Below are 55,065 nucleotides of genomic sequence, written 5' to 3' on the forward strand. Positions count from 1 at the left end.
GCGCAGGCAGCCATCGACGCGTACCGCGAGGTGGCTGGCGATGGATGGGACGAAGATGTCGAGAATGTGTGCTGGGGCGTTGTCCACGGGACGACTCAGCAAGTCGCCGTTGATGAAGACTACGACGGGCGCCACGGCCTGGGCGAAGTGTTGTTCGTTGATTACATCCTCACAGGCCCAGCGCCGGCACCGGCCCAGGCCGAACAGCCCAAACCGGACAAGTGGCAGCAGATTGAAACAGCGCCCACGGACGGCAGAACCATCTTGCTGGGCTACTTCAACAGCCACGGCAATTGGCGAACCCTCCGCGGCCAGTGGTTTACCAAGGCGCACATCGAAGATAACTGGGAGGATGGCGATCTGTTCGAAGCCGGATGGTACGAGACATCGGTAGAGGCGGACGACGCGCCATCGTGCTGGCCGACCAAACCAACACATTGGCAACCGCTCCCGGCCGCTCCGACTCAAGAGACCGGCGCGCGTCTGGCGGCCGAGGCGAAAGGGGGTAGTGATGCAAACCACTGACCAAGACCGCGCCAAGCTGGAGTTTCAGGCACTGCAGGTCGAGATACTTGCTGTTGATGAGCTGGAGATCGGCTGCCTCTATCGCGACCACGAGATCCTTGTATCGCGGGATTTTGACGGCGATGACTGGTACATCCGGGTATGGGCCCCGAGCGGCCAGATGGATTATGACGGCTGGTGGGCAGACTCTGCGAGCAAGTGCGCAGAGGAGGCTGTGCTGGAGGCGCTGGACGGTGCATTGCTGCGAAAGAAAGGGGGCGAGTGATGGCTGGCAGCGTAATCAAGCGTTTCAGCACCACGGTGGAGAACGGGTTTATCAAGTGTGACGACCGCACAAGCACCTTCGAAGAAGCAGACAGGATTGCGGGCCAGCGGCTGGACCGACGGAAGGCTTACGCGATTATCGACGGCGAGGTTCGCGAGTCCGCAAGGTGGAGTCAGGCATGCAGCGGATGCTACCACGGGCGGGACCACTATAACGGAACCGGCTCTGGCTGCAGAGAGTGCGGTTACACCGGTCGGTGCCGGAGCGGGTGGTGGGCACCCATTAAGAGAGGAGCGGCAGCATGATCACCAAGGAACAACTGGCTGAGCTTGAGCGCCTGGCGCGCGCGGCTACGCCTGGGCCGTGGATCCAACGTGGCGTCAGCCTGATTGAAGCCAAAACCGGCGAGCTGTCGCGCGCCTCCATCGCCGAAGTATTTCACGCCGCAGAGGATGGCGACTTCATCGCGGCGGCCAACCCCGCCATGGTCCTGGCGCTTCTCGCCCGCATCGCCGAGCTGGAGCAGGATCTGGTCGGGGCCTTTGTGCGCATCGGCGAACTCGAATACGAGGTGGAGGCAGCCAGCGAAGCGCCGCCAATCCTGGGCGCTGCCGATCTTGTGGCGGGGAACCGCTACTGGGCACGCCATGGGCCGAATATGAAGTGGGCGCTGATTGATGTCAGCAACGTCGAAGGCATCGAATACGGGATGAAAGGCTGGCAGTTCGTCGGCCCGGTCATTCCGCCGGCGGCGTAGGGATGGCCGCCGCGCTGCCGGCGCCACCGGTCTACCGCTACATCCAGCGGCGCGGCGCCGAGGTCATCTACCTTGGCCCGGAGCCGCCGAAGCCGACGCCGGGCACGACTTGCACCCGTAGCGAGTGGCTGCCGGACAAAACGGCGGAGTGGGGCGGGGACTGGTCACCGCCGGAAATTGTGTTTTGAGGGCTGCCCGAGGGTGGCCCTTCTTCTTTATACGGGCATCGACATGGACGAATCGACGATGGATATCGGCCAAGCCGCTGTGTTCCTGCATTGCTGCAAGGACACGGTGTATCAGCTTGCGCGGAAGAATAAGCTGCGCGGTCGAAAGATCGGCCGTGCGTGGGTGTTTTTGAAGTCGGACCTTGTGAGCTATGTCAGCGAGGGCCAGAATGAAGACCGGCAAGAGGCGCAGGTCGACGATGAAGAGAAAGGAGTAGACGTATGTCGATCTATCAGCGCGGTAGAACTTGGTGGTGCGATTTCGCAACGCCAGGCGGAAATCGAATTAGGCAATCTCTTGGGACGCGTGACCGGGTCCAGGCGCAGGAACTCTACGATAAGTTGATGGCCGAGCGCTGGCGAGTTGAGCAACTGGGAGAAAAGCCGGCGTACACGTGGGAACAGGCGTGCGTCAGGTATCTGCGGGAAAAAGCTCACAAGAAAAGCCTGAATGATGACAAGTGCTTTATTAAGTATTTCACCGGGTTTTTCGCTGGACGGGAGCTGAGATCGATCAAACGGGATGAGGTTCTGTCAGCAGTATCGCAACTCACCTATGACCGGGCCGGGCCGTTTAGTAGGTCGAAGAGAAAGGGCGAGTCTGTTACCGGTTCCCGCATGAACAGATACCTCACTTTTGCGGCAACGCTGTTTAGACTGGCAGCGAATGAGTGGGAGTGGATTGATAGAGTCTTGACATTCAAGAAGAAAAAGGAAGCCAACAAGCGTATCAGGTGGATCACAAAGCAAGAGGCAAGCCGGCTGCTATCCGAGCTTGCCCCTCATCTTCAGGCGATTGTGAAGTTTGCTTTGTCTACTGGATTGCGTCACGGCAACATTGTTGGGCTCCAGTGGTCGCAAGTCAACTTGGTTCAGAAGATGGCATGGGTTCATCCGGAAGATGCCAAGGCGGGCAAGGCTATTGGTATTCCGCTCAATCAATCAGCGCTGGACGCCTTGATTTCCCAAGTTGGCAAAAATCCGAAATGGGTGTTTACCTTTAGGGGGCGACCAGTAAAGACTGCTGCAGCAGATGGGTTTCGGAATGGCTTGAGAAAGTCGGGGATAGAGAACTTCCGGTTTCACGATCTTCGACACACTTGGGCAAGCTGGCTTGTGCAGTCAGGAGTACCGCTACACATCATTCAAGAGCTCGGCGGCTGGCAATCTTTTGAAATGGTAAAGCGCTATGCGCACCTTGCTCCTGAGCATCTAAGAGAGCACATAGAGAAGGTGGATGGGCTTTTGGATAGCGGTACAAATACGACACACCTACAACGGTGTGAAGTGCACGAAGAAGAAAAGAAAAAGGCGCTACAGTGTGCAGCGCCTTGATTTCTAAGCTTTTTTGGCGGAAGCGGTGAGATTCGAACTCACGGTGGGCTCGCACCCACGACGGTTTTCAAGACCGTTGCATTAAACCACTCTGCCACGCTTCCCGATTCGGTAAGAGGGCGCAATTTTAGCGGGTCTTAGGCGCTTTGACTAGAGGGCCGGCGCATTTGACGCCAGCATTTCCGCCGCGTGCTCGCGCGTGGTCTGGGTCAGCTCCACGCCGCCCAGCATGCGGGCGATTTCCAGCACCCGTTGTTCGCTGTTCAGCGGCTCGATGCGGCTCTTGACCCGGCCCTTGTGCTCGCTCTTGCTGACTTGCCAGTGATGGCTGCCGCAGGAGGCCACTTGGGGCAGGTGGGTGATGCACAGCACCTGGTAGCGCTGGCCCAGCTGGCGCAGCATGTGGCCGATGACTTCGGCGACGCGGCCGCCGATGCCGACGTCTACTTCGTCGAAGATCAGCGTGGGCACGCTGGCCACCTGGCTGATCACCACTTGCATGGCCAGGCTGATGCGGGACAGTTCGCCGCCGGAGGCCACTTTGGCCAGCGGGCGCAGGCTGGTGCCGGCGTTGGCGGCCACCAGGTATTCGATGGACTCCAGGCCGTGGGCGCCGGGTTCGGACAGGGCGGCCAGTTCGATGGCGAAGCGCGCGCCGCTCATCGCCAGGTGCTGCATTTCCGCGCCGATGCGGGCGGACAGCTCGCTGGCGGCCTGGCGGCGCTTGCCGGACAGGGCCTCGGCCTGCGCGCGGTAGCGCGCCAGCGTGGAGGCTTCGGCCAGCGCCAGCGCTTCGATGTCGGCGGAGGCTTCCAGCGCTTGCAGCTGTTGCTGCCAGTCGTCCAGTTTTTCCTGCAGGTCTTGCGGCTGCACCCGGTATTTGCGCGCGGTGCTCATCAGCGCTTCCAGCCGGCCTTCCACTTCGGCCAGCTGGCCGGGGTTTTCGTCGATGTCGCTGGCGTAGTCGCGCAGGCTGTAGACCACTTCGCGCAACTCAGCGTCCACGGAGTCGAGCAGCGACAGGGTGTCCGCCAGCCGCGGGTCCAGATTGGCCAGCTTGCTGAGCCGGGTTTGCACCTGGGACAGCATGGTCAGGCAGCTATTGTCCATCTCGGATAGGGTGTCCACCGCCAGCTGGGCGCTTTGCGCCAGTTCGGCGGCGTTGGCCAGCCTGGAGTGGCTCTGGTTCAGCGCGCTCCATTCGTCCGGCTGCAGCTTGAGCTCGCTCAGTTCGTTGATCTGCCAGTTCAGCCGTTCGCGCTCGACTTCGGATTCGCGCGACAGCCGTTCGGCGTCGGCGCGGGCGCGGCGGGCGGTCTGCCAGTCTTGCCAGGCCTTGTTCACGTCTCGGGCCAGCGCGACGGAGCCGGCGTAGGCGTCCAGCAGCTGGCGCTGGGCGTCCGCCTTCATCAGCGATTGGTGGGCGTGCTGGCCGTGGATGTCGACCAGGAATTCGCTCAGCTGCTTGAGCTGGCTGAGGGTGGCGGCCTGGCCGTTGACGAAGCTGCGCGAGCGGCCGGATTTGTCCAGCAGCCGGCGCAGCAGGAGCACGTCGTCGTCGCCGTTGAGGCCGTTTTCGTCCAGCCAGGCGTCGATTTCAGGGCGGCCGCGGGTGTCGAATTCGGCGGTGATCTCGGCGCGCTCCGCGCCTTCGCGCACTTGCGCGCCTTCGGCGCGGTCGCCCAGCAGCAGGCTCAGGGCGTCCAGCAGAATGGATTTGCCGGCGCCGGTTTCGCCGGTGAGCACGGTGAAGCCGGCTTGGAAGTCCAGCGAGATGCTGTCGACGATGACGAAGTCTTTAACGGTCAGCGATAGGAGCATGGGGTGTTCGCGTCAGGTGTCAGAGCAGGCGCTCGCCCCAGTGGAGCTTGTGGCGCAGCATGTCGTAGTAGTTGTAACCCACCGGATGCAGGATGCGCAGCGGGTTGCGGTAGCGGCGGATCAGCACGCGGTCCATTTCCATCAGGTCGCAATGGGATTGGCCGTCGAAGTGCACGCGCGCGTCCAGGCCGCGGGTGAGCATGAATTCCACTTCGCAGGAGTCGTTGACCGCGATGGGGCGGTTGCTCAGCGATTGCGGGCAGATGGGCACCAGGGCGATGGCCTGCAGCGTGGGGTGCAGGATGGGGCCGCCGGAGGCCAGCGAGTAGGCGGTGGAGCCGGTGGGGGTGGAGACGATCAGGCCGTCCGAACGTTGGCTGTAGACGAACTGGTTATCGATGAAGACTTCGAACTCTATCATCGAGCCCATGGCGCCGCGGCTGAACACCACGTCGTTGAAGGCCAGCGCGTTGGCCACTTCGGCGTCTTCGCGTATCACCGCGGCCTGCAGCAGGATGCGGTCTTCCGGCACGAAGTCGCCGCGCAGGATGGCGTCCACGGAGTCCAGCATCTCGTGCAGCGGGATGTCGGTCATGAAGCCCAGCCGGCCCTGGTTGATGCCGATCAGCGGCACGCGGTAGGGGGCCAGCAGCCGGGCGATGGACAGCATGGTGCCGTCGCCGCCCAGCACGATGACGATGTCGGCCAGCTTGCCCATGTCGTTGCGGTCTATCAGCGCGTGCGGGCCGGCTTCCTGCTGGGTGGCGCTGTCCTTGTCGATCAGCACGGTGGCGCCGGAGGCGGACAGGTGGTCGGCCAGCTGGCGCAGGGATTCAACGATGGCGGGCTTGCTGTGCCGCGCCACCAGGCAGACGTGTTTGAACAGTCGTTCCATGGCGTTGTTTCAGTAAGGGGTGGGCGTATCGTTCAAAAAACTGTCGTCGTTGGGTTTCTTGCCGGTGGCTTCCAGCGCTTTCAGGTAGAAGCGCACCAGGTCCGCCAGAGAGTCTACACCGAGTTTGTTGAACAGGTTGGCCCTATGTACTTCTATGGTGCGCGGGGACAGGTCCAGCACCCGGGCGATTTCCTTGCTGGACATGCCGTCCGCCACCAGTTCCAGCACTTCGCGCTCGCGGCCGCTGATGCGGGCGAGCAGGCCCATCACTTCCTGGGTTTCCTCTTCCTTGCGGTGTTGCAGAATGCTCAGCCGTATGCCTTTGCGCAGGCTTTCTATCAGCCGCGCCTGGTCTATGGGCTTGGTCAGAAAGTCGATGGCGCCGGTCTGGAAGGCGCGGCGGCATTGTTCGATGTCGCCGTGGCCGGTGATGAAGACGATGGGCAGGGTCACGTTTTTGTCGATCAGCTGTTCTTGCAGCGCCAGGCCGGTGATTTGCGGCATGCGGATGTCCAGCACCAGGCAGGCGATGTCGTTGCCGCCGTAGTGGGCGAGAAACTCCATCGCGTTGGGAAAGGTGACGGTGCGCATGCCTTGCGCGGCGATCAGCATGGCCAGCGAGTCCAGCACGGCTGGGTCGTCGTCGACGATGTAGACGGTTGGCGTGGTGTTTTGCATTGTGTTTTTGACTCCTGCCGGTTACCCCGTTGACGGCGGCGCGTCCCGTTGCGGCAGTTCAATGATGAATTCCGCGCCGCCGGTTGATTTATTGCGCGCGCTCAGCTTGCCGCCGAACGCTTCTATGGCGGTCTGGCAGATGGCCAGGCCCAATCCCATGCCGCTGGCCTTGGTGCTGAAGAAGGGCGCGAAGATGCGGTCCAGCAATTCCGGCGCGATGCCGGCGCCGTTGTCGCCTATGCTCAGCCGGATCCAGCGGCCGTTCAGGCTGGTGGCGATGCTGAGCCGCCCCCAGGGGGCGACGGTTTCCATGGCGTCCAGCGCGTTGCGCATCAGGTTCAGCACCACTTGTTCCAGTTGTATGTTGTCAGCGTAGACCAATGGCAGGTCGTGGCAAATATTCTGCTCAATATGAATATCGTGGGTTTTCAGTTCGTATTCCAGCAGGTTGAGCGCATTGCCCACCACCTGGTTCAGGTCTATGGGGTTGAATTGCTGGGTTTTCTTGATCACGAACTCGCGCAGGCGCTGGATGATCTGGCCGGCGCGGCTGGCCTGGGTGACGGAGGAGTCCAGCGCGCGGCGCAGCATGGCCATGTCCGGTTCTTCGTCTTCCAGCAGGCTGAGCCCGGCCTGGCAGTAACTCATGATGGCGGACAGCGGCTGGTTGATCTCGTGGGCGATGCCGGAGGCCATCTCGCCCATGGTGTTGATGCGGGCGACGCGGGCCAGCTCCATTTCGTGCTGGCGCAGCCGGGTTTCGCTGGCTTCCAGCGCCGCCAGCATGCGGCGGCGGATGGGGGCGGTGTCGCGGAAGGTCAGCACCGCGCCCATCAGCCGGCCGTCGCGGCCGGGCAGCGGGGACACCGAGCCTTCGATCAGCAGTTTTTCGCCGTCGCTGCGTATCAGGTAGCAGTTTTGCGCCAGCAGCACGGTTTCGCGGCGCTGGATGGCCTTGTGCACCGGGTCTTCTTCCACCTGGCGTGCAAATTCGTAGTTGAGCCTCACCACTTGGTGCAGCTTGCGTTGCGCGGCGTCGAGCGCCTTCAGGCCGAGCAGGGTTTCCGCCGCCGGGTTGAGGTAGCGGATGCTCAGATCGATGTCGATGCTGATCACCGCGTCGCTGATGCCGCTGAGCGCCACCATCGCGTATTCGCGCTCGCGGTGCAGCCGGTCTTGCGCCTGTTCCTGCGCCTGGCGGTTTTGCGCCAGCAGCGCCAGGATGATCAGCAGCAAGTAGGCCGGCACCATGGAGAAGAGGGCGCTGAGCAAGAGCTCCAGCGGCGCGGTGCGGTCGAAGCTGAGCTGGCGGCGCACCGTCAGTTCGTAGGGCAGATAGGGGGTGTCCAGGCTTTTACGGATTTCCAGCGCCGGCAGCAGCCATTGCGCCAGCCAGCCGGGCCGGTCCTGCTGTTGGTGGCGGTAGATCAGCGGGTCGTAGCCGCTGGGCGCGCTGTCCTTGCGTTGCAGCGCCACGCTGTAGCGCGTCGCCATATTGGGGGTCAGGCTGACCAGTCTGTCCAGGGACAGCACTTGCACCACCATGCCGGCGGTCTGTTCGCTGCGCACCAGCGGCACCGGGGACGGCGCTTCGGTGTTGTAGACGGCGGAGAAGAAGGCCAGGCCCTGTTTGCCGTTGTTGAGGCGCAGCACCGGGGACACCGCCTCGCCCTGGCCCATCGCGCGGTGGACGGTGGGCGCCAGCACGCTGTCGGCCAGCAGGTCCAGGCCCATTTCGCGCCAATCGTCCGAGGCGAGGCCGGGTTCGGCCATGCTCAGCGGCAGGTAGCGCGGCCGTTTGGCCGCCAGCCTCCAGGCTTGCTGCTGGTCCCAGGCGTTGTCCTGCTGGTGCTGGTAGTCGCGGATGCGGTAGGGCTGACCTTGCAGCTGGCTGCGCATGCGCTCGAATTCGCGGCGGTAGGCGTGGCTGACCAGCGGCTGGTAGCCGATGAAGTAGAGCTGCGGCTGTTCGCGCGCCAGCGATTCCACCAAGAGGCGGATGCGTTGTTCGCGCAGGCTGTTTTCCTGATCGACGATGTCGACCACGCTTTGTTGCAGCATCTCGCTTTCCTGCAGCCGGGTTTGCAGGCTGGAGAGAATCAGGCCGTGCACCTGCTGGTGCTCCTGATGCTGCTGGTTGAGGTCCAGCGCCACCGATTGGCCCAGCAAGAGGGCGAAGGTGAGCAGCCACAACACGGCGCAGGCCAGGCGTCCGCGCGGGGAGGCGGTGCGCAACAGGTCCAGGTGACGGGTGAGGGCGGTGCGGAATGCAGTGATGATGCTGTGCTTGTCTGCCATGGGGAGATTGGGTTCGTCCGGCGCGCAGCCAATCTGGGCATCGCCGCTACTGAGCCGGATTATAGCGGCGATGCCCGGGGCGCGCGAACCAAGCCGGGAGCTGGGCTCGCCCCTGGCAGGGTGTGGCTTATTTTTTCAAATAAACAGAAAAATATTGCTGAAACTTGGCCAATTTTGGCGCAACCACCATTTGACAATAGGGTTCGTGGCCATGTTGATCAAAGTATTGCTGGTGATAGTCTTCGGCCGGATAAAAGGGCGCGGCGGCCTCCAGCCGGGTGACGATGGGGGCCGGGTAATCGCCGGCCCGCTCCGCCATCATGCGCTCCGCCGCCTGGCGTTGTTCCTCGTCGTGATAGAACAGCACCGACGCGTATTGCGGGCCGACGTCGTTGCCCTGGCGGTTGAGGGTGGTGGGGTCGTGCAGGGCGAAGAAGGCGCGCAGCAGGGTGTCGTAGTCTATCTGGGCGGGATCGTAGCGGATTTGCACGGCTTCCACGTGACCGCTGCGGCCGGCGCAGACTTCCTTGTAGCTGGGGTGGGCGCCGGGGCCGCCGGTATAGCCGGATACGGCGCTGTGGACGCCGGCCAGGCGGTTGTAGGCGCTTTCTATGCACCAGAAGCAGCCGCCGGCGAAGGTTGCGGTTTTCATGTCGGACTCCATTGACGGGGTGGGTGTGTATGAGTCGCGCCGGGGCGGGCGATCTGTCCCTCGGCGCCGAAGATTTGCCAGGCCAGGCGCACGGTTTCGGTCTGGATCGCCACGGTGTCTTCTATGGGCACCGCGTAGCCGCCGCCCATGACGACGGCGACGGCGGCTTTGGACTGGCGACAGGCTTCCAGCACCATGCGGTCGCGCGCGGCCAGGCCGTCCCGGCTCAGCGCCAGCTTGCCCAGGCGGTCGCCGGCGTAGGGATCGGCGCCGGCCAGGTAGAAGACCAGGTCCGGATCGGCGGCGAACAGGCGCGGCAGGTGTTCGGCCAGGGCGGCGAGATAGGTCTGGTCGCCGGTTCCGTCCGGCAGTTCGATGTCCAGATCGCCGGCTTCGCGGCGGAAGGGGAAATTGCCGGCGCCGTGCATGGAGAAGGTGAAGATGCGCGCGTCGCCGCGGGTGATGGCGGCGGTGCCGTCGCCCTGATGCACGTCCAGGTCCAGCACCAGCGCGCGGCGGGCCAGGCCCTCGTCCAGCATCAGCCGCGCGGCCACGGCGATATCGTTGAACACGCAAAAACCGCTGCCCATCGCGCGGCCGGCGTGGTGGGTGCCGCCGGCCAGGTTGACGCCGCAGCCGCGCGTCAGCGCCCAGCGGGCGGCGGCGATGGTGGCGCCCACCGAGCGGCGGCTGCGTTCCAGCAGTTGCGGGCTCCAGGGCAGGCCGATCTCGCGCTGCTCAGCGGCGCTGAGCGCGCCGTTGAACACCTTGTCCAGGTAGGCGTCGTCGTGGGCCAGCGCCAGCTCGTAGCGGCTGGCCGCCGGCGCGGCGTCCATCGCCTCGGCGGCGAAGCCGGCCACCGCCTGCGCCAGCAAGGCGTACTTCTGCGCCGGGAAACGGTGTCCGGGCGGCAGCGGCAGCGGGAACTGATCGGTGCGGAAAATGCGCATCGCGGCGCTCAGAAGGCCTTGACCAGGGCGAAGCGCGGCAGGGTCTGGCCCTCGTGCGCGACGCTTTCCTCGAACATGCCGGCCGGGCGCGCCCACAGGCCGAACTCGCCGTAGAGCGCGCGGTACATCACCAGCAGTTCGCCGGTTTCGGAGTGGGTGGCGGTGCCCAGCACTTCATAGAGCGGGCCTTTGTAATGGCGATAAATGCCGGGAGCGATTTTCATGGGGCCTCCTTGGGTTTACGGCAGATGGGAGAGGGCGTCGGCCATCAGCTGGAACAGGCCGTCGGCGTCCACCTCGGTCAGGTAGAGCGCGTTGGGCGCGCGGCCGGATTCGCCGTGCCAGTCCACCACGGTGGCGCCGGTGGTGTAGTGGCCGGCCAGTTCCACCACCACGTTGACTTCGCGGCCGCGGAACAGCTCGGGGCGCAGCAGATAGGCGATCACGCAGGGGTCGTGCACCGGCGCGCCGTCCTGGCCCAGCTTTTGCACATCGTAGCGCTCCAGCGAAGTCAGCAGCGCGGCCGCCAGCGGGCCGCAGCGATTGGGCAGGCCGCGCAGCCATTCCACGCGCGCCGGCGTGGTCGTGGCCTGGTGGGTGACGTCCAGCGGCAAGATCACGATGGGCGCGCCGCAGCGCAGCACGATATCGGCCGCGTGCGGGTCGGTGTGGATGTTGAACTCCGCCGCCGGAGTCATATTGCCGCCGGCGAAATAGCCGCCGCCCATCAGCACGATGCGGCCGATGCGCGCGGCGATGTCCGGCGCGCGGCGCAAGGCCAGCGCGATATTGCTCAGCGGGCCCACCGGGCACAGGGTGACGCTGCCGGCCGGTTCGCGGCGCAGGGTGTCCACGATGAAGTCCACCGCGTGTTCGGCGCGCACCGGCATGGCGGGCTCGTGCAGCGGCGCGCCGTCCAGGCCGCTGGCGCCGTGCACGTGCTCGGCGCCCTGGTAGGGCTGGACCAGCGGCCGGTCGGCGCCGGCGTAGACCGGCACGTCGCCGCGGCCGGCCCATTCGCAGACGATGCGGGCGTTGCGGGTGGTCAGTTCCACGCCCACGTTGCCGGCCACCGTGGTCAGGCCGAGCAGCTCGATGTCGGCGCTCGCGCCCAGCAGGAACAGGATGGCGACCGCGTCGTCGAGGCCAGGGTCCGTGTCGAAGATGACGCGATGCTGTTTCATGTCGGCTCCATTGGGCAATGTCATCAAGGGGGCGAAGGATGCCGCAGCGCTTGGCGGCGCGTCAAGGCGAGCTCCGGCGCGCCCGGCTTATCCGGGGCTCCATTCATAGACCCGGAATTCGCTATCCAGTTTAAATCCGGATTGTTCGTACAGCCGCTGCGCGTTCAGATTGCCGTGCGCGGTTTGCAGCGTGAGGCCGCCGCCCAGCGCGGCGACATGGGCCTGGCAACGCTCCAGCAATACGCGGCCGACGCCGCCGCCGCGGCAGGCCGGTGATACGAACAAGTCGTGCAGCAGCCAGTGCGGGCGCAGGGAGAGCGAGGAGAAGCCGGGATAGAGCAGGGCGAAGCCTTGGACGCCGGCGGCGTCTTCCGCCAGGAAGACCACCGCTTCGCCCGTGCTCAGCCGCTGTTCCAGGAAGGCGGCGCAGGCTTCCGCCGGCTGCGCCGTACGATAAAAATCGAGATAAGCCATAAACAAGGGCAGCCAGCAGCGGACGGATTCCGCGCCGGCCTGGCGGATGGCGATTTGCATTGAATGCCTTTCCCCGCTTTGCGGTACAATATTCGCCTTTTTTCCGGCGATGTTTGCAATGAAATTGGTTCTTGCCCCGATGGAGGGCCTGGTGGACGAGGCGATGCGCGATGTGCTGACCCGGGTGGGCGGCATTGATCTGTGCGTGACCGAGTTCGTCCGCGTCACCTCGGCGCTCCTGCCCACCCGCACTTTCATGCGGCTGGCCCCGGAGCTGGCGCGCGGCGGCAAGACCCGCGCCGGCGTCACGGTGCGGGTGCAATTGCTGGGTTCGGACCCGGCCTGTCTGGCCGAGAACGCCGCCAAGGCCGCCAGCCTGGGCGCGCCGGGCATAGACCTGAATTTCGGCTGTCCGGCGCCCACTGTCAACCGCCATCGCGGCGGCGCCGTCCTGCTCAACGATCCCGAGCTGTTGTTCCAGATCGTCCAGGCGGTGCGCGCGGCGGTGCCGGCCGAAATACCGGTCACCGCCAAAATGCGGCTGGGCTATGAAGACAAAAGCCGGGCCTTGGAATGCGCGCGGGCGCTGGAAGCCGGCGGCGCGCAGGAACTGGCGGTGCACGGCCGCACCAAGGTGGAGGGCTACCGGCCGCCGGCGCATTGGGACTGGATCGCCCGCATCCGCGAGAGCGTGGCGGTGCCGGTGGTGGCCAACGGCGAGGTGTGGACGCTGGACGATTACCGCGCCATCCGCGAGCAAAGCGGCTGCGACACGGTGATGATAGGCCGCGGCCTGGTGGCCTGCCCGGACCTGGCGCTGCGCATCAAGCGCGGGGACGGCGCCGAAGCCATGCCCTGGAGCGAGATGCAGCCCTGGGTGCTGGACCTGTTTCTGCAGTGCCGCGTCCAGTCCGAGGACGGACGCTACCCGGTGGCGCGCACCAAGCAATGGCTGGGGCAGCTCAAGCGCACCTGGCCCGAGGCCGGCGCCTTGTTCGAGCGCATCCGCAGGCTGACCACGCCGGACGATGTGGAACCTGTACTGCGAGACATGCTTGCTAAGTAAATGTACTCATATCTAAATGCTATGGGAATGTGTAGCATTCAATTGCGCGCTGCACTGGTATAGCAGGGCGCTGTGATTCCGGCGGCTCCCCAGCTCCGGCGATTACACTTCCCCGATACCTTGCAGCCCTCCCTACACGGGAGGGATTTTTTTTATCCGCCGCGATGGACTATCAATGAAAAGCGGCCGGCCTGTTGTTTCCCCCTCTTCCCTGCCGCAGCGGCGCCGCCATCGGCGGTTTCCCATCAAAGATTTCATCGCGGAGGCGGCATGGATACGGCCCCGACGGTTAGCTGGCTGGAAAAGCTGATCCCTCAGGCGTGGCACGACAGTCTGACGCTGTTCGTGGCGCTGACGGCCGCCTGCGCCGCCTTGCTCTATCTGCTGCGGCCGGAAGCCCGCAAGTCGACGCTGCGTTCGCTGCTGGCCGCCGCCGTTGCGCTGGTGGTGATCAATCTGGGCCCGCAGGGCGATCAGGCGGTGGCGGAGTGGATCAAGCAGGTGGCCATCATCGTGCTGGGCCTGGCGCTGATCCGGCTGTGGGCGATGATGTTGATGCGTTTGTTCCTGCCCTTGCTGCGCCTGCATCCGCCGCGCATTCTGGAAGACATCCTGCTGGTGCTGGGCTGCGTGGGCTGGGGCCTGGTGCTCTTGCGCCTGGCCGGCCTGGACCTGAGCCACATCGTCACCACCTCGGCGGTGATCACCGGCGTGCTGGCGTTTTCCATGCAGGACACGCTGGGCAATATCCTGGCCGGTCTGTCGCTGCAACTGGACAATTCGGTGGAGGTGGGGGACTGGATCAAGTCCGGCGAGCTGTCCGGCCGGGTGGTGGAAATCAATTGGCGCGCCACCCTGGTGGAAACCCGCAACTGGGAAACCGTGGTGATTCCCAACAGCCAGCTGATGAAGGGGCAGTTCGCCATCCTGGGCAAGCACCAGGGCGGCCCGCTGCAATGGCGGCGCTGGGTGTGGTTCAACATCAATTGGGACACGCTGCCCAATCAGATCATCACCGTGGTGGAGCGCTCCTTGCGCGAGGCGCAACTGCCCGGCGTGGCCTTGTCGCCGGAGCCCAACTGTATTTTGATGGGTTTCGAGAACGGCTACAGCAAGTACGCGGTGCGTTACTGGCTGACGGATCTCGCCGCCGACGATCTGACCGATTCCGTGGTGCGCACCCATATCGACGCCGCCTTGCGCCGCCATAATCTGAAAATGTCCTCGCCGCACTACAATGTGCTGACCATCAAGGACAATGAAAAGTATATGGAAGCGCGGATGAAGAAGCACCTGGAGGAGAGGGTGCAGGCGCTGCGCAAGGTGGAGCTGCTGACCAGCCTCAACGACGAGGAAATGGTGGTGTTGGCCGATCAGCTCAAGTTCACGCCCTTCGTCACCGGCGACATCATCATGCATCAGGGCGCGGTCGCGCATTGGCTCTACATCATGCTCAGCGGCGAGGTAGAGGTGTGGGTGAACCTGCCGGACGGCAGCCGCAAGCTGGTGGACGTGCTGGAAGGCGGCAACTTCTTCGGCGAAATGGGCTTGATGACCGGCGAGGCGCGCAGCGGCACCGTGATCGCGCGTTCCAATGTGGAGTGCCTGCGGCTGGACAAGGAGTCCTTCCAGTCTATTCTGAGTTCGCGCAAGGAGTTGGCCGAGGCGATCTCGTCGATTCTGGCGGAACGCCTGGCCGAGCGCACCCGCAAGCTGCCGCAGGATTGGCAGGAGGGCCACGGCTCGCCGCAGCGGGCGGAGCTGGTGGACAAGATCCGGCGTTTCTTCGGCCTGGCCAAGCATTGACCGTCATTCAGCACCGCCCGGATGGGCTTGCCGCGCCAAATGCGTGGCGGCTGGTCTCCGGAGCCTTGTCAGCGGCCCCAAGGCGGGGCCGCGCGACAGTACTCAATCCAGCGGGTGGAAGTGCTTGAGGATGCTGGAGAAGTCCAGTTTGCCGAAGCCGGCCTGCGCGTGTTCCTCGTACAGATTGCGGGCCAGCGATCCCAGCGGATTGGCCGCGTGGCTGTGCAGCGCGGTTTCCTCGGCCAGACCCAGGTCTTTCAGCATCAGTTCGGTCATGAAGCCGCCGCTGTAGCCGCGGCTGGCCGGCGCGTTCTCCATCACGCCGGGCCAGGGGTTGTACAGCTCGGTGGCCCAGTTGCGGCCGGAGCTCTGGCTGATGATGTCGGACAGCACCTTGGGGTCCAGCCCGTTCTTCACGCCCAGCGCCAGCGCCTCCGCGGTGCCGGCCATCAGGATGCCCAGCAGCATATTGTTGCAGATCTTGGCGGTCTGGCCGGCGCCGGCGGCGCCGGCGTGGAAGATGTTCTTGCCCATGGCTTGCAGCAGAGGCCGCGCCCGTTCCAGCTCGGCGGCGGCGCCGCCGACGATGAAGGTCAAGGTGCCGGCGGCGGCGCCGGCGGTGCCGCCGGATACCGGCGCGTCCAGCATCTTGAGGCCGGCGGCGTCGGCCGCGGCGGCCACCTTGCGCGCGGTGGCGGCGTCTATGGTGCTGCAATCGATGACCAGGGCGCCGGCCGGCAGTTGCGCGAACAGGCCGGACTCGCCCAGGTACAGGCCTTCCACGTGGCGGCCGGCCGGCAGCATGGAAATCACCGCGTCGGCGCCGCGGACGGCGTCGGCGGCGCTGGCGGCCGCGCGCGCGCCGGCGGCGACCAGCTTGGCCAGCGCGTCGGCGGACAGGTCGAACACGTTCAGCTGATAACCCTGCTTCAGCAGGTTGGCGGCCATGGGGCCGCCCATATTGCCCAGGCCGATGAAGGCGATGGTTTGCATCTTCTCTCTCCTCGATTGTTATTGGAGCGCGGCCAGCGGGTGGTCGGCCTCCGTCCATGGCGAATCGAAATGGCTGTCCACCCAGCCCGGCGGAATATCGCCCAGCTCGCGGCAATGCCATTGCGGCGCGCGGTCCTTGTCCACCAGCAGCGCGCGCACGCCTTCGCGGAAGTCCGGCTTGGCGCAGAAGTTGACCGACAGCGCCAGCTCCATGCGCAGGACCTCGGCCAGGGACAGGTGTTTGGCGCGCTGGAAGATTTCCCAGCAGACGGCGGCGGACGTCGGGCAGCCGTGAGCGAAGCTCTTGGCGGCGGCGGCCAGCCACGGGTCTTCAAAGGCGGTGTCGCGCAGCGCGGCGGCCACCGCTTCCAGGCTGCCGCGGTTCATCAGCTGATGCACCGCCAGCAGATTGCGGCCGGCGTTGGCCTCCGGCAGCGCCACGTCGCGCTCCATCTCGTTGAGCAGGGCGCTGACCAGGCCGTGGTGGCGTTCCGCCGGCTGCTCCCAGGCCAGATCGCGCAGCGCGGTCAGCAGCGGGGTCTGGCCGTCGGCCGGCAGCACATGGTCGGTCAGATTGCACAGCAAGGCGTCGCCGGCGTTCAGCGGCGCGCCGGTCAGGCCCAGGAACAGGCCGAGCTTGGCCGGCATCCGTTGCAGGAACCAGCTGCCGGCCACGTCCGGGTACAGGCCTATGGTGATTTCCGGCATCGCAATGCGGGTGGCCGGGGTGGTCACGCGGTGGCTGGCGCCGGCCATCAGGCCCAGGCCGCCGCCCATGACGATGCCGCCGCCCCATACGATCAGCGGCTTGCGGTAGCGGTGGATGCGGTAGTCGAGCCGGTATTCCTCGCTGAAGAAGGCGACGGCGTGCGGGTTGGGATAGACCTCGCCGTCTTCCAGCAGCGCGGCGCGCAGCGAGCGCACGTCGCCGCCGGCGCAGAAGGCCTTGTCGCCGGCGCCGCGCAGCAGCACGGCCACCACGGCGTCGTCGTTCTCCCAGGCGCTCAAGCGCGCGTCCAGCAGCCGTATCATGTCCAGCGTCAGCGCGTTCAGCGATTTTTCCGCGTTCAGCGTGGCGATGGCGATGCGCTGGCCGCCGCGGACCGGCAGTTCTTCAAACAGTACCAGGTTGGACATGGCGGATTCGTCCTTGGGTGAGGGTCAGGCGTTCTTCCATTGCGGCGCGCGTTTTTCCAGGAAGGCGCGAGTGCCTTCGCCCTGGTCCTGGGTGTCGAACAGCTTGATGAAGCCTTCGCGCTCGTGGATCAGATTGTGCGCCGGCGGCTGCAGCCGCGCGCGCTGCACCAGTTGCTTGCACACCGCCACCGAGGACGGCGACTGGCGCGCGGCTTGTTCCGCCAGCTTGAGCGCGGCGTCCAGCGCCTGGCCCTTGGCCACCACTTCTTCCACCAGGCCGATGCGCTCGGCGGTGCGCGCGTCGATGCGCTCGCCGCACAGAATCATGCGTTTGGCCCAGCCTTCGCCAACCAGCCAGGGCAGGTTCTGGGTGCCGCCGGCGCAGGGCAGCAGGCCGACGCCGGCTTCCGGCAGCGCCATTTGCGCCTGTTCTTCGGCGATGCGGATGTCGCAGGCCAGCGCGCACTCCAGGCCGCCGCCCATCGCATAGCCGTTGACGGCGGCGATGCTGACGCCGCGGAAGGCGGACAGCGCCTCGAAGGCCTCGCCGAACAGCATGGTCATCTCGGTGGCCACCTTTTTGTCGCCGTCGGCGAACAGCTTGAGGTCGGCGCCGGCGGAGAAGAACTTCTCACCCTGGCCGGTGATCACCAGCGCGTAGATGTCGCGGTCGGCGTTCAGGTCCGCCACCAGCCGCTTCAGTGCGCTCAGGCTGTCGCGGTTCCAGGTGTTGGCGGGCGGATTGTCTATGGTGATCACGGCGGTGTGGCCGCGTTTTTCCAGGTTCAGGTGGGCGTAGTGGTTCATAGCGTATGCCTTTATGGATTCGGTGTGGATGAGGGAGGCCGGAAAACCCCGCGGCGAGCCGGCGCAACGCAGCATCAGGGATATTCCCGGCTTCGCTCAGCGCAGGGTTTCCAGCGCGCCGTCCTGCAACAGCTTGCGCGCCACGATCATCCGCATCACTTCATTGGTGCCTTCCAGAATCTGGTGCACGCGCAGGTCGCGCACATGGCGCTCCAGCGGGAAGTCCTTCAGATAGCCGTAGCCGCCGAACAGTTGCAGCGCGTTGTTGGCCACATTGAAACTCAAATCGGTGGCCAGCCGCTTTGCCATGGCGCAATAAGCGCCTGCGTCCGGGCTGGCCTGGTCCAGTTTCCACGCCGCCAGCCGCACCATCTGCCGCGCGGCCACCAGCTCGGTCAGCATGTCCGCCAGCCGGAACTGCACGCTTTGCAGCTCGGCCAGCGGCTGACCGAATTGCTGGCGTTCCTGCACATAGCGCTGAGCGGCGGCCAGCGCGGCCTGGGCGGTGCCCACCGCGCAGGTGGCGATATTGATGCGGCCGCCGTCCAGGCCCTTCATCGCGAAGGCGAAGCCCTGGCCTTCCTCGCCCAGCCGGTTGGCGGCCGGGATTTCCACATTGTCGAAGGTGATGGCGCGGGTGGGCTGGCTGTTCCAGCCCATTTTTTTCTCTTTCTTGCCGTATTGCACGCCGGGCGCGTCCGCCGGCACCACGAAGGCGGACACGCCCTTGGGGCCGGGGCCGCCGGTGCGCGCCATCACCACCAGCACCTGGGTGCTGCCGGCGCCGGAGATGAACATCTTGGAGCCGTTGAGCACGTAGTGCTCGCCCTTGCGCTCGGCGCGGGTCTTCAGCGAGGCGGCGTCGGAGCCGGCGCCGGGCTCGGTCAGGCAGTAGCTGCCCAGCAGCTCGCCGCTGACCATGCGCGGCACCCAGCGCTCGGCCAGTTCCGGGCTGCCGAAGCTGGCTATCATCCAGCTGACCATATTGTGGATGGTCAGATAGGCGGCGGTGGAGGTGCAGCCGGCGGCCAGCTCTTCGAAGACGATGGCGGAGTCCTGCCGCGACAGGCCCAGGCCGCCGTAGGCTTCCGGCGTGTACAGGCCGAGAAAGCCCATCTCGCCGCTGCGGCGGATCACCTCCAGCGGGAAGGTTTCCTCTTCGTCCCATTCGGCGGCGCGCGGCGCGAGCTCGCTGGCGGCGAAGTCGCGGGCGCTGTCCTGAAAGGCGATTTGTTCTTCGGTCAGTGCGAAATCCATGGCGGGCTCCCGGTCAGCGCAGCGAAATGGTGGTGTTGACCTTGCCGCCGCTGGCGGCGTCGTCGAACCAGCGGCTGGTGACGGTCTTGGTCTGGGTGTAGAACAGCACCACCTGTTTGCCGTAAGGTCCGAGGTCGCCCAGCTTGGAGCCGCGCGAACCGGTGAAGCTGAACAGCGGCACCGGCACCGGGATGGGCACGTTGATGCCCACCTGGCCGACGTCGATCTCCTCCTGGAATTTGCGCGCCGCCGCGCCGCTCTGGGTGAACACCGCGGTGCCGTTGCCGTTGGGGTTGGCGTTGACGATGGCGATGGCGTCGTCCAGCGAATCCGCCGCCATCAGACACAGCACCGGGCCGAAGACTTCCTGGTGGTAGACGCTCATTTCCGGTTTGACGCCGGAGAAGATGGTGGGGCCGACGAAGTTGCCGCGCTCGTAGCCGGCCACCTGGATGTCGCGGCCGTCCAGTTCCAGGCGCGCGCCTTCTTCCACGCCGCGGCCGATCAGGCCGGCCACGCGTTCGCGGGCGGCGCAGGAGATCAGAGGGCCCAGGTCCGGGTTGTCCTTGCCGGCGCCCACGCTCAGGCCGCGCGCCTTGGCCACCAGCTCCGGTATCCACTGCTGGGCCTCGCCCACCAGCACCGCCACCGACAGCGCCATGCAGCGCTGGCCGGCGGCGCCGAAAGCGGCCCCGGCCAGTTGGTTCAGCGCCTGTTCCTTATTGGCGTCCGGCAGCACGATGGCGTGGTTCTTGGCGCCCATCATACACTGGGTGCGCTTGCCGTTGAGGCTGGCGCGCTGGTGCACATGGGTGCCCACCTTGGTGGAGCCGACGAAGGACACCGCCTTGATGTCGCGGTGGTCGCACAGCGCGTTGACCACCTGTTCGCCGCCGTGCACCACATTGAGCACGCCGGGCGGGATGCCGGCTTCCAGCGCCAGCTCCACCAGGCGCATGGTCACCATCGGGTCTTGTTCCGACGGTTTGAGCACAAAGGTGTTGCCGGTGGCGATGGCCATCGGGAACATCCACAGCGGAATCATCGCCGGGAAGTTGAACGGGGTGATGCCGGCGCAGACGCCCAGCGGCTGCAGCACGGTATAGGTGTCGACGCCGCCGGCGACGTTCTCCGCGTATTCGCCCAGTTGCAGATTGCCGATGGCGGACGCGTGCTCCACCACTTCCAGGCCGCGGAAGATGTCGCCCTCGGCGTCGGCCAGGGTCTTGCCTTGCTCGGCGGTCAGCAGCGCCGCCAGCTCCTTCATGTGCTCGCGGATCAGCTGCTGGTATTTCAGGAAGATGCGCGCGCGCGCGCCGATGGCGGTTTTCTTCCAGCCGGCGAAGGCGGTCTTGGCGGCGCTGACGGCGGCGTCGACTTCGTCCTGGGTGGCCATCGGCACCCGCGCCAGCACTTCCTGAGTGGCCGGGTTGACGATGTCACGCCATTCGGCGCTGCGGGATTCGACGAATTCACCGCCGATCAGCAATTTGATGGTGGGGACTGCCTGGGTCATGGTGCTGCCTCCGTCTGATCTTGAATAAAGCCCGTTGCCGGCGGCGCCGGCTCAGGCGTAGCTGTAAAAGCCCTTGCCGCTCTTGCGGCCCAGGTGGCCGGCCTGCACCAGTTGGGCCAGCAGCGGGCAGGCGCGGTATTTGCTGTCGCGGAATTCGGTGTAGAGGATGTCCATGATGGACAGGCAGGTGTCCAGGCCGATCAGGTCCGCCAAGGCCAGCGGGCCGATGGGGTGGTTCATGCCCAGCTTCATCACGGTATCGATGTCCTCGGCGCTGGCCAGGTTTTCGTACAGCGTGAAAGCGGCCTCGTTGATCATCGGCATCAGCACCCGGTTGGAAACGAAGCCGGCGGCATCCTTGACCGTGACCGGGGTCTTGCCCAGCGCCTGGCTCAATTCGTAGACCAGCCGGTAGGCGGCGTCGCCGGTTTGCAGCGCGCGAATGATTTCCACCAGCTGCATCACCGGTACCGGGTTCATGAAATGCATGCCCACCACGCGCTCCGGCTGGCTGACCCAGCTGGCGATGCGGGTCAGTGAAATCGACGAGGTATTGGACGCCAGCACCGCGTCTGGGCGCACCACGGCGGCCAGTTCGCGGAAGATGCTTTCCTTGACTGCGGCGTTCTCGGTGGCGGCTTCCACCACCAGGTCGCGGTCGGCCAGATCGGCCAGGCGGGTGGTGGTCTGGATGCGGGCGAGAATGGCGGGGACGTCGGCCTCGGCCAGCTGATCCTTCTTCACCAGGCGCGCCAGGCTGGAGGCGACGGCGGCCAGGCCCTTGTCCAGCGCGGCCTGGCTGACGTCGGCCAGGCGCACTTCGTAACCGTGGCTGGCGAAGACCTGGGCGATGCCGTTGCCCATGGTGCCGGCGCCCACCACTGCGATTTTGGCTTGCATGTTGTTTCCTCGACTATTTGCTCTATGCTGTATTCAAGATAGCTTGACGTTTACGTTAACGTCAATCAACAATGACAAGCGCAACGGCGAATGTTGCGCGAATGGTCCGGCGGCGCCGGGGAGGCGGGAGAGGAAGATGGCGGAGCAGACCTACAGCATTACCGAATTAGCGCAGGAGTTCGACGTGACCACGCGCACCATCCGCTTTTACGAAGACCAGCAATTGCTGGAGCCGTTGCGGGCGGGACAGCGCCGCATCTACAGCCGGCGCGACCGGGTGCGGCTGATGCTGATTCTGCGCGGCAAGCGCATCGGCCTGTCCCTGCAGGAAATCCGCGAGCTGTTCGCGCTCTACGACGCGGCCAGCGACGACGCGCCGCAGCTGCACGAATTCATCCGCATCCTGCAACGCAAGGAACAGCAGCTGCTGGAGCAGATGGAAGACATCAAGGTGGTATTGAGCGAAATTTCCCAATTGCGGCATCAGTGCGAGAAAACGCTGGACAAGCGCGGCGCGGATGCCCGGCAATCGACTTGAGGAGTGAGCAATGCAACAGCAAGACATCGTGATCGTGGGCATGGCGCGCACCGCCATGGGCGGCTTCCAGGGCGCTTTGGCGGCCAAGACGGCGGCGGAGCTGGGCGCGGCGGCGATCCAGGCCGCGGTGGAGCGCGCCGGCGTGCCGGCGGCGGACATCGACGAAGCCATCGTCGGCTGCGTGCTGCCGGCCGGTCAGGGCCAGGCGCCGGCGCGTCAGGCGGCGCTGGGCGCGGGCCTGCCGCTGGCGGTGAACTGCACCACGGTCAACAAGATGTGCGGCTCCGGCATGAAGGCGGCGATGCTGGCCCATGATCTCTTGCGCGCCGGCAGCGCGCGGGTGATGGTGGCCGGCGGCATGGAGAGCATGAGCAACGCGCCCTATCTGATGACCAAGGCGCGGGCCGGCCTGCGCCTGGGCCATGGCGAAATCAAGGACCATATGTTCCTGGACGGCCTGGAGGACGCTTACGACAAGGGCAAGCTGATGGGGGTGTTCGCCGAATGGTGCGCGGAGAAGTACGGCTTCAGCCGCGAGGCCCAGGACGCCTTCGCCATCGCCTCGCTGAACCGCGCCCAGGCAGCCATCCGCGACGGCCTGTTCCGCGACGAGATCGCGCCGGTGACGGTCAGCGGCCGCGGCGGCGAGCAGGTGGTGGACACCGACGAGCAGCCCTTGAAGGCCAATGTCGACAAGATTCCGACGCTGAAACCGGCGTTCAAGAAGGACGGCACGGTGACGCCGGCCAACGCCAGCTCCATTTCCGACGGCGCCGCCGCGCTGGTGTTGATGACGGCGGAGGAGGCGGCGCGCCGCGGCCTCCGCCCGCTGGCCCGCATCGTCGGCCACGCCACCCACGCCCAGGAGCCGGGCTGGTTCACCACCGCGCCGGTGGAGGCGATCCGCAAGCTGCTGGCCCGGGCGGGCTGGAGCGCCGGCGACGTCGATCTCTACGAGATCAACGAAGCCTTCGCCGTGGTGACCATGGCGGCGATGCAGGACTTGGGCCTGCCGCACGACAAGGTCAACGTCCACGGCGGCGCCTGCGCGCTGGGCCACCCCATCGGCGCCTCCGGCGCGCGCATCATCATCACCTTGCTGTCGGCGCTGCGTCAGCGAGGCGGCAAGCGCGGCGTGGCCAGCCTGTGCATAGGCGGCGGCGAGGCGACGGCGATGGCGCTGGAGTTGCTGTAAGAGTTTTTCAGGCGGCGAAGCTTGGTTGGGTTTAGCCCTCGGCCCACCAGCCCGGCCGGCCGCCGCGCAGCACGCCGCGCACCGGCTTGCGGCGGGCGATCAGCTCGGCGGAGCAACAGGCGTCCACCAGGGTCAGATCGGCGGCGTCGCCGACTTGCGGCCACACGCGGCGGCCGGCGTCGTCCAGCGGCGTCAGGCCGCGGCTGATGTGGCGCAAGGCGCGGCTCAGCGAGTATTCATCGTTCCAGCCGTGGCGCTCGCCCAGACGGCTGGCGCGCTCGACGATGCTGCCGCTGTTGTAGGGTGTCCAGTGGTCGTTGATATTGTCGTTGCCCAGGTTGAGCGGAATGCCGTGCGCGGCCAGGACGCGCGGCGGCGGCATCGGCACGTCGATGGGCGCCGCCGACACGATGGCGATGCCGCTGGCGGCCAGCGCCGCGCACACCTGGTCCAGCCGGGCCGGTTCCAGTTCCCCCAGACAGTAAGCGTGGCTGACGCTGACCCGGCCGGCCAGGCCGGCCGATTCGCTCAGCCGCGCCAGCCGTTCCAGCGTGTAGGCGCCCAGCTCGCCGCGCTCGTGCAGATGCAGGTCCACCGGCGCGCCGTGCTTGACCGCCAGCTCCAGCGTGGCGTGGAGCGAGCGTTCGATGTCGCCGTCCACGCTGGCCGGGTCCAGCCCGCCCACCACATCGAAACCGGAGGCCAGCGCCTGGTCCATCAGCTTGAGGGTGCCGCCGGACAGCAGGCCGTGCTGCGGGAAGGCGACCAGCTCGTAATCCAGCCAATGCTTGCGGCTGTCCAGCGCCAGACGCACTTGCTCCATGGTGGCGAGACCGGCCACCGGGTCCACATTGCAATGCACGCGGGCGAAGGCGACGCCGTCGGCGGCGATCAGGTCCAGCAGCGCTTCGGCGCGGCGCCGGGTGTCCGGCAGGAAATCCAGCAGGAAACCTTGTTCCTCGCGGATGCGCTCCGCCACGCTGACGAAGGGCGTGGCGGCGCGCCAAGGCCCGCCGTAATGGCCTTTGTCCAGGTGGATGTGCATGTCGGCGAAGGCCGGCAGCGCCAGCCAGCCGCGTGCGTCCCGGCGCGGCCGCCCGTCTTCCGGGGCCGCGTCGAAGCGCAGTTCGGCGATGCGGCCGTCGGCGATCAGCAAATGGGCGCGGCGGGTGGCGGTGGCGACGATCTGGCCGACGGCGTCGCGTTCGAAGCCGTCTTCCAGCAATAAGGGGCCAAGCCAGTAGGCGGGTAGGGCGGTCATGCGCGGTGTCCTTGCGGCTGGAGTGGCGGCGTCGCGCGGCGCGCGCGCGACAATGGATTTTTTATCGCTAAGCACAGAAGGGATTGCACTTTATTACGTTCGAATAATTGCGTTAGCATGGTTCGACAAACCAACTCTAAGAGAATTCTGCGATGAAGCTTACCTTGATCTCGCTGGCTTTTGTCGCCGCCAGCCTGGCCTTGCCGGCGCAGGCGGCCTCCGCGCCGGTTGACGGCCACGCCTTGCCGCCCGGCATCGCCTGGCTGCAGGGCGATGTGGCGGCGGCCTTCGCCAAGGCCAAGTCGGAAAACAAGCCGCTGTTCCTGTACTGGGGCGCGGTATGGTGCCCGCCGTGCAACCAGGTCAAGGCCACCATTTTCAACCGCCAGGACTTCATCGCCCGCACCCGCCAGTTCGTGCCGGTCTACCTGGACGGGGACAGCCCGGACGCGCAAAAACTGGGCAGCGAATTCAAAGTGCGCGGCTACCCGACCATGATTCTGTTCCGGCCGGACGGCGCCGAGATCACTCGCCTGCCGGGCGAGGTGGACCCGGAGCGCTATCTGCGCACGCTGGAGCTGGGGCTGGCGGCGGCGCGGCCGGTGAAGGCGCTGCTGCAGGCGGCCTTGGCCGGGGACAAGCTGGCGGACGGCGATTGGCAATTGCTGGCGGATTATTCCTGGGACACCGATCAGGCGCAGATCGTGCCGGAGAAACAGGTGGCGGCGACGCTGGCGGGTTTGGCGGACAAGGCGCCGGCGCAGCCGGCGGCCACCGCGCTGCGGCTGAAGCTGAAAGCGCTGGCAGCGGCTGCCGGCGAGGACGCTCCGGCGCCGGACCGCGCGCAAGGCTTGAGCGTCGCGCGCGCCGCCTTGGCGCAGCCGCGCGCCAACGCCGACATCCTGATCAATAGCGCCGCCGACATCGTCAAGGCGCTGAGCGCGGACGGGGCGGAGCGCCAGGCCTTGGCGGCGCAGTGGAACGCCGCGCTGGAAAAACTGGCCGCGGACGCGGGCTTGTCCACCGCGGACCGCCTGGGCGCCTTGTCGTCGCGGCTGGCGCTGGCGCGTCTGAACCAGCCCAAGGGCGAGCTGCCGCGATCCTTGCGCGAGGAAGTCAAACAGCGGGTGGCGGCCGCGGACAAGGCCACCGGCAATCCTTACGAACGCCAGGCGGTGATCACCGCCGGCGCCGACCTGCTGACGCAAGCCGGCTGGCTGGACGAATCCGACGCGCTGCTGAAGGCGGAACTGAGCCGCTCCCACGCGCCGTACTACCACATGCTGATCCTGGCCTCCAACGCCAAGCAGCGCGGCGACAAGGCCGCGGCGCTGGACTGGTATCGGCAGGCTTACGAAGCGGCCAACGGCCCGGCCACGCGGCTGCAATGGGGCGTCAGCTATCTGAGCGGGGCGATTGAGCTGGCGCCGGGAGACGAGAAACGGATAGAGAGCACCGCCAGCGCCATTTTCAAGGAAGCGGGCGGCACGCCCAGCGCCTTCTACGAGCGCAATCGGCGCTCGCTGGAAAAAGCGGTGAACCGGCTTAAAGCCTGGGGCCGGCAGCAACAGCAGGCGGCGGCGCTGGCGCGGCTGGCCGGGCAGCTGGACGAGGTGTGCGGCAAGCTGCCGGCCGGCGATCCGCAAAAGCCGGTGTGCGAGGGCCTGGCGCAGTCCGCTCGCTCTTGAGTCAACCGGCGGCGGGCAGCGCCGACAGCATCACCTTGTCGCGGCCGTGATGCTTGGCCTGGTAGAGCATGGCGTCGGCCTCGCAGAACAGGCTTTCCAGCGAGGCGTGGCTGCTGTTCAGACAGGCCACGCCCAGGCTGGCGGTGAAACGCAGCCGCGCGCCGGCGTCCGGCAGCGGCAGTTCGATGCGGGCGATGGCGGCGCGCAAGCGCTCCGCCACCTGCGCCGCCTGCTCGCGGCCGGTGTCCGGCAGCAGAATGCAAAACTCCTCGCCGCCGTGGCGGCCGATCAGATCGGTCTGCCGCGCCTGCCGGCGCAGACAGTCCGCCAGCGCGGTCAGCGCCTGGTCGCCGGCCAAGTGGCCGTGGCGGTCGTTGATGCTTTTGAAATGGTCCAGATCCAGCACGATCAGCGACAAGGCGCGCCGCTCGCGCTGAGCCAGGCGGAAGGCCGTCACCGCCTCCTCGTCGAAGCTGCGCCGGTTCAGCAAGCGGGTCAGGCTGTCGCTGCGCGATTGCTGCAACAACTGATCCATCGCCCGTTCGTACACCAGGTAGAGCTGGCACACCACCACGCCGTAGCCGGACCACTGCGTCATCAGCAGCAAGAGATTCTGTCTTTGGCTGGCCACTTCCATTTCCGGCTGTCCGGAAGACAGGGCCAGCGCCAACTGCGTCAGCTCCAGCAGCAGGGTCAGCACCGCCAGCGCCGAGGCCAGGGATTTGCCGGCGCGCGGGCTGTCTTGTTCCGCCTGCCACAGCCGCCAGGCAATCAGCCCCCACAGCAGGCAGCCGCCCAGCGAGAAGATGGCGTGGCGGGCCAGCGCCGAATGCGCCAGTCCGTCGTGGGCGAACAGCAGCAGCGGAATGAAGATCAAGGCCAGTCCCAAGGGCAGGCTGTATTGGCTGGAATGATTGTAAAAACGCTCGATGCTGATCAGCACCTGCAAGGCGGCCAGCTGGATCAACAGCTTGGCGCCGATGGAGATCAAGGCGGGGTCCAGATCCAGCGGGGCCAGGTAGAGCAGGCCGGCCGCCGCGTCCAGCAGGCCGCCGATGGCGAGCGCCAATACGGCGGGCTGGCGCTGGCTGCGTCGCCAGAACAGGAAGGTGACCAGGGAGATGACCAGGCTGTAGCCGGCGGTGCAAGCCAGCGTTGTCCGTGGGTCGAGGAAAAATGACATCGTGTTCTATGGGCAAGGAGCGTCTGGCAGGGTATCGGCCAGGCAAGCGCACGACAATAGCAGTCTATTGATATTCATACAATTTCACTCTGAAATAAAACGCCTCCCCATGCCATGGGATGCGGCGGGTGCGCTACAATTATCTCTTTTGATTGTTGGTCTGCATCATGGACAAGCCGCGGTATCCGATCAGCGAGCGCGAAGTGGAATTCAGCGCGATGCGCGCGCAAGGCGCGGGCGGGCAAAACGTCAACAAAGTGTCATCGGCGGTGCACCTGCGCTTCGACGTGCGCGCCTCCTCCTTGCCGGAATGGCTGCGCGAGCGGCTGCTGGCCCAGCCGGACCAACGCTTGAACAAGGACGGGGTGCTGGTGATCAAGGCGCAGCAGCACCGCACTCAGGAATTGAACCGCGCCGACGCGCTGCAGCGCCTGCAGGCCTGGGTCGACGCCGCCAGCCACATCCCCAAGGCGCGCCGCGCCACCAAACCCACTTACGGCTCCAAGCAGCGGCGGCTGGCCGGCAAGACGCGGCGCGGCGAGGTCAAGTCCCTGCGCGGCAAAGTGGATCTATAGCCGGCCCAATTGCTTCGGCGGAATCGCGGGAATGTATTAGTGTTAATGCTGTGGGCATTAATATTGAGGCAAAGGGGCCGCGATGAAAGGCTTGACGATTAGGGCGCAGCTGCAGCTGCTGGCTTTCGGCATAGTGGTGTCCTGCCTGCTGATCGGCGCGGTCGGCTACCAAAGCACGGCGCACCTGGCGCGCAGCATCAATGAATTGTTGGACAGCCAGGGCGCGGTGCGCCGGCAGATGGACGCCGACATGATGCACGACGCGGTGCACGGCGACGTTCTGGCGCTGATGCTGGCGCAGAAGAACGGCGATCGCGCCGCGCTGACGGAAATCCGCAAGGACGTGGACGAGCACCGCAAGCGCTTTCTCGGCGCGATGAAGGAAAACCAGGACAAGATCAACGATCCCGACGCCCGCGCCTTGCTGCAGCAGATCCTGCCGGTGGTGGAGCGCTACACCGCGGCCGCCGCCGCCATCGTCGCGGTCGGCTTCGACCAGCCGGAACAGGCGACGGCCAAGCTGAAGGATTTCCAGCAGGACTTCGCGCTGCTGGAAGACAAGATGGAAAAACTGGCCGACGCCATCGACAACGGTTCGCGGCGGCAGAACGACAGCACGGTGGCGCAGGTGGGCGTGGCCGCCGTGCTCATCATCGTCGCGGCGCTGGCCGCGGCCTTGCTGATGGCCTTGCTGTGCTGGTGGGTGGCGCGTTCGGTGCTGCCGCCGATCGAGCGTTTCAAGGACGCGGCGCAACGCATAGAGCGCAGCGGCGATCTGTCCATCCGCGCGCAGGCGGGGCGGCGCGACGAGCTGGGCGCCGCCATCGGCGAATTCAACACCTTGATGGACACCTTGCAAGGCATTGTCGGCAAGGTGGGCCAGACTTCCGGCGCGCTGGGAGACTCCGTCGACGAGATTTCCCAGCTCACCCAGAGCGTGGAGCAGGCCAGCCGGCTGCAAACCGATTCGGCGCAGTCCATGGCCGGCGCCATCCAGCAATTGGCCGACCACCTGGCCAGCGTGGCCGAGCACGCCGACAGCACTTTGCGGATCGCCGGCGAAGTGGGTCAATGCTCGAGCGAGGGCAGCAAGGCGGTGCAGCAGACCGTGGGCAATATCGGCAACCTGGCCCAGACCATTCATCACAGCGCCAACAGCGTGCAATTGCTGGAGGGCGACATCCGCAAGATAGGCGGCATGGTGGATTCGATCCGCGGCATTGCCGAGCAAACCAATCTCCTGGCCTTGAACGCCGCCATCGAAGCCGCGCGCGCCGGCGAATCCGGCCGCGGTTTCGCCGTGGTGGCCGACGAGGTGCGCGCGCTGGCGGAGCGCACTTCGCAGGCGACGGCGGACATCGTCAACGTCATTTCCCAGCTGCAAGCCACCTCGGAGCAAGTGGTCAGCGGCATGGAAAACGGCGTAGGCCAGGTGGAGCAGGGCGTGGAGCTGGTGAAGCAGCTGGGCGGCATGGTGGACCAGATCGGCCGCCAGGCCGGGGTGGCGGAGGAGCGCATCCGCAATATTTCCCGGCTGCTGGACAATCAAAAAGAGGCCGGCGCGCAAATCCTGGTCAACGTCGACGCGGTGACCCAGCATGCCGGGACCACCAGCCGTTCGGTAGGGCAGGTGCAGGACGAATTGCTGCAGCTGCGCGGCCATTTTGGCGAACTGAGCGAGTCCATCCGCCATATGCGGGTCTGATCCGGTTTGGCCGTCACGGCCGGCGCGGGTAGAATGCACGGTTTTTCGACACGCGAAAGCGATGTGAGGATTCGGCCATGGCCAAGAAACAAAAACAAGACGAGTTGGACGAGGAAACCCGCGCGTTGCTGGAATGGTGCGCCGAGGTGGAAACCCATCTGGTGGCGGCCGGCGCCACGGTGGCGGAGGCGCAGGAGCATATCGAGGAACAGGCGGAGTGGTACACCGACCAGTACTACGACGGCCTGAGCCCGGAAGAGGCGGCGCGGGCGGCGCTGAAATGAGTCGACGCATCGCCGTCATCGATTTCGAAACCAACGGCGCGTCCCCGGGACGCGACTGTCGCGCCACCGAAATCGGCGTGGCGCTGCTGGAGGACGGCCGCATCGTCGGCCGTTACCAAAGCCTGATCAACGCCGGGGTGTGGATTCCGCCGATGATTGAGCGGCTGACCGGCATCAGCAACGCGATGCTGCGCGACGCGCCGCCGCCGGCGGTGGCTATGGCCGAAGCGGCGCGCTTCGTCGGCGACACGCCGCTGGCCGCTCACAACGCCAGCTTCGACCGCAAGTTCTGGGATTACGAGCTGGCCCAGCTGGGCCTGTCGCGCAGCCAGGACTTCGCCTGCACCCTGCTGCTGTCGCGCCGGGTGCTGCCGCAGGCGCCGGACCACAAGCTGGGCACTTTGGCGCGCTGGCTGAGCCTGCCGGACACCGGCCGCGCCCACCGCGCGCTGGCCGACGCGGAAATGGCCGCGCATTTGCTATCGCATTTGCAGGGCGAACTGAGCAGCCGCTATGGCGCGCATCTGTGTGAGCACGGCCAGCTGTGCGGCATGCAGAAGATCAGCGCGGCCAAGATAGGCCAGTATCTGCAAGCCCAGGCCGGCTGAACCGCGGTTCGCGTCGTGATGAGGCGGCGCAAATCTCAGCCGCCTTCGTCTGGCGCGACGACGCCAAATTCCGGTCTGGCCTCGAACCAGGCCAGCGCCCGTTCGCGCAAGGCGGCGACGGCCGGCGTCTCCGCGCGCTCCCGGAGGCAGGCCAGCACGATGCGTTGCGCTGGCAGCGGATCGGCGATGGGGCGCAGCGCCAGCGGCCGGCCGTCATAGCTGTGGTCGCCGCTGGGCCGGGTGTAGGCGATGGCCACGCCCAGGCCGTGAGCCACCATGCCGCGTTGCAGCTCAAGGCTGCGGACCGATTCCAGCCGGGCCGGCCGCAGGCCGTGCATGCGCAGCAAGTCCAGAAAATGCGGGCCGCTGTGCGCCTGCTCGGTCAGCAAGAGCGGCCATTCGCATAACTCCCTCAAGCCCACCTGTTCGTTTCGCGCCAGCGGATGATCGGCCGCCAGCAGCGCGTGGGGCGCCAGCGTGCGCAGTTCGGTCAGCGCCAGCGCGGGCGGCAGCGCCAGATCGTAGCTGATGGCGACGTCCAGCCCGCCTTGCAGCAATTGCGGGCCGATCAGGTCGAAGCCGCACTCCCGCGGCTCCACGCGCAAGGACGGATGCCGCTCGCGCAGCGCGCGCAGCAAGGGCGGCAGACAGTAGGGCGCCAGATCCTCGAAGCAAGCTAAGGCCAATTCCCCGGCCAAGGCGTCCGCGCCGTCGGCCAGCCCCTCCAACGCCATCGCGGCTTCCACGGTCCGCCGCGCCTGCGCCAGCGCTTGCCGGCCAAACGGCGTCGTCGCCATGCCGGAGCCGCGGGTGCGCACGAACAAGGCCTGTCCCAGGATGCCTTCCAGCTCTCCGACGGCGGCGGATACCGCCGGCTGGGAGACGTTCAACCGTTCGGCCGCGGCGCTGATGCCGCCGTGACGGGCCACGGCCAGCGCGTAGCGCAATTGACGCAAGGTCAGCTTCATCGCTTTTTCCGAGGAGAATTATCAAAACATATTATTTTATTTTGGCATGGACTTGCGCTGATAGTGAGGGCAGTCGCCCGCAGTGGCGGTGTGTATCCATACAAGAGGAGGAGAAGCCCATGTCAGCCTGTCCCGAAATGTCTATCGCCGACATCGCCGCCTTTCAGCGCGACGGCGCCATCTGCCTGCGCGGCCTGTTCCGCGATTGGGTGGATGTCATCGCCGCCGGCATCGAGCGTAATCTGCATGCGCCCGGCCCCTATGCCGGCAATGTGGTCGCCGCCGGCGAGCCGGGCTCCTTCTTCGAGGATTATTGCAACTGGCGGCGTATTCCCGAGTTCGAGGCGGTGGTGACGGAGTCGCCGGCCGCGGCGGCCGCGGCTACCCTGATGCGCTCGACCCGCGCGCAATTCTTCCACGAGCATGTGCTGGTCAAGGAGCCCGGCACCCACAAGCCCACGCCCTGGCATCAGGACATCCCGTATTACTTCGTCGACGGCGAACAGACCGCCAGTTTCTGGATTCCGGTGGACCCGGTGCGCGAAGCCACTTTGCGGCTGGTCGCCGGTTCGCATCGCTGGGAGGAATGGGTGCGGCCGGTGCGCTGGAAAGACGATTCCGGCTTCTACGAGGGCGACGCGCGCCGCTACCGCGACGCGCCGGATCCGGACAGCGAGTCGGGCATGCGGGTGCTGGAGTGGGCCTTGGAGCCGGGCGACGCGGTGCTGTTCGATTTCCGCACCGTGCACGGCGCGCGCGGCAATCCCGGCGGCGGACGGCGGCGGGCGCTGTCCTTGCGCTGGCTGGGCGACGACGCGCGTTACGCCGAGCGTCCGGGACGCACCTCGCCGCCGTATCCGGAGCACGGCATGAGGCCGGGCCAGCGCCTGCGCGAGGATTGGTTTCCGGTGCTGTGGCCGGCGGCCTGAGGTCTGTCAGGCGGTCCAGCGCATCAGGAATTCGCCGTCGGCGTATTGGATATCGACAAAGCCTAGGCGCAGGTAGAGCCGTCGCGCCGGATTACGCTCCAGCACGCTGAGTTCCAAGGCGGCGCGCCAGTAGGAAGGCGAGGTCGCCGCGGACGGCCGGGCGCAAGGTGATGGGTTGGCTCAGCGTTTTTCTCCTGAAGTCGAGCTTGGAGACGCGGTGCTTTGCACCATAGAGAACGGCCCGCCAAGGCGGGCCGTTTGTTCGGATCAGGCGTCCAGTCCTTGCTGGGCCAGCGCCGCGGCGCGCAGAACGGCGCGCGCCTTGTTCTGGGTTTCCTGCCATTCCATGTCCGGCGAGGAGTCGGCGACGATGCCGGCGCCGGCCTGCACATAGAGCATGCGGTTCTTCAACACCGCGGTGCGGATGGCGATGCACAGGTCCATATCGCCGTTGAAGCCCAGATAGCCGACCGCGCCGCCGTAGATGCCGCGCTTGCTGGGTTCGAACTGGTCGATGATCTCCATCGCCCGCACCTTGGGCGCGCCGGACAGGGTGCCGGCCGGAAAAGTGGCCTTGAGCACGTCGATGTTCGACACCTCGGGGCCGACCTTGCCTTCCACGCTGGACACGATGTGCATCACATGGGAATAGCGCTCGATCGCCATATTGTCGGTGACGCGTACGCTGCCGGTGGCGGCGACGCGGCCCACGTCGTTGCGGCCCAGGTCCATCAGCATCACGTGTTCGGCGATTTCCTTGGGGTCGGCCAGCAATTCGGCCGCCAGCGCCTCGTCCTGCTCGCGGGTCTGGCCGCGCGGGCGGGTGCCGGCGATGGGGCGCACGGTGACGTTGTCCTGTTCGCGGCGCACCAGAATTTCCGGCGAGGCGCCCACCACGTGGAAGTCGTCGAAGTGATAGAGGAACATATAGGGCGACGGGTTCAGGCTGCGCAGCGCGCGGTAGAGGCTGAGCGGGGACTCCGCGAACGGCATCTGCATGCGCTGCGACAGCACCACCTGCATGATGTCGCCGTCGTGGATGTAGCGCTTGCAGGCGGACACCGCGTCCTTGAACGCCTGTTCGCCGTATTCCGACGCCGATTGCGTGCCTTGGGCCGGCAAGGACAAGGGCGCTTCCAGCGGTTCGCGCAGGCGGGCGCGCAGTTGCGCCAGCCGCGCCTCGGCTTTGAGCAGCGCGTTGGGCACTTCCGGATCGGCGTAGACGATCAGATAAAGCTTGCCGGACAGATTGTCCACCACGGCCAATTCCTCGGACACCATCAGCAGCATGTCCGGCGTGCCTATGGTGTCGGGCTTGCTGGTTTCGGACAGCCGCTTTTCGATGTGGCGTATGGTGTCGTAGCCGAAATAGCCGACCAAGCCGCCGGCGAAGCGCGGCAGGCCGGGTTGCGGCGGGGTGCGGAAGCGCTGTTGGAAGGCTTCGATGAAGGCCAGCGGATCGCCGCTGTGACGCTCGATCACCTTGTCGCCGTATTCCACCTGCACCTGCTGGCCGTTGACCCGCAAGCGGGTGGTGGACGGCAGGCCGATGAAGGAGTAGCGGCCAAAGCGCTCGCCGCCGACGACGGACTCCAAAAGATAGGAATAGGGCTGGTTGGCCAGCTTCAGGTAGACCGACATCGGAGTGTCGAGATCGGCGAACAATTCCAGGCTGACCGGAATGCGGTTGTAGCCGGCGGCGGCCAGGCGGTTGAATTCTTCATGGGTCATGGCGGGTCCTGCGCTCTTGTGGTCGTGGTGAGGTCGAATGCATCTTGTCAAACAGGCATTGAGCGGCGCCATCGGCATCCAAGCCGGTATCCTTGCTTCGTCATGAAGTCGTCATCCGTAAAAGAAGTTATCAGCTGATCAGCTATTCTTCATCAAATCGTATAGTTCGGCAATATTGGACACCGTGAGATCGGCGCCCAGCGCGGCGGCGTCGGCATAGCCGTAGCTGACGGCCACGGCGGCGCAGCCGGCATTGCGGGCGGCCAGCACGTCGTTGGCGGAGTCGCCGACCATGGCCATCTGTTCAGGCTGTATGCCCAAAACCTGGCAAACATGCAGCAAGGGCAGCGCCGACGGTTTCTTTTCCGCCAGGGTGTCGCCGCCGATGATTAGGCTGAAGCAATCGCGCAGCCCCAGTTGTTCCAGCAGCGGCAGCGCCAGCCGTTCGGATTTATTGGTGATCACCGCCAGCGGCAGCTGCAGCGCGCGCAGCAGGCCCAGGCCGTCGGTCACGCCCGGATAGATGGTGGTGTTGTCGCTCAGGTGTTCGCGGTAGTACTGGATGAAGAAGACGTAGCCGCGCTCCCACAGCGCCGGATCGGCCTGGCCGTCGCGCTCATTGGTCAGCGCGCGGTGCACCAGGCTGGCGATGCCGTCGCCGACGTGTTCTTGAATGCGCAGCGCCGGCAGCGGCGGCAGGTCCAGATGTTCGCGCATGGCGTTGGCGGCGGCGGCCAGATCCGGGATGGAGTCGACCAGGGTGCCGTCCAGATCGAAGGCGACGGCTTTGATGTGTTTCAGGTTCATAAGCGTTTCAGCGCGGCGGCCAAGGCCGCCGCCGGTTTGGTTTAGTTTAAGGCGGGCTTGCCGTGTCGGGCCTCGCTACGCGCGGCAGGTTTTGAACCGCTTCTCAGAACGTGTTTACGATCTCGCGAGCTAAGGCGAGACAAGGCGAAAACGGTTGAAGAAGCGGAATGTACAGGTGGTACATGAGCATTTTGAGCTCGGTTTCAACGCCCATTTCTATCCATCCCGCCGACGCGCAGCAGATCGTAAACAGGTTCTCAGCCCAGGTTGCGGATGTCCACCACGGTTTGCAGGCCAAAAGCCGGCGACAGCAGATGGTCGACGATGCGGCGCGCGGCGGCGGCCGGGGTGCTCAGTTCGCCGTCCGCCTTCAGCGCGTCGAAACGGGCTTTCTGCGGGAACTGCTCGGCGTCGCTGCCGCGGATGCTGGCCTGCATGTCGGTGTCCACCACGCCGGGGTAGAGCGCGACGATGTGCGCGGCGTTGTCCTGGCCGGCCTGTTCCGCGGCCACGCTGCGGCTGAAGTGGTCCAGCCCGGCCTTGGTGGTGCAATACACGCTCCAGCCCGGGTAGGGTTTGGCCGCGGCGCCTGAGGAAATGTTCAGGATGCGGCGGCGGGCCTTGAGGCCGGCGCTGGCGCGCAGCAGCGCGTCCGTGGCCAGCATCGGCGCCGCCAGATTGATCGCCAGCGCGCGGACCAGGTCTTCGGCCGGGTAATGGCCGGCCTGGGCGATGGGCGTCACCACCCCGGCATTGTTGATCAGGTTGAGGCTGGCGCAGTCGGCCGGCTTCAGCTGTTCCAGCGCGGCGGCGATGGCCGGCGCCACCGCGGCGGCGTCGGAGAGGTCGGCGTCTATGGCGCTCAGGCGTTCCGGGTAACGGCGCGTCAGCGCGGCCAGCGCGTCCACGGCGCCGCGCGCCAGGCCGGCGACGCGGTAGCCGTCGGCGAGCAGGGCTTCGGTCAGCGCCAGGCCAAGGCCACGGGAGGCGCCGGTCACGATGAAGGCGTGCATATTCTGTGCTCCTGGGGTGAGGGCCGGTTTCAGCGGAGTTGGGCCAGTTCGGCGCGCATCTCGTCGATCACGGTCTTGTAATCGGCCTGGCCGTAGATGGCGGAACCGGCGACGAAGGTGTCGGCGCCGGCTTCGGCCACCGCGCGGATATTGTCGGTCTTGATGCCGCCGTCCACTTCCAGCCAGATTTCGCCGCCGTGCCTGGCGGTGTATTCATCGATGCGGCGGCGCGCCTCGCGCACCTTGTCCAGCGCGTGCGGGATGAACTTCTGGCCGCCGAAGCCCGGGTTCACCGACATGATCAGCACCATGTCTATCTTGTCCATCACATGGTCCAGATAGGACAAAGAGGTGGCCGGGTTGAACACCAGGCCGGCCTTGCAGCCGGCGTCCTTGATCAGGCCCAGCGTGCGGTCGACGTGCTCGGAGGCTTCCGGATGGAAGGTGATGATGTTCGCGCCGGCCTTGGCGAAGGCGGCGGCCAGGCTGTCCACCGGTTTCACCATCAGATGCACGTCGATGGGCGTGCCCTCGCAGTGCGGGCGGATGGCTTCGCACACCATAGGCCCTATGGTCAGGTTGGGCACGTAGTGATTGTCCATCACGTCGAAATGGATGATGTCGGCGCCGGCGGAGATCACGTCGCGAACCTCTTGGCCAAGACAGGAAAAATCGGCGGAAAGAATGCTGGGAGCAATACGGAAAGTGCGCATAGGGCGTTGCTTTGGGCAAGGATGAACACGGGATGGCCACATTCTACCGCGCCAAAAGCGTTCCGGCGGGATAAAATGAAGCACAAACAACAAAAGGAGCGCTGAACATGGCGGAAAAAACCTACCGTGTCGAAGTGGAAGCCGAACCGCATTACATCGAAGAACAATCCAATATGGCCAACGATATTTATGTGTTCGGCTATCGCATCCGCATCACCAATACCGGCAGCGAGCCGGCGCAGCTGGTCAGCCGCCACTGGATCATCGCCGACGCCAACGAGCAGGTTCAGGAAGTGCGCGGCATGGGGGTGGTGGGCGAGCAGCCGCGCATCGAGCCGGGCCAGTCTTTCGACTATTCCAGCGCCACCCATCTGAAAACGCCTTACGGCTCAATGAAGGGCAGCTATCAGTTTCTGGCCGACGACGGCAAGCGTTTCGAGGCGGAAATCCCCGAGATGAATCTGGTGGCGCCGCGCGTGCTGCATTGAGAACCCGTTCAAAGTCCGCCGAGCCCTGGCGATACGGCGTTGAAACCGGCTTAGGAATGCCCATGCGCCGCTTGGTCATTGCGCATTTTCGGCCGCAACGCCTTGTCTCGCCCCCGCTCGCTGGACTTTGAACAGGCTCTGAGACTTCGCAAAGCCGGCGGCGCTATTTTTCCCTGGGCCAGGTCCACCACACGATGAAGGTGGCCAATCCGCCGGCAATCGCCGCTTCCAGCAATAATATCCACATGTCCGCGCCCCCTGGCGAGCGTTGATGATGTTCGCAAGACAACTCAACTCTCACTTTGGAACAGCTTGACGCAACAGGCAATCCCAAATATGCGTTTTACCCATTCCGGCCCGGCTCCGGACCGCCGCAACGATATCGCCACCCTCAAGACGCTTGTGCCCTATTTATGGGTGTTCAAGTGGCGGGTGCTGCTGGCGCTGTCCTGTATGATTTTGGCCAAGGTGGCCGCGGTCAGCACGCCCTTGTACCTGAAAGACATCGTCGATCAACTCTCGGTGCCGGCCACCCTGTTGGCCTTGCCGGTGCTGGCGCTGGCCGGCTACGGCTGCGCCCGCCTGCTGTCCAGCGTGCTGGGCGAGCTGCGCGACGCGGTGTTCGCGCGGGTGATACAGGGCGCGGTGCGCAGCGTGGCCGGCGGCGTGTTCCAGCATCTGCTGCGGTTGTCGCTGCGCTTTCACCTGGAGCGTCAGACCGGGGGCATGAGCCGCGACATCGAGCGCGGCACCAAGGGCATAGGCTTTTTGCTGAACTTCACCGTGTTCAACATCCTGCCCACCTTGCTGGAAATCGGCATGGTCACCGCCATTCTGCTGCACCGCTACGCCTGGCCGTTCGCGCTGGTGACCTTCGGCACCATCGCCGTCTACATCGCCTTCACCCTGGTAGTGACCGAGTGGCGCACCGTCTACCGCCGCAGCATGAACGATCTGGACTCCAAGGCCAACGCCAAGGCGATAGACGCGCTGCTCAATTACGAGACGGTCAAATATTTCAACAACGAAGGCTACGAGGCGGCGCGCTACGACAAGAATCTGGCGGCCTGGGAAGCGTCGGCGATCAAGAACCAGGTGTCGCTGTCCATGCTCAACGCCGGCCAGGGCCTGATCATCGCCAGCGGTGTCACCCTGATCATGGTCTTGTCCGCGCGCGAGGTGGTGGCCGGGCGGATGACGGTGGGCGACGTGGTGCTGGTGGCTACTTTCATCACCCAGTTGTACGCGCCCTTGAACTTCCTCGGCTTCGTCTACCGCGAGATCAAGCATTCGCTGGCCGACATCGAGCGCATGTTCGCGCTATTGGGCGCCAACGAGGAGGTGGCGGACGCGCCGGGAGCGACGGTGCTGGCCGCGCCGGCGGCCGCGGTGCGCTTTGAACAGGTGGGCTTCGCTTACGAGAGCAAGCGGCGGATTCTGAACGAGGTCAGCTTCGACATCCCGGCCGGCAAGACGCTGGCGGTGGTCGGCGCCAGCGGCGCGGGAAAATCCACGCTGTCGCGGCTGCTGTTTCGCTATTACGACGTCGGCGAGGGCCGCATCCTGGTCAACGGCCGCGATATCCGCGAGCTGAGCCAGGACAGCCTGCGCGCCCATATCGGCATCGTGCCGCAGGATACGGTGCTGTTCAACGACACGGTGTATTACAACATCGCCTACGGCCGGCCCGGCGCCAGCCGCGAGGAAGTGATGGAAGCGGCCAAGTCCGCGCACATCCACGATTTCGTCAGCAGTCTGCCGGACGGTTACGACACCATGGTGGGCGAGCGCGGCCTCAAGCTGTCCGGCGGGGAAAAACAGCGGGTGGCGATTGCGCGCACCATTCTGAAGAATCCGCCCATCCTGATCTTCGACGAGGCCACCAGCGCGCTGGATTCGCGCACCGAGAAGGCGATCCAGCGCGAATTGGCCGAGATCTCAGCCAACCGCACCACGCTGATCATCGCCCACCGGCTGTCCACCATCGTCGACGCCGACCAGATCCTGGTGATGGAGGCCGGGCGCGTGCTGGAGCAGGGCAGCCACCGCGAGCTGTTGGAGCGCGGCGGCCGCTACGCCGAGATGTGGCGTTTGCAGCAGACGGAGCAGCCGGCGACCGACGACGTCTGAGAACCTGTTCCAAGTCTGCCGCGCGGGAGCGCCGCGGTCTTGAACCGGCTCAGGGCTGGCGTCGGCCGGCGGCCTTGAGTTCGCTCATCGCCGCCAGTACGGCGTCGGCCAGCGTCAGCATGCGCTGGCAGTCCGCGCTTTGAGGGTGGCCGGCGAAGTCCAGCGCGGGGGACAGCGCCTGTAAGGCGCGGCGGGCGCTGGCGGCCACGTCGGCGGCCAGATTGAAATCGCCGGGCGACAGCACCCGGCCGTTGCGGATTTTCTTGTAGTACACGGCCGCCATCTGCGCGTACTGCTCCGAGGTTTGCTGAGCGGCCAGGCTGGGCTGCAAAGCCTCCAGCAAGCTCATGATTTCGCGGCAGGCCTGCTCCGCGGCGTTCCAGCGCTTGTCCTGTTGCTGGCGTTGCTGCGCCTGGGGCTTGGTCGCGGCTTTCTTGCTCGCCATCTTGGGCTCCTGGGAAAAAGTCAGAGCGCCGCATTCTAGCCATCCCGGCCGCGGCGCGCCACCGTCGCGCTAATCGTGCAGGTGGAAACCGAGCAGGGCGTCGTCTTCGCTTGGCAGCGACAGTTCGACGAAGTCGTTCAGGCAGAACAGGGTCAGTTTGCCGCCGTAGACGGCGCCGGTGTCCAGATTCAACACATTGTCGAAGCGGGTGGCGCTGGTTTGTGGGGTATGGCCCACCAGCAGCAGGTCCACGCCGCGCACAACGCCGCCGCGGCCGTGGCGCGCGCGTTCCCGCGACCACAGCGCGACGTTGCGGCCGCTTTCCGGCAGCGTGCCGTTGGCGAGGCCGGCGGCCAGCGCGTCCCAGTCGTTGCCGGGGCAATCCGCGTGCACCACGCCGATCTTGCCGCCGTCCGCGTCACTGACCTCTATCGCGTAGGGCAGGCGCTGAAAAGCGGCCAGGCAGGCTTGTCGCTGAGGCGCGGGCAGGGTCAGCAACCAGGAGCCGCCGTTGTTGACGTGGCGGATTTCGGCTTGCTTGTCGCCCAGTATCGAATCGATCGCCAATTGTTCGTGATTGCCGCGCACCGCGTAGAACCACGGTTGCGCCAGCCACTCCAGTACCGCCGCGCTGTCGGCGCCGCGGTCTATCATGTCGCCGACCGACAACAGACGGTCGCACTCGGGATTGAAGGCGGCCATTTTCAGCAAACGCGACAATTGGCGGAAGCAGCCGTGAATGTCGCCGACCGCCCAATCGCGGCCTTGGGTATTGCGTTGCAGCTTCAGAATCATGCTCGAACTCGGGGGTGGGGTGCGGCTATTTTGCGCCATGCCAATGGTTTTGTCATTGTGTTGATAGTTTCACAATTAGAATTGTTTTGATTTGACTATCAAAGGCTTACCGAGTTCGATGTCATCCGGGGCTAGGCGGTTCGCCATTCCTGGCAGAATTGCCGGCGGAAGTCCCGCAGCCACTGCAGTCGTTGCTCCGCCATCTTTCGGCCGGCCTCGGTTTGCATCATGGCCGGCAATTTGGCGAGCTTGACCTCGATGTGGTCCAGTGCCCAGCGGCGGTCGTCCAGCTGGCGGGCCTCGCCCAGCGGATCTTGCGGATGAGCCAGCGCCGAGTCCATGCGCCCGGCGGTGTAGAACAGCCGCGCCAGGCCGACGGCGCCCAGCGCGTCCATGCGGTCGGCGTCCTGCACGATGCGGGCTTCCAGGCTCTGCGGCGGGATGGCCGCGCTGAAACTGTGCGCCTCGATGGCGTGGGCCACGCCGTCCAGCCGTTCCGCCGGAAAATCGCCGGCGGCCAGCAGCGCGCGGGCGCGGGCTGCGGCCTGGCGCGAGGCCAGATGGCGTTCCGGATGGTTTTTCGGCAGGTTGACCAGGTCGTGCAGATAACAGGCGGCCAGCACGGTCAATGCGTCGGCATCGGGATGGGCGTCCAGCAACTGCCGGGCGCAGGCCCAGACGCGATGGAAATGGTTGAGATCGTGGGCGCCGTCGTCGTCGCCCGGCTGTTGTTGCAGCAGGCCGATCAGGCGGACGCGCCAGTCGTCTAGCGTCGCGTCGGAGAGAATGGAGTTCATGGCGGCGGCAAGGATTGGGGCAGGGGATTACAGCCCCAATCCGCGTCGCCGTCAAGCCGGCGATTTAACAGTTCTCAGCCTGCGTTCAGCTCGCAGTAGCGCGCCGCGATCGCCGAGGCCAGGCGGGCGTTGTTCAGCACCAGCTGGATGTTGGCGGCCAGGCTGTTGCCGCCGGTCAGCTCGCAGACGCGAGCCAGCAGGAAGGGCGTGGATTCCTTGCCGGCTACGCCTTGCGCCTCGGCCTCGCCCAGCGCCTGCTCGATGGCGGCGTCGATCTTGTCGCGCGGCATCGCGTATTGCTCCGGAATCGGATTGGCCACCACCACGCCGCCGCGCAGTTGCAGGTTCCACTTGGCCTGCATCGTGGCGGCGATGTCGACGGCTTCGTCCAGACGGTGGTCCAGCTTGAAGGCGCTGTCGCGGGTGAAGAAGGCCGGCAGGTGGTCGCAGCGGTGGCCGATGACCGGCACGCCGTGGGTTTCCAGGTATTCCAGCGTCAGGCCCAGGTCCAGGATGGACTTGGCGCCGGCGCAGACCACGGCCACCGGGGTTTGCGCCAATTCCTGCAGGTCGGCGGACACGTCGAAGCTGCGCTCGGCGCCGCGGTGCACGCCGCCGATGCCGCCGGTGGCGAACACGCGGATGCCGGCCATCGCGGCGATGATCATGGTGGTGGCCACGGTGGTGGCGCCGCTGCGTTTGCCGGCGACGATGAAGGGCAGGTCGCGGCGGCTGACCTTGGCGATGTCGCGGCCGCCCTTGCCCAGGTATTCGATCTCATCCGCGCTCAGACCGGCTTTCAAGCGGCCGTCGATGATGGCGATGGTGGCAGGCACCGCGCCGTGAGCGCGGATTTCCGCTTCCACCTGCAGCGCGGTTTCCACGTTCTGCGGATAAGGCATGCCGTGGGAAATGATGGTGGATTCCAGCGCCACCACCGGGCGGTTGGCGGCCAGAGCGGCGGCGACTTCGGGATGGATGTCGAGATGGGCGTTGTGCATTGCGTGCTCCTTTGTTGATGACGAGATCAGGCGTTCAGATAGGCTTCCACCGCCGCGCGGGACAGTGAAGGGTTGTTGGTGGCGGCGGAGGACAGCGTCAGCGCGGCGCAGCCGCGAGCAAAGCGCACGCTGTCCGCCAGCGACAGCTCATTGAGCCAACCCCAGGTCAGGCCGGCCATCAGCGCGTCGCCGGAGCCGGTGGTGTTGACGATGGCGCAGTCCGGCGCGTCCAGCCAGCCGTCGCCGGCTTCGCCGCTGTAATAGATGCCGGCGCCGGCCATGCTCAGCACCACGCGGCGCACGCCCTGGCCATGGAACCAGCGCGCCGCCTCCGGCGCGTGCTCAGCCCGTTCCAGCGGCAGGCCGGACAAGGCGGCGGCTTCCAGGCGGTTGGGTTTCAGCGTGTGGATGCGCGACAGCCAGGGGCGGACGCGCTCGGCCTTGAACGCGGATACCGGATCGACGAACAGCGGCTTGTCGCCGCTTTCGGCGATCAGCCAGGCCAGCGCGTCGGCGCTCAGATTGGTGTCGGCCACCACCGCGCCGGCGTGGCGCACCAGCTCGCTCTGCGCTTGCAGGCGTTCAGGCGTCAGCCGGTTGAGAATGTCCATGTCGTTGATGGCCAGCGCCATGTCGCCGTCGGCCTGCTGGATGGACAGATAGGTGGAGGTGGCGGCGTCCGGCAGCGTCAGACAGCCGCGCACGTCGACGCCGGCGCGCTGGGTGGCTTCCAGCAGCGAGCGGCCGTGGATGTCGTCGCCCACCACCGAGACCAGCCGGCAGTCGGCGCCCAGCCGCGCCAGGTTTTCCGCGACGTTGCGCGCCACGCCGCCGGGCGAGCAGCGCACCTGGCCGGGATTGGAGTCGCCGTGGCGCAGCGCGGCGGCGGCGCTGCCGACGATGTCCATATTGGCGCCGCCGACGGCGGCGACATAGCGCTGTTCGGCCAGGATGTAGCCTTTGCCGCGGATATGCCCCTTTTGCACCAGATTCATGATGTGCCCGGCCACCGCCGAGCGGCTGATGCCCAGTTGATCCGCCAGCTCCTGCTGCGGGATCAGCGGATCCAGGCGCAGCAGAGAGAGGATTTGTTGTTCCCGCTCAGTCATCAAACATTTGTCCGTTTTGCAAACATTTGTTTGATATTACGGCATTGGCATGCCGTAGGTCAAGGGCGGCGCATTTCCCATTGCGACAGCCACAGACGAGCGCCGCAAGACCGCAGCAGGCCGGCGCCAGCTTCGTCGTCGGCGTCTAGATTGCTGATGGCCAGCGCGGGCGCGGCGGTGTCCCGCTGAACGGCGGCCAGCAGCGAGCGGGCGACGCCGCGGCGCCGATGCGGCGGCGCAACCGCCAGTTCCGCGACGTCGCCGGCGGCGGAGTAAAGCGCGTAGCCCAGCAAATCGCCGTTCTGTTTCGCCGTCATCAAGAGCAGCGGCGGCCGCGCGCGCTCCAGGCTGTCGCGGCTATTGGGCACGGCGGGCTCGCTGTGCAGCGGCCAGCGCGGCCATTGCGAGCGGTCAGCGGCTTCGCAGCGCCAGCCGGGTGCGGCGTCCACGGCCAGCGCGTGTTCAATGCGGTAACAGTCCAGCCGGCGGCGAGGGCGGAAGCCCAGCTTCAGATAGGCGGCCATGGCCGCGGCGTTGTCGCTGATCACCTCCAGCTGTTGACGCTGTATGCCCCGGCTGGCCAGCCGCCGGCTGACCGCGGCGGCCATCGCTTGCAGCAGGCCTTGGCGGCGCGCGTCGGGCGTGACGCCGGTGGCGACGCAATAGCCGATCGGGCCGGCCTCGTCGCAGTGCACGCCGGCCAGCCACAGACCGACGAGCGCGCCGTCGCGCCAGGCGCCGACGCTCAACTCCGGGCGCCAGCCGCGCCGATGCAGCATGGCGGCCAGCTGTTCTTCGTCCATTTGCATGGGCAGCAGGTAGTCGCTGAATGCCAGCCTGAAGGCTTGATGGATGAGGGGGAAATCGATCAGGGACAGGCTGTGCAGGCGCATGGACGGGCTCGGGTCAATAGGGATGGGCTGATTATGCGCGGCGACGGCGCGGCGCGGTCGGCGCTGTCGTGAATTGGATACAAAAGACTAAATTCAGCGATGACAGCCGACGACGATGCGTCTAGACTATAGCCATGCGCATTGTGCGTGTTTCAGAGGGAGGCGAAGTATGGATGGATTGAGTCAGATCAGCGGGCAGGGCGTGTCCAACAGCATCCAGATCTACGCATTGAAAAAAGCCATGTCGGCGCAGTCGCAGTCGGCTTTGAGCTTGGTGCAAGGCGCGTCCGACAATATGGCGCAGGCCCAGGCCAGCAATCCGGCCCATCTGGGGCAGAATATCGATACCCGCGCCTGAGACGGCGGGGTGACTGGAAAAGCGGCCTAGGCCGCTTTTTTTATTGCCGGGTTCAGAACCTGTTCACGGTCTAGCGAGCCAAGGCGAGACAAGATGTTGCGGCTGAGAAAGCGGAGTATGCTCGTGGCGCATGAGCATTTCGAAGCTGTACTCACCGCGCCACATCTCATGACGCGCAGCAGATCGTAAACAGGTTATCAGGCGCTGAGCGCCTGATCCCAGTCTTCCGGAAATTGCCGTTCCAGCCAGTTCGCCAGCCATTCCGCCGCGCTCTCCCAGCGCGTGTCCAGCATCATCATATGGCCAAGATGGGGCAGGATGTCCGCCGCCACGTCCAGACGCCGCGCGGTGGCCACCACATCTTCCGGCCCCACCAGCTGGTCTTCGGCCGCGCCCAGCACCAGCGCCGGCAGCCGCGCCAGCGGCCGGTTGGCCAGCGGGTTGACCAGGGTCATGTCCATCAGCGCTCGCTGGCTTTCCTGCTGGCAACGGCTGATCAGCAGTTCCACCGCCGATTCCGGCGCGTCCGGCGACAGCAGCATGTCCTTCAGTTCGATGAACTCCGGATCGTACAGGCCGTGCTGGTACATATTGAGCTTGAGAAACAGGGCCGGCGCCTGCGTCAGCAGCCGCAGACTGGACGAGGCGAGCCCCCCGGGCGGGACCGAGGCCAGCAAGGCCGCGCCGGGCAGCTTGTGGCGGCTCAGGTATTGCTGCACCACGTAGCCGCCCATGGAGTGGCCCACCATCACCGGCGCGGCCGGCAATTGCTTGAGCGCCGCGTCGAGATTGCGCACATAGTCGTCGACGCCGATCGCGGCCAGGTAGTCCCGGCCCTCGCTGCCGCCGTGTCCCTCCAGGCTCAGCGCCCAGCAATCGTAGCCTTGCCGGGCGAACCAGGGCATGAAGTATTCCCGCCAGCACCAGGCGCCGCAAAAGGCGCCGTGCACGAACAACAACGGCGGCGCGAGACGCGCCGCCGTTGGCGCCGGGGCTTGATGCAGCAGCTCCAGGCGCGGGGACATCACAGCACTTCGGCGGCGTGGTCCGCCAGCCGCGAGCGCTCGCCGCGCTGCAGCGTGATGTGGCCGGAATGGCCCCAGCCCTTGAAGCGGTCCACCACATAGGTCAGGCCGGAACTGCCCTCGGTCAGGTAGGGGGTGTCGATCTGCGAGATATTGCCCAGGCAGACCACCTTGGTGCCGGGGCCGGCGCGGGTGATCAGGGTCTTCATCTGCTTGGGCGTCAGGTTTTGCGCCTCGTCGATGATCAGGTATTTGTTGAGGAAGGTGCGGCCGCGCATGAAGTTCAGCGATTTGACCTTGATGCGGGAGCGGATCAGGTCGCGGGTGGCGGCGCGGCCCCAGTCGCCGCCATCGTCGTCGCTCTTGTTGAGCACGTCCAGATTGTCCTCCAGCGCGCCCATCCACGGCGCCATCTTTTCCTCTTCGGTGCCGGGCAGGAAGCCGATGTCCTCGCCCACCGGCACGGTGACCCGGGTCATGATGATTTCGGAGTACAGCTTCTGTTCCAGCGTCATCGCCAGGCCGGCGGCCAGCGTCAGCAGTGTCTTGCCGGTGCCGGCCTGGCCCAGCAGGGTGATGAAGTCCACCTCCGGGTCCATCAGCAGATTGAGGGCGAAGTTCTGCTCGCGGTTGCGCGCGGTGATGCCCCAGACATTGTTTTTGTGGTGGCTGTAGTCCTTCAGCGTCTGCAGCACCGCGGTCTTGCCCTCCACCTGGGTCACGCGCGCCTGCAGCGGCTGGGCACCTTCCTGCCACAGCATCTGGTTGACGTAGAGGTTCTGACCGTCCGGGCCCTTGACCTGGTAGTAGCTGCGACCCTGTTCCTGCCAGGACTTCATGTCCTTGCCGTTGCGCTCCCAGAAGCTTTCGTCGATTTCCCGGGTGCCGGTGTAGAGCAGGTCGGTGTCTTCCAGCACCTTGTCGTTGAAATAGTCTTCCGCGTCCAGGCCCAGCGCGCGGGCCTTGATGCGCATATTGATGTCTTTGGACACCAGGATCACCGAGCGGCCTTGCTGCAACTCCTTCAAGGCCATCACGATGCCGAGGATCTGGTTGTCGGCCTTGCCCACCGGCAGAGACGGCGGCAGCACGCTGTGTATCGCCTGGGTCTGCAGGATCAGCTTGCCGGCGGCGGCGTCGCGGCTGGCGCTCTTCAGCGGAATGCCGGATTCGATCTTGGCTTCGGCCCCGCTGACGATCTCATCTAGGAAACGGCTGGCCTGGCGCGCGTTGCGCGCCACTTCGGACATCCCCTTCTTGTGGGTGTCCAGTTCTTCCAGCGTGATGATGGGGATGAACACATCGTGTTCTTCGAAGCGATACAAGCAGGTGGGGTCGTGCAGCAGCACGTTGGTGTCGAGAACAAACAGCTTGCTGGCGCTGATTTTTTTGCGGCTGGCCATGATGATCCCCTGGTTTTATCGCGGGGCGGGCCGGGAATCGGCCGACCCCGTCGCGGTTTTTAGAGCGTCTTGACGAAGTCCAGCACCGCCGCGGCGTGGCCTGGCACTTTGACGCCGCGCCATTCGCGCGCGATGTCGCCGTTCCGGCCAATCACGAAGGTGCTGCGTTCAATCCCTCTGACCTGTTTGCCATACATATTCTTCATCTTGATGACGCCAAACAGATTGCAAACAACCTCCTCTGCATCGGACAACAATTCGAATGGCAGCTCCAGCTTGGCTTTGAAGTTCTCGTGAGACTTCAGGCTGTCGCGGGAAATGCCGACAACGGCGGCGCCGGCGGCGGCGAATTCGGCGTGCAGATCGCGGAAATCCATGGTTTCGTTGGTGCAGCCGGGGGTGTTGTCTTTGGGGTAGAAGTAGATCACCAGCGGCTTGGGGCTGCTGGACAGCTGAAACGAGACGCCGGCGGTGCCGGGCAGGGTGAAGTCGGGGCAAGCAATGCCGGACATGCAGTAACTCCTGTGGTGGAACTGGGTTGGTGCGTCCGCCTTGTTTTGAGATTAGCGGATTCCCGCCCGGTTAGACAATGGGAATGGGTAACGAAATTTTCACGGCGCGTGTTCCCGCCGCAGCAGCACCAAGAGCGCGCCGGCGCCGCCCATGGATTCGCCGGCCTCGCAAAAGGCCAGCACGTCGGGGTGGTGCTTGAGCCAGGCGCGCACCATGCGCTTGAGTACGGGCTGGCCGTTGGAGCCGAAGCCCTTGCCGTGTATCACCCGCACGCAGGGGCCGTGGCGCCGCGCCTGGTGCAGGAACAGCGCCAAGGCGTCCTGGGCCTGGTAGCGGTCGCAGCCGTGCAGGTCGAGCTGGCGGCAGACCGGCCAGAAGCCTGCGCGCAGCTTTTTCAGCGTGGCGGAGGGCATGCCGGGGCGGGCGAAATGGGCGTCGATCTCGGCCGGTTCGAACCAACCCACCATCTGCTGCAGCAAGGCCTGTTGCACCGCTTCCGACGTCTGGCCGTGCTGATGGCGGCGGCGCGGATGCGGGCTGGGCTTGGGGCGAGGGCTGGCGTGGCGGTTGTCCGGCTTCAGCGGCTTGACGTCGCGGAACAGCTGGCGGAAATCCGGTTCCGGTTCGGCCGGCGGCGCGGCGGAAACGGAAACGCCAGCCGGCGCGCGGGAGTCGCGCACCTGCTGGCGCAGGCCTTGCAAGGCTTTCTTGAAGGCTTTCAAGCGTTTACTTCAGGTTGTCCAGGTAACGTTCCGCGTCCAGGGCGGCCTGGCAGCCGGAGGCCGCGCTGGTCACCGCCTGGCGGTAGATGTGGTCCTGCACGTCGCCGGCGGCGAACACGCCTGCCGCGCTGGTGGCGGTGGCGTTGCCCTCGCGGCCGCTCTTGGTGATCAGGTAGCCGGTGCCGTCCATTTCCAGCTGGCCTTTGAAGATCTCGGTGTTCGGCTGGTGGCCGATGGCGACGAAGAGGCCCATCACCTTGATTTCTTCGGTGGAGGCGTCCTGCATGGACTTCAGGCGCAGGCCGGTGACGCCGGAAGCATCGCCCAGCACTTCGTCCAGGGTGGCGTTCAGCTTCAGGCTGATCTTGCCTTCCTTGACGCGGTCCATCAGCTTGTCGATCAGAATCTTCTCGGCGCGGAAGGTTTCGCGGCGGTGGATCAGGGTCACGTGCTTGGCGATGTTGGCCAGATACAGCGCTTCTTCCACCGCGGTGTTGCCGCCGCCGATCACCGCCACGTCCTGGTTGCGGTAGAAGAAGCCGTCGCAGGTGGCGCAGGCGGACACGCCCTTGCCCTTGAACGCTTCTTCGGAGGCCAGGCCCAGGTATTTGGCCGAGGCGCCGGTGGCGATGATCAGCGCGTCGCAGGTGTATTCGCCGGCGTCGCCCACCAGGCGGATCGGTTTTTCATGCAGATGGGTGGTGTGGATGTGGTCGAACAGGATTTCGGTGCCGAAGCGCTCGGCGTGCTGCTGAAAGCGCTGCATCAGTTCCGGGCCCATCACGCCGGCGGCGTCCGCGGGCCAGTTGTCCACGTCGGTGGTGGTCATCAACTGGCCGCCTTGCGCCAGGCCGGTGACCAGTACCGGCTTCAGGTTGGCGCGCGCCGCGTAAACGGCGGCGGTGTAGCCGGCGGGGCCGGAGCCAAGAATCAGCAGGGGGCTGTGGCGAGTCGTGGTCATGATGTTTTCCTGTGTGAGAAGCGGGTAATGAAACCGATTGCGTCAAACCGGGGCGGCCGGTTGGGCGCCGAGGTCGAGTCGTTCAGTTCTGAAGTATGGTGTCTGTCCGTCGGAATCCAAGAGCAAGAGCGGACTATTCAACCAGCGGGCCCGCGCGCGGGCGCCGGCGTTTCGGCTGACAATATACAAGAGCGGCGGGGCAAGGTTAAGCGTTGGCTTGATTGGAATATTCAACATTGCTGATTGAATTCCTTTATCGCCGTTCCCGGCCGTCCTATCGGCCGGGCTTGGTTCTGGCTGAAATCATTTGCGCATTCACGCGTCGATTCAAAAGCTTGCCGTTTTTCGGGGCGCCGTCATGCCGGAATCCGCGGCGGGGCTAGGCCCGCTTGGCCCGCCGCGGCCGCGCGGCGGCTACTTGCCAGCACCGGCCGCGTGCTATACTGTCCGTTTTCGCGTTGGGTGCGTGGTGTAACTCCGCGCAGCGCCACTTCTGAGGTGAGGCAATGTCCTTCGTGTCTGCCGATCCGTGGCGTCGTACCGTCCCAGATGACTAAACCTGTCACACACTTAAGGATTTAACATGCAAGTACAGCTGGAAACATTGAGCAATCTTGAGCGCCGCATGAATATCGCCCTGCCGATGGCGGCCATCGACACGCAAGTGGCCGAGCGCCTGAAGCGCGTGGCCCGCAACGCCAAGATTCAAGGTTTCCGCCCGGGCAAGGCTCCGCTGAAGATCGTGGAAATGAACTACGGCGCCCAGGTGCGTGAAGAAGTGATGGGTGAACAGGTTCAACAGGGTTTCTACTCCGCCGTGAGCGAGCAGAAGCTGCGCGTTGCCGGCTACCCGCGCTTCGAGCCGGTAGCCGCCGGCGACGACAAGGAAAACTTCAAGTTCGCCGCCACTTTCGAGGTTTACCCGGAAGTGAAGGTTGGCGAGCTGGCCGGCAAGGAAGTGGAAAAGCCGCTGACCCCGGTGACCGACGCCGAAATCGAGAAAACCATCGATATCCTGCGCAAGCAGCGCACCCGCTACAACCGCGTTGAGCGCGAAGCCGCCACCGGCGACCGCGTGATCATCGACTTCAAGGGCGCCATCGACGGCGTGCTCTTCGAAGGCGGTTCTTCCGAGAACTTCCCCTTCGTGCTGGGCCAAGGCCAGATGCTGGCCGAGTTTGAAGCGGGCGTCGCCGGCATGAAGGAAGGCGACATCAAGAGCGTGGAAGTGAGCTTCCCCGAGGATTACCACGGCAAGGACGTGGCCGGCAAAACCGCCGTGTTCGAAATCCTGCTGAAGAACGTGGCTGAAGCCGTGCTGCCGGAAGTGAACGAAGAGTTCGCCAAGCTGCTGGGCATCGCCGATGGCGACGTTGAGAAAATGCGCGCTGAAATCCGCAAGAACGTGGAGCGCGAAGTGAAGCGCCGTCTGCAGGCCCGCACCAAGGAAAACGTGATGCAGGCGCTGTTGGACGCCACCGAGATCGAACTGCCGAAAGCCCTGGTCAGCCTGGAAATCGGCCGTCTGGTCGAGCAAGCCCGTCGCGACATGCAGCAACGCGGCATGAACGTCAAAGACATGCCGTTCCCGCCGGAACTGTTCGCTCAGCAAGCCGAGCGCCGCGTGGCTCTGGGCCTGATCCTGTCCGAAGTGGTGGAATCCAACAAGCTGGAAGCCAAGCAGGACCAAGTCAAGGCCATGATCACCGAGTTCGCCGACAGCTATGAAGATCCGGCTGAAGTGCTGACCTGGTATTACGCCAGCCCGGACCGTCTGGAAGGCCCGACTTCCATGGTACTGGAAGACAATGTGGTTGAATTTGTGCTGTCCAAGGCCAATGTTGTAGAGAAAGAACTGTCCTTCGACGCCCTGATGGGCAACAACGCCTGATAACAGCTGGAGTGGCCGATGAAATCGATGATGGAACCTCAAGGTCTGGGCCTGGTGCCCATGGTGGTGGAACAGAGCGGCCGCGGCGAGCGCGCGTATGACATCTACTCGCGTCTGCTGAAGGAACGCATCGTGTTCCTGGTGGGCCCTGTCACGGATGAGTCGGCCAACCTGGTTGTGGCGCAGATGTTGTTCCTTGAATCGGAAAATCCGGACAAGGACATCCACTTCTACATCAACTCGCCGGGTGGGTCGATTACCGCGGGCATGTCCATTTACGACACGATGAACTTCATCAAGCCGGATGTTTCCACCTTGTGCATTGGCCAGGCTGCCAGCATGGGCGCCTTCCTGCTCGCCGCCGGCGCGCAGGGCAAGCGCTTCGCGCTGGCCAATAGCCGGGTGATGATTCACCAGCCGCTGCTGTACGGCGGCGGCCTGTCCGGCCAGGTCACCGATATCGAGATCCATGCTCGCGAACTGGTCAAAGTCAAGGCCAAGATGAACGAGCTGCTGGCCAAACATAGCGGCCAGCAACTGGAGCGGGTGATCGCCGACACCGAGCGCGACAACTTCATGTCCGCCGACGAGGCACAGGCCTACGGCTTGATCGACAAAGTGCTGACGTCCCACAAGGACGTGAAAGCTTAAGGAGCGATGGAATCCGCCAATGGCTGATAAGAACAGCAATGAAAAGCTTCTCTACTGCTCTTTCTGCGGCAAGAGCCAGCATGAAGTCCAACGCCTGATCGCCGGGCCGCAGGTCTTCATCTGCAACGAATGCGTCGAGCTGTGCAACGACATCATTCGCGAGGAGCTGGAGAAGGGCGTCGGCGACGCCGCGTCCTCCTCCGAAGACAGTCCGCTGCCTACGCCTCAGGAAATCCGCGCGGATCTCGACCAATACATCATTGGTCAGGATTTCGCCAAGAAGACCCTGTCGGTGGCGGTGTACAACCACTACAAGCGTCTGAGCAGCCCGGCAAGCAAGAGCGAGGTCGAGCTGGCCAAGAGCAATATCCTGCTGATCGGTCCGACCGGTTCCGGCAAGACCTTGCTCGCCCAGTCTCTGGCCCGCCTGCTGGACGTGCCCTTCGTCATCGCCGACGCCACCACGCTGACCGAAGCGGGTTACGTGGGCGAGGATGTCGAGCACATCATCCAGAAGCTGCTGCAAAAATGCGACTACGACGTGGACAAGGCCCAGCGAGGCATCGTCTACATCGACGAGATCGACAAGATCTCGCGCAAGTCGGAAAACCCGTCCATCACCCGCGACGTATCGGGCGAGGGCGTGCAGCAGGCTTTGCTGAAGCTGATCGAGGGCACCGTGGCCTCGATTCCGCCGCAGGGCGGCCGCAAGCATCCGAATCAGGAATTCATCCAGGTGGACACCACCAACATCCTGTTCATTTGCGGCGGCGCTTTCGACGGGCTGGAGAAGATCATTCGCCAGCGCTCGGAAAAGGGCGGCATCGGCTTCGGCGCCGACATCAGCTCCAAGGACGACGGCAAGAGCTTGTCCATGTTGTTCCAGGAAGTGGAGCCGCAGGATCTGATCCGTTTCGGTCTTATTCCCGAGCTGATCGGCCGGCTGCCGGTGGCGGCCACGCTGGAGGAGCTGGACGAAGAGGCGCTGGTCACCATCCTGACCCAGCCGAAGAACGCGCTGATCAAGCAGTATCAGAAGCTGTTCTCGATGGAGTCGGTGGAGCTGGAAGTGCGTCCGTCCGCCTTGCGCGTGATCGCCAAGCAGGCGCTGAGCCGCAAGACCGGCGCGCGCGGTTTGCGCTCCATCCTGGAACGGGCGCTGCTCGACACCATGTACGAGCTGCCGTCCATGGCCGACGTGGAAAAAGTCGTGGTGGATGAAAAGGTTATCGACAAGGGCGACAAACCGCTGTTCATTTATCGCGACAAGGACGACAAGGCGCAATCGGCCTGATTGTCCGCCGCGACTCCGGAGACCGCCCAAACCGGGCGGTTTTTTATTTGTAGAGCCGGAAATCTGATTTAGTATGGGGGTGTTGAATTTTACTGTCCGCCCCCCATCTCCCAAGCATTGTTTCATAAGCAAGGTTAGGTGATATGCCGCAACCCGCAGAACTCAAAGAAGAAGCCACGCTGCCATTGCTGCCGCTGCGCGACGTGGTGGTCTTCCCCCATATGGTGATCCCGTTGTTCGTCGGCCGCGCCAAGTCCATCCGCGCGCTGGAACTGGCGATGGACGAGGGCAAGCAAATCCTCTTGGTGGCGCAGCGTTCCGCCTCCAAGGACGAACCGTCCGCCGACGACCTGTATCAAGTCGGCACCATCGCTTCGGTATTGCAGATGCTCAAGCTGCCGGACGGCACCGTCAAGGTGCTGGTCGAAGGCCGTCAGCGCGCGATGATCGAATCGGTGGGCGAAGAAAACGAATGCTTCGTCGGCGCCTTCAAGCCGCTGAGCCCGGAGGCCGAGGAATCGACCGAGACTGAGGCGATGCGCCGCGCGCTGCTCGCGCAGTTCGAGCAGTACGTCAAACTGAACAAGAAGATTCCGCCGGAAGTGCTGAACTCGCTGGCCGGCATCGACCGCGCCGGCCGCATGGCCGACACCATCATCGCCCACCTGCCGCTGAAGCTGGAACAGAAGCAGGAAGTGCTGGAGATGTTCGACGTGCAGCAGCGCCTCGAGCACCTGATGTCGCAGCTGGAAGGCGAAATCGACATCCTGCAGGTGGAAAAACGCATCCGCGGCCGCGTCAAGCGGCAGATGGAAAAGAGCCAGCGCGAGTACTATCTGAACGAGCAGGTCAAGGCGATTCAGAAAGAGCTGGGCGAGATGGACGAGGTCAGCGACCTCGACGAGCTGGAAAACAAGATCAAGGTCGCCGGCATGAGCAAGGAGGGTCGCGAGAAGGCGATGTCCGAGCTCAAGAAGCTGCGCATGATGTCGCCGATGTCGGCGGAAGCCACCGTGGTGCGCAACTACATCGACACCCTGCTCGAACTGCCGTGGAAGAAGAAGACCAAGATCAGCAAGGACGTGGCCAAGGCCGAGGAAGTGCTGGACGAGGATCACTTCGGCCTGGAGAAGGTCAAGGAGCGGATTCTGGAGTACCTGGCGGTGCAACAGCGCGTCGACAAGCTCAAGGCGCCGATTCTGTGCCTGGTGGGGCCGCCGGGCGTGGGCAAGACCTCGCTGGGCCAGTCCCTGGCGCGCGCCACCAACCGCAAGTTCGTGCGCATGGCGCTGGGCGGGGTGCGCGACGAGTCCGAGATTCGCGGCCATCGCCGCACCTATATCGGCTCCATGCCGGGCAAGGTGCTGCAGAACATGAGCAAGGCGGCGGTGAAGAACCCGCTGTTCCTGCTGGACGAAGTGGACAAGATGGGCGCGGATTTCCGCGGCGATCCGTCGTCGGCCTTGCTGGAGGTCTTGGACCCGGAGCAGAACCACTCCTTCATCGATCATTACGCCGAAGTCGAATTCGACTTGTCCGACGTGATGTTCGTGGCCACCGCCAACTCGCTGAACATTCCGCCGGCGCTGCTGGACCGGATGGAAATCATTCGTCTCGCTGGCTACACCGAGGACGAAAAGGTCAATATCGCCACCAAATACCTGCTGCCCAAGCAAATGAAGGCCAACGGCGTGCAGGAGGGCGAGCTGGCGGTGCAGGAGACCGCGCTGCGCGACATCGTGCGCTACTACACCCGTGAAGCCGGCGTGCGCAGCCTGGACCGCGAAATCGCCAAGATCTGCCGCAAGGTGGTGACCAGCGCCTCGCTGAAGGCCGGCAAGGCGAGCA

At 65.3% G+C, this 55,065-nt stretch carries 56 protein-coding genes and 1 tRNA gene (1 of these 57 only partly in view); 23 read left to right on the plus strand and 34 right to left on the minus strand.

The annotated features are described in order from the left end of the window. The 6 genes from ACODRW_RS15905 to ACODRW_RS15930 all read left to right on the plus strand — a co-directional run. Window positions 1-525 (plus strand): DUF551 domain-containing protein (locus ACODRW_RS15905; RefSeq protein WP_488906155.1); only part of this gene is annotated, 525 nt, incomplete at its 5' end. After that, on the plus strand, window positions 512-790 hold the full coding sequence (locus ACODRW_RS15910) for a hypothetical protein (RefSeq protein WP_488906156.1): 279 nt from the start codon (window positions 512-514) through the stop codon (window positions 788-790). The genes ACODRW_RS15905 and ACODRW_RS15910, both read left to right, overlap by 14 nt. Before the next feature lie 301 nt (window positions 791-1,091). Beyond that, window positions 1,092-1,547, plus strand: a complete 456-nt coding sequence (locus ACODRW_RS15915) for a hypothetical protein (protein WP_488906157.1) — start codon at window positions 1,092-1,094, stop codon at window positions 1,545-1,547. 2 nt (window positions 1,548-1,549) lie between these two features. Continuing rightward, window positions 1,550-1,735: a hypothetical protein gene (locus ACODRW_RS15920; RefSeq protein WP_488906158.1), complete on the plus strand. Its 186-nt coding sequence runs from the start codon at window positions 1,550-1,552 to the stop codon at window positions 1,733-1,735. Between the two features lie 43 nt (window positions 1,736-1,778). Next, window positions 1,779-2,120, plus strand: coding sequence for a helix-turn-helix domain-containing protein (locus ACODRW_RS15925; protein WP_488906159.1), 342 nt, complete (start codon window positions 1,779-1,781; stop codon window positions 2,118-2,120). Further along, the gene (locus ACODRW_RS15930) at window positions 2,060-3,109 is read left to right on the plus strand and encodes a tyrosine-type recombinase/integrase (RefSeq protein ID WP_488906201.1); all 1,050 of its coding nucleotides are present in this window, start codon (window positions 2,060-2,062) and stop codon (window positions 3,107-3,109) included. The genes ACODRW_RS15925 and ACODRW_RS15930 overlap by 61 nt, the downstream gene beginning before the upstream one ends. A 14-nt stretch (window positions 3,110-3,123) precedes the next feature. Here the strand turns inward: ACODRW_RS15930 and ACODRW_RS15935 are convergent. The 10 genes from ACODRW_RS15935 to ACODRW_RS15980 form a co-directional block, all read right to left on the minus strand. Then, window positions 3,124-3,213, minus strand: a tRNA-Ser gene (locus tag ACODRW_RS15935). Window positions 3,214-3,259: 46 nt separating this feature from the next. After that, complete coding sequence (gene recN, locus ACODRW_RS15940; RefSeq protein ID WP_488906160.1) at window positions 3,260-4,930, minus strand: DNA repair protein RecN; 1,671 nt, start codon at window positions 4,928-4,930, stop codon at window positions 3,260-3,262. Between the two features lie 19 nt (window positions 4,931-4,949). Then, window positions 4,950-5,825, minus strand: coding sequence for an NAD kinase (locus tag ACODRW_RS15945; RefSeq protein WP_107799251.1), 876 nt, complete (start codon window positions 5,823-5,825; stop codon window positions 4,950-4,952). Window positions 5,826-5,834: 9 nt separating this feature from the next. Beyond that, complete coding sequence (locus ACODRW_RS15950) at window positions 5,835-6,503, minus strand: response regulator transcription factor (protein ID WP_019103053.1); 669 nt, start codon at window positions 6,501-6,503, stop codon at window positions 5,835-5,837. A 21-nt stretch (window positions 6,504-6,524) separates the two neighbouring features. After that, window positions 6,525-8,801: an ATP-binding protein gene (locus ACODRW_RS15955; RefSeq protein ID WP_227108154.1), complete on the minus strand. Its 2,277-nt coding sequence runs from the start codon at window positions 8,799-8,801 to the stop codon at window positions 6,525-6,527. A gap of 127 nt (window positions 8,802-8,928) precedes the next feature. Beyond that, entirely contained in the window at window positions 8,929-9,453 is a 525-nt protein-coding gene (gene msrA / locus ACODRW_RS15960) for a peptide-methionine (S)-S-oxide reductase MsrA (RefSeq protein WP_107799249.1), read from the minus strand. Next, entirely contained in the window at window positions 9,450-10,403 is a 954-nt protein-coding gene (locus ACODRW_RS15965) for a histone deacetylase family protein (protein ID WP_107799248.1), read from the minus strand. Before ACODRW_RS15965 ends, msrA begins: the two co-directional genes overlap by 4 nt. An 8-nt stretch (window positions 10,404-10,411) precedes the next feature. Continuing rightward, window positions 10,412-10,627: a DUF1653 domain-containing protein gene (locus ACODRW_RS15970; protein WP_043593565.1), complete on the minus strand. Its 216-nt coding sequence runs from the start codon at window positions 10,625-10,627 to the stop codon at window positions 10,412-10,414. A 15-nt stretch (window positions 10,628-10,642) separates the two neighbouring features. Continuing rightward, window positions 10,643-11,587: a nucleoside hydrolase gene (locus tag ACODRW_RS15975; RefSeq protein ID WP_107799247.1), complete on the minus strand. Its 945-nt coding sequence runs from the start codon at window positions 11,585-11,587 to the stop codon at window positions 10,643-10,645. Window positions 11,588-11,674: 87 nt separating this feature from the next. Continuing rightward, complete coding sequence (locus tag ACODRW_RS15980) at window positions 11,675-12,121, minus strand: GNAT family N-acetyltransferase (protein ID WP_488906161.1); 447 nt, start codon at window positions 12,119-12,121, stop codon at window positions 11,675-11,677. Window positions 12,122-12,179: 58 nt separating this feature from the next. Between ACODRW_RS15980 and ACODRW_RS15985 the strand changes: the two genes are divergently transcribed. Next, window positions 12,180-13,127 (plus strand): tRNA dihydrouridine synthase, encoded by a 948-nt coding sequence (locus ACODRW_RS15985; protein ID WP_107799245.1) that lies wholly within the window; start codon window positions 12,180-12,182, stop codon window positions 13,125-13,127. 270 nt (window positions 13,128-13,397) lie between these two features. Next, entirely contained in the window at window positions 13,398-14,933 is a 1,536-nt protein-coding gene (locus tag ACODRW_RS15990; RefSeq protein WP_107799244.1) for a mechanosensitive ion channel family protein, read from the plus strand. Between the two features lie 102 nt (window positions 14,934-15,035). Here ACODRW_RS15990 and mmsB read toward each other — a convergent pair whose 3' ends face one another. The 6 genes from mmsB to ACODRW_RS16020 form a co-directional block, all read right to left on the minus strand. Further along, entirely contained in the window at window positions 15,036-15,926 is an 891-nt protein-coding gene (mmsB, locus tag ACODRW_RS15995; protein WP_107799243.1) for a 3-hydroxyisobutyrate dehydrogenase, read from the minus strand. A gap of 18 nt (window positions 15,927-15,944) precedes the next feature. Continuing rightward, window positions 15,945-17,063: an enoyl-CoA hydratase/isomerase family protein gene (locus ACODRW_RS16000; protein WP_488906162.1), complete on the minus strand. Its 1,119-nt coding sequence runs from the start codon at window positions 17,061-17,063 to the stop codon at window positions 15,945-15,947. A 24-nt stretch (window positions 17,064-17,087) separates the two neighbouring features. After that, window positions 17,088-17,870, minus strand: a complete 783-nt coding sequence (locus ACODRW_RS16005; RefSeq protein WP_488906163.1) for an enoyl-CoA hydratase — start codon at window positions 17,868-17,870, stop codon at window positions 17,088-17,090. 96 nt (window positions 17,871-17,966) lie between these two features. Further along, window positions 17,967-19,127, minus strand: coding sequence for an acyl-CoA dehydrogenase family protein (locus tag ACODRW_RS16010; protein ID WP_488906164.1), 1,161 nt, complete (start codon window positions 19,125-19,127; stop codon window positions 17,967-17,969). 13 nt (window positions 19,128-19,140) lie between these two features. Beyond that, window positions 19,141-20,643, minus strand: a complete 1,503-nt coding sequence (locus tag ACODRW_RS16015; protein WP_107799239.1) for a CoA-acylating methylmalonate-semialdehyde dehydrogenase — start codon at window positions 20,641-20,643, stop codon at window positions 19,141-19,143. 51 nt (window positions 20,644-20,694) lie between these two features. Continuing rightward, window positions 20,695-21,543: a 3-hydroxybutyryl-CoA dehydrogenase gene (locus ACODRW_RS16020; RefSeq protein ID WP_488906165.1), complete on the minus strand. Its 849-nt coding sequence runs from the start codon at window positions 21,541-21,543 to the stop codon at window positions 20,695-20,697. A 136-nt stretch (window positions 21,544-21,679) separates the two neighbouring features. Here ACODRW_RS16020 and ACODRW_RS16025 point away from each other — a divergent pair, with 136 nt between their 5' ends. Then, complete coding sequence (locus ACODRW_RS16025; RefSeq protein WP_019101375.1) at window positions 21,680-22,081, plus strand: MerR family transcriptional regulator; 402 nt, start codon at window positions 21,680-21,682, stop codon at window positions 22,079-22,081. A gap of 10 nt (window positions 22,082-22,091) precedes the next feature. After that, window positions 22,092-23,276 (plus strand): acetyl-CoA C-acyltransferase, encoded by a 1,185-nt coding sequence (locus ACODRW_RS16030; RefSeq protein WP_486637112.1) that lies wholly within the window; start codon window positions 22,092-22,094, stop codon window positions 23,274-23,276. A gap of 31 nt (window positions 23,277-23,307) precedes the next feature. Here ACODRW_RS16030 and ACODRW_RS16035 read toward each other — a convergent pair whose 3' ends face one another. Next, window positions 23,308-24,537, minus strand: a complete 1,230-nt coding sequence (locus ACODRW_RS16035; protein WP_488906166.1) for an amidohydrolase — start codon at window positions 24,535-24,537, stop codon at window positions 23,308-23,310. 152 nt (window positions 24,538-24,689) lie between these two features. Here ACODRW_RS16035 and ACODRW_RS16040 point away from each other — a divergent pair, with 152 nt between their 5' ends. Continuing rightward, on the plus strand, window positions 24,690-26,225 hold the full coding sequence (locus tag ACODRW_RS16040) for a thioredoxin family protein (protein ID WP_488906167.1): 1,536 nt from the start codon (window positions 24,690-24,692) through the stop codon (window positions 26,223-26,225). Window position 26,226: 1 nt separating this feature from the next. Here ACODRW_RS16040 and ACODRW_RS16045 read toward each other — a convergent pair whose 3' ends face one another. After that, the gene (locus tag ACODRW_RS16045; RefSeq protein WP_235088809.1) at window positions 26,227-27,408 is read right to left on the minus strand and encodes a GGDEF domain-containing protein; all 1,182 of its coding nucleotides are present in this window, start codon (window positions 27,406-27,408) and stop codon (window positions 26,227-26,229) included. A 167-nt stretch (window positions 27,409-27,575) separates the two neighbouring features. Between ACODRW_RS16045 and arfB the strand changes: the two genes are divergently transcribed. The 4 genes from arfB (at window position 27,576) to ACODRW_RS16065 (ending at window position 30,580) form a co-directional block, all read left to right on the plus strand. Then, on the plus strand, window positions 27,576-27,983 hold the full coding sequence (arfB, locus tag ACODRW_RS16050; protein ID WP_081544746.1) for an alternative ribosome rescue aminoacyl-tRNA hydrolase ArfB: 408 nt from the start codon (window positions 27,576-27,578) through the stop codon (window positions 27,981-27,983). A gap of 82 nt (window positions 27,984-28,065) precedes the next feature. Further along, window positions 28,066-29,688: a methyl-accepting chemotaxis protein gene (locus tag ACODRW_RS16055; protein ID WP_488906168.1), complete on the plus strand. Its 1,623-nt coding sequence runs from the start codon at window positions 28,066-28,068 to the stop codon at window positions 29,686-29,688. Between the two features lie 77 nt (window positions 29,689-29,765). After that, complete coding sequence (locus tag ACODRW_RS16060; RefSeq protein ID WP_019101381.1) at window positions 29,766-29,972, plus strand: hypothetical protein; 207 nt, start codon at window positions 29,766-29,768, stop codon at window positions 29,970-29,972. Then, entirely contained in the window at window positions 29,969-30,580 is a 612-nt protein-coding gene (locus ACODRW_RS16065; protein WP_107799232.1) for a 3'-5' exonuclease, read from the plus strand. Before ACODRW_RS16060 ends, ACODRW_RS16065 begins: the two co-directional genes overlap by 4 nt. Window positions 30,581-30,615: 35 nt before the next feature. Here the strand turns inward: ACODRW_RS16065 and ACODRW_RS16070 are convergent, their stop codons facing one another. Then, window positions 30,616-31,548, minus strand: coding sequence for a LysR family transcriptional regulator (locus ACODRW_RS16070; RefSeq protein WP_227108180.1), 933 nt, complete (start codon window positions 31,546-31,548; stop codon window positions 30,616-30,618). A gap of 119 nt (window positions 31,549-31,667) precedes the next feature. Between ACODRW_RS16070 and ACODRW_RS16075 the strand changes: the two genes are divergently transcribed. Further along, a complete protein-coding gene (locus tag ACODRW_RS16075; RefSeq protein WP_488906169.1) occupies window positions 31,668-32,477 on the plus strand; it encodes a phytanoyl-CoA dioxygenase family protein in 810 nt (269 codons plus the stop codon). 267 nt (window positions 32,478-32,744) lie between these two features. Here ACODRW_RS16075 and trpE read toward each other — a convergent pair whose 3' ends face one another. The 4 genes from trpE to rpe all read right to left on the minus strand — a co-directional run bounded on the left by trpE (window position 32,745) and on the right by rpe (window position 36,741). Next, window positions 32,745-34,208: an anthranilate synthase component I gene (trpE, locus tag ACODRW_RS16080; RefSeq protein ID WP_488906170.1), complete on the minus strand. Its 1,464-nt coding sequence runs from the start codon at window positions 34,206-34,208 to the stop codon at window positions 32,745-32,747. 138 nt (window positions 34,209-34,346) lie between these two features. Beyond that, window positions 34,347-35,015, minus strand: coding sequence for a phosphoglycolate phosphatase (locus ACODRW_RS16085; RefSeq protein ID WP_227108188.1), 669 nt, complete (start codon window positions 35,013-35,015; stop codon window positions 34,347-34,349). Between the two features lie 257 nt (window positions 35,016-35,272). Next, on the minus strand, window positions 35,273-36,028 hold the full coding sequence (locus ACODRW_RS16090; protein WP_107799226.1) for an SDR family oxidoreductase: 756 nt from the start codon (window positions 36,026-36,028) through the stop codon (window positions 35,273-35,275). 29 nt (window positions 36,029-36,057) lie between these two features. Continuing rightward, window positions 36,058-36,741 carry a ribulose-phosphate 3-epimerase gene (gene rpe, locus ACODRW_RS16095; protein WP_227108191.1) on the minus strand — a complete coding sequence of 228 codons (684 nt, stop codon included), beginning with the start codon at window positions 36,739-36,741 and terminating at the stop codon, window positions 36,058-36,060. A gap of 107 nt (window positions 36,742-36,848) precedes the next feature. On the opposite strand from rpe, the gene apaG reads away from it, so the two are divergent. Both apaG and ACODRW_RS16105 read left to right on the plus strand, forming a co-directional pair. Further along, the gene (gene apaG / locus ACODRW_RS16100) at window positions 36,849-37,229 is read left to right on the plus strand and encodes a Co2+/Mg2+ efflux protein ApaG (RefSeq protein ID WP_019101389.1); all 381 of its coding nucleotides are present in this window, start codon (window positions 36,849-36,851) and stop codon (window positions 37,227-37,229) included. Between the two features lie 336 nt (window positions 37,230-37,565). Then, a complete protein-coding gene (locus ACODRW_RS16105) occupies window positions 37,566-39,359 on the plus strand; it encodes an ABCB family ABC transporter ATP-binding protein/permease (RefSeq protein ID WP_488906171.1) in 1,794 nt (597 codons plus the stop codon). Between the two features lie 49 nt (window positions 39,360-39,408). Here the strand turns inward: ACODRW_RS16105 and ACODRW_RS16110 are convergent, their stop codons facing one another. The 6 genes from ACODRW_RS16110 to ACODRW_RS16135 all read right to left on the minus strand — a co-directional run bounded on the left by ACODRW_RS16110 (window position 39,409) and on the right by ACODRW_RS16135 (window position 44,399). Then, entirely contained in the window at window positions 39,409-39,804 is a 396-nt protein-coding gene (locus ACODRW_RS16110) for a hypothetical protein (RefSeq protein ID WP_253314633.1), read from the minus strand. Window positions 39,805-39,873: 69 nt separating this feature from the next. Beyond that, window positions 39,874-40,599, minus strand: coding sequence for a metallophosphoesterase (locus ACODRW_RS16115; RefSeq protein ID WP_158274272.1), 726 nt, complete (start codon window positions 40,597-40,599; stop codon window positions 39,874-39,876). Window positions 40,600-40,730: 131 nt separating this feature from the next. Then, complete coding sequence (locus ACODRW_RS16120) at window positions 40,731-41,396, minus strand: HD domain-containing protein (RefSeq protein WP_486637120.1); 666 nt, start codon at window positions 41,394-41,396, stop codon at window positions 40,731-40,733. A 74-nt stretch (window positions 41,397-41,470) separates the two neighbouring features. Further along, entirely contained in the window at window positions 41,471-42,397 is a 927-nt protein-coding gene (locus ACODRW_RS16125) for a pseudouridine-5'-phosphate glycosidase (protein WP_107799220.1), read from the minus strand. Between the two features lie 26 nt (window positions 42,398-42,423). After that, window positions 42,424-43,506, minus strand: a complete 1,083-nt coding sequence (locus ACODRW_RS16130) for a PfkB family carbohydrate kinase (protein WP_107799219.1) — start codon at window positions 43,504-43,506, stop codon at window positions 42,424-42,426. A 59-nt stretch (window positions 43,507-43,565) separates the two neighbouring features. Continuing rightward, entirely contained in the window at window positions 43,566-44,399 is an 834-nt protein-coding gene (locus ACODRW_RS16135; RefSeq protein WP_488906172.1) for a GNAT family N-acetyltransferase, read from the minus strand. Window positions 44,400-44,568: 169 nt separating this feature from the next. On the opposite strand from ACODRW_RS16135, the gene ACODRW_RS16140 reads away from it, so the two are divergent. Then, entirely contained in the window at window positions 44,569-44,757 is a 189-nt protein-coding gene (locus tag ACODRW_RS16140; protein ID WP_048411033.1) for a putative motility protein, read from the plus strand. 197 nt (window positions 44,758-44,954) lie between these two features. On the opposite strand, the gene ACODRW_RS16145 is transcribed toward ACODRW_RS16140, so the two are convergent. The 5 genes from ACODRW_RS16145 to trxB form a co-directional block, all read right to left on the minus strand. Continuing rightward, a complete protein-coding gene (locus tag ACODRW_RS16145; RefSeq protein ID WP_233246671.1) occupies window positions 44,955-45,782 on the minus strand; it encodes an alpha/beta hydrolase in 828 nt (275 codons plus the stop codon). Next, window positions 45,782-47,185: a PhoH family protein gene (locus ACODRW_RS16150; protein ID WP_107799216.1), complete on the minus strand. Its 1,404-nt coding sequence runs from the start codon at window positions 47,183-47,185 to the stop codon at window positions 45,782-45,784. The genes ACODRW_RS16145 and ACODRW_RS16150 overlap by 1 nt, the downstream gene beginning before the upstream one ends. A gap of 59 nt (window positions 47,186-47,244) precedes the next feature. Beyond that, window positions 47,245-47,697 carry a peroxiredoxin gene (locus ACODRW_RS16155; RefSeq protein ID WP_048414751.1) on the minus strand — a complete coding sequence of 151 codons (453 nt, stop codon included), beginning with the start codon at window positions 47,695-47,697 and terminating at the stop codon, window positions 47,245-47,247. 99 nt (window positions 47,698-47,796) lie between these two features. After that, a complete protein-coding gene (locus ACODRW_RS16160; protein WP_227108205.1) occupies window positions 47,797-48,420 on the minus strand; it encodes a Smr/MutS family protein in 624 nt (207 codons plus the stop codon). A gap of 4 nt (window positions 48,421-48,424) precedes the next feature. Beyond that, a complete protein-coding gene (gene trxB, locus ACODRW_RS16165; RefSeq protein ID WP_488906173.1) occupies window positions 48,425-49,381 on the minus strand; it encodes a thioredoxin-disulfide reductase in 957 nt (318 codons plus the stop codon). Between the two features lie 583 nt (window positions 49,382-49,964). Here trxB and tig point away from each other — a divergent pair. The 4 genes from tig to lon all read left to right on the plus strand — a co-directional run. Then, window positions 49,965-51,272 carry a trigger factor gene (gene tig, locus ACODRW_RS16170; protein ID WP_107799213.1) on the plus strand — a complete coding sequence of 436 codons (1,308 nt, stop codon included), beginning with the start codon at window positions 49,965-49,967 and terminating at the stop codon, window positions 51,270-51,272. An 18-nt stretch (window positions 51,273-51,290) separates the two neighbouring features. Then, complete coding sequence (gene clpP, locus ACODRW_RS16175) at window positions 51,291-51,923, plus strand: ATP-dependent Clp endopeptidase proteolytic subunit ClpP (RefSeq protein WP_107799212.1); 633 nt, start codon at window positions 51,291-51,293, stop codon at window positions 51,921-51,923. Between the two features lie 19 nt (window positions 51,924-51,942). Continuing rightward, window positions 51,943-53,217, plus strand: coding sequence for an ATP-dependent Clp protease ATP-binding subunit ClpX (clpX, locus tag ACODRW_RS16180; RefSeq protein WP_107799211.1), 1,275 nt, complete (start codon window positions 51,943-51,945; stop codon window positions 53,215-53,217). 143 nt (window positions 53,218-53,360) lie between these two features. Then, a protein-coding gene (lon, locus tag ACODRW_RS16185; protein ID WP_107799210.1) for an endopeptidase La crosses the window boundary here: on the plus strand, window positions 53,361-55,065 show its 5' portion. The gene runs 713 nt beyond the window's last position; only the first 1,705 of its 2,418 coding nucleotides appear in the window; its start codon is at window positions 53,361-53,363; its stop codon lies beyond the right edge, outside the window.

Source organism: Chromobacterium sp. FG89 (genome assembly GCF_057808735.1).

Bases quoted from the DNA above. Each gene is read 5' to 3' on its own strand.
- ACODRW_RS15915 (WP_488906157.1), top strand. From the start codon at position 1,092: ATGATCACCAAGGAACAACTGGCTGAGCTTGAGCGCCTGGCGCGCGCG.
- ACODRW_RS16040 (WP_488906167.1), top strand. From the start codon at position 24,690: ATGAAGCTTACCTTGATCTCGCTGGCTTTTGTCGCCGCCAGCCTGGCC.
- ACODRW_RS15920 (WP_488906158.1), top strand. From the start codon at position 1,550: ATGGCCGCCGCGCTGCCGGCGCCACCGGTCTACCGCTACATCCAGCGG.
- ACODRW_RS15925 (WP_488906159.1), top strand. From the start codon at position 1,779: ATGGACGAATCGACGATGGATATCGGCCAAGCCGCTGTGTTCCTGCAT.
- ACODRW_RS15975 (WP_107799247.1), bottom strand. From the start codon at position 11,587: ATGAAACAGCATCGCGTCATCTTCGACACGGACCCTGGCCTCGACGAC.
- ACODRW_RS15950 (WP_019103053.1), bottom strand. From the start codon at position 6,503: ATGCAAAACACCACGCCAACCGTCTACATCGTCGACGACGACCCAGCC.
- ACODRW_RS15985 (WP_107799245.1), top strand. From the start codon at position 12,180: ATGAAATTGGTTCTTGCCCCGATGGAGGGCCTGGTGGACGAGGCGATG.
- clpX (WP_107799211.1), top strand. From the start codon at position 51,943: ATGGCTGATAAGAACAGCAATGAAAAGCTTCTCTACTGCTCTTTCTGC.
- ACODRW_RS16150 (WP_107799216.1), bottom strand. From the start codon at position 47,185: ATGGCCAGCCGCAAAAAAATCAGCGCCAGCAAGCTGTTTGTTCTCGAC.
- ACODRW_RS15990 (WP_107799244.1), top strand. From the start codon at position 13,398: ATGGATACGGCCCCGACGGTTAGCTGGCTGGAAAAGCTGATCCCTCAG.
- ACODRW_RS16055 (WP_488906168.1), top strand. From the start codon at position 28,066: ATGAAAGGCTTGACGATTAGGGCGCAGCTGCAGCTGCTGGCTTTCGGC.
- ACODRW_RS15980 (WP_488906161.1), bottom strand. From the start codon at position 12,121: ATGCAAATCGCCATCCGCCAGGCCGGCGCGGAATCCGTCCGCTGCTGG.
- ACODRW_RS15910 (WP_488906156.1), top strand. From the start codon at position 512: ATGCAAACCACTGACCAAGACCGCGCCAAGCTGGAGTTTCAGGCACTG.
- ACODRW_RS16110 (WP_253314633.1), bottom strand. From the start codon at position 39,804: ATGGCGAGCAAGAAAGCCGCGACCAAGCCCCAGGCGCAGCAACGCCAG.
- trxB (WP_488906173.1), bottom strand. From the start codon at position 49,381: ATGACCACGACTCGCCACAGCCCCCTGCTGATTCTTGGCTCCGGCCCC.
- ACODRW_RS15970 (WP_043593565.1), bottom strand. From the start codon at position 10,627: ATGAAAATCGCTCCCGGCATTTATCGCCATTACAAAGGCCCGCTCTAT.
- apaG (WP_019101389.1), top strand. From the start codon at position 36,849: ATGGCGGAAAAAACCTACCGTGTCGAAGTGGAAGCCGAACCGCATTAC.
- ACODRW_RS16085 (WP_227108188.1), bottom strand. From the start codon at position 35,015: ATGAACCTGAAACACATCAAAGCCGTCGCCTTCGATCTGGACGGCACC.
- ACODRW_RS16025 (WP_019101375.1), top strand. From the start codon at position 21,680: ATGGCGGAGCAGACCTACAGCATTACCGAATTAGCGCAGGAGTTCGAC.
- arfB (WP_081544746.1), top strand. From the start codon at position 27,576: ATGGACAAGCCGCGGTATCCGATCAGCGAGCGCGAAGTGGAATTCAGC.
- ACODRW_RS15965 (WP_107799248.1), bottom strand. From the start codon at position 10,403: ATGCGCATTTTCCGCACCGATCAGTTCCCGCTGCCGCTGCCGCCCGGA.
- msrA (WP_107799249.1), bottom strand. From the start codon at position 9,453: ATGAAAACCGCAACCTTCGCCGGCGGCTGCTTCTGGTGCATAGAAAGC.
- ACODRW_RS16135 (WP_488906172.1), bottom strand. From the start codon at position 44,399: ATGCGCCTGCACAGCCTGTCCCTGATCGATTTCCCCCTCATCCATCAA.
- ACODRW_RS16145 (WP_233246671.1), bottom strand. From the start codon at position 45,782: ATGTCCCCGCGCCTGGAGCTGCTGCATCAAGCCCCGGCGCCAACGGCG.
- ACODRW_RS16070 (WP_227108180.1), bottom strand. From the start codon at position 31,548: ATGAAGCTGACCTTGCGTCAATTGCGCTACGCGCTGGCCGTGGCCCGT.
- trpE (WP_488906170.1), bottom strand. From the start codon at position 34,208: ATGACCCATGAAGAATTCAACCGCCTGGCCGCCGCCGGCTACAACCGC.
- ACODRW_RS16155 (WP_048414751.1), bottom strand. From the start codon at position 47,697: ATGTCCGGCATTGCTTGCCCCGACTTCACCCTGCCCGGCACCGCCGGC.
- ACODRW_RS16020 (WP_488906165.1), bottom strand. From the start codon at position 21,543: ATGCAAGCCAAAATCGCAGTGGTGGGCGCCGGCACCATGGGCAACGGC.
- ACODRW_RS16090 (WP_107799226.1), bottom strand. From the start codon at position 36,028: ATGCACGCCTTCATCGTGACCGGCGCCTCCCGTGGCCTTGGCCTGGCG.
- ACODRW_RS15955 (WP_227108154.1), bottom strand. From the start codon at position 8,801: ATGGCAGACAAGCACAGCATCATCACTGCATTCCGCACCGCCCTCACC.
- ACODRW_RS16035 (WP_488906166.1), bottom strand. From the start codon at position 24,537: ATGACCGCCCTACCCGCCTACTGGCTTGGCCCCTTATTGCTGGAAGAC.
- ACODRW_RS16005 (WP_488906163.1), bottom strand. From the start codon at position 17,870: ATGAACCACTACGCCCACCTGAACCTGGAAAAACGCGGCCACACCGCC.
- ACODRW_RS16065 (WP_107799232.1), top strand. From the start codon at position 29,969: ATGAGTCGACGCATCGCCGTCATCGATTTCGAAACCAACGGCGCGTCC.
- ACODRW_RS16060 (WP_019101381.1), top strand. From the start codon at position 29,766: ATGGCCAAGAAACAAAAACAAGACGAGTTGGACGAGGAAACCCGCGCG.
- recN (WP_488906160.1), bottom strand. From the start codon at position 4,930: ATGCTCCTATCGCTGACCGTTAAAGACTTCGTCATCGTCGACAGCATC.
- ACODRW_RS16125 (WP_107799220.1), bottom strand. From the start codon at position 42,397: ATGCACAACGCCCATCTCGACATCCATCCCGAAGTCGCCGCCGCTCTG.
- ACODRW_RS16015 (WP_107799239.1), bottom strand. From the start codon at position 20,643: ATGACCCAGGCAGTCCCCACCATCAAATTGCTGATCGGCGGTGAATTC.
- mmsB (WP_107799243.1), bottom strand. From the start codon at position 15,926: ATGCAAACCATCGCCTTCATCGGCCTGGGCAATATGGGCGGCCCCATG.
- tig (WP_107799213.1), top strand. From the start codon at position 49,965: ATGCAAGTACAGCTGGAAACATTGAGCAATCTTGAGCGCCGCATGAAT.
- clpP (WP_107799212.1), top strand. From the start codon at position 51,291: ATGAAATCGATGATGGAACCTCAAGGTCTGGGCCTGGTGCCCATGGTG.
- ACODRW_RS15945 (WP_107799251.1), bottom strand. From the start codon at position 5,825: ATGGAACGACTGTTCAAACACGTCTGCCTGGTGGCGCGGCACAGCAAG.
- ACODRW_RS16130 (WP_107799219.1), bottom strand. From the start codon at position 43,506: ATGACTGAGCGGGAACAACAAATCCTCTCTCTGCTGCGCCTGGATCCG.
- ACODRW_RS16105 (WP_488906171.1), top strand. From the start codon at position 37,566: ATGCGTTTTACCCATTCCGGCCCGGCTCCGGACCGCCGCAACGATATC.
- ACODRW_RS16010 (WP_488906164.1), bottom strand. From the start codon at position 19,127: ATGGATTTCGCACTGACCGAAGAACAAATCGCCTTTCAGGACAGCGCC.
- ACODRW_RS16140 (WP_048411033.1), top strand. From the start codon at position 44,569: ATGGATGGATTGAGTCAGATCAGCGGGCAGGGCGTGTCCAACAGCATC.
- ACODRW_RS16045 (WP_235088809.1), bottom strand. From the start codon at position 27,408: ATGTCATTTTTCCTCGACCCACGGACAACGCTGGCTTGCACCGCCGGC.
- ACODRW_RS16120 (WP_486637120.1), bottom strand. From the start codon at position 41,396: ATGAACTCCATTCTCTCCGACGCGACGCTAGACGACTGGCGCGTCCGC.
- ACODRW_RS16000 (WP_488906162.1), bottom strand. From the start codon at position 17,063: ATGTCCAACCTGGTACTGTTTGAAGAACTGCCGGTCCGCGGCGGCCAG.
- ACODRW_RS16115 (WP_158274272.1), bottom strand. From the start codon at position 40,599: ATGATTCTGAAGCTGCAACGCAATACCCAAGGCCGCGATTGGGCGGTC.
- ACODRW_RS16030 (WP_486637112.1), top strand. From the start codon at position 22,092: ATGCAACAGCAAGACATCGTGATCGTGGGCATGGCGCGCACCGCCATG.
- rpe (WP_227108191.1), bottom strand. From the start codon at position 36,741: ATGCGCACTTTCCGTATTGCTCCCAGCATTCTTTCCGCCGATTTTTCC.
- ACODRW_RS16075 (WP_488906169.1), top strand. From the start codon at position 31,668: ATGTCAGCCTGTCCCGAAATGTCTATCGCCGACATCGCCGCCTTTCAG.